This is a genomic window from Microvirga subterranea (assembly GCF_003350535.1).
GTDB classification, from domain to species: domain Bacteria; phylum Pseudomonadota; class Alphaproteobacteria; order Rhizobiales; family Beijerinckiaceae; genus Microvirga; species Microvirga subterranea.
The window spans coordinates 46,761-91,162 of record NZ_QQBB01000011.1; the positions used below are offsets into that span (position 1 = coordinate 46,761).

General features: G+C 63.4%; 29 protein-coding genes and 1 tRNA gene. 11 read left to right on the forward strand and 19 right to left on the reverse strand.

Annotated elements, in window-relative coordinates; all coding sequences use genetic code 11:
* The 4 genes from DES45_RS25275 to DES45_RS21240 form a co-directional block, all read right to left on the reverse strand.
* Positions 1-1,350, reverse strand: a 1,350-nt coding sequence (locus DES45_RS25275; RefSeq protein WP_210210249.1) for a Calx-beta domain-containing protein, incomplete at its 3' end; no start/stop codon positions are given.
* Positions 1,351-1,424: 74 nt separating this feature from the next.
* Entirely contained in the window at positions 1,425-9,224 is a 7,800-nt protein-coding gene (locus DES45_RS21225) for a cadherin domain-containing protein (protein ID WP_114772359.1), read from the reverse strand.
* A 76-nt stretch (positions 9,225-9,300) separates the two neighbouring features.
* Entirely contained in the window at positions 9,301-16,647 is a 7,347-nt protein-coding gene (locus tag DES45_RS21230) for a hypothetical protein (protein WP_147282461.1), read from the reverse strand.
* Positions 16,648-17,053: 406 nt separating this feature from the next.
* Positions 17,054-17,755: a hypothetical protein gene (locus DES45_RS21240; RefSeq protein ID WP_173946015.1), complete on the reverse strand. Its 702-nt coding sequence runs from the start codon at positions 17,753-17,755 to the stop codon at positions 17,054-17,056.
* Positions 17,756-17,932: 177 nt separating this feature from the next.
* Between DES45_RS21240 and DES45_RS21245 the strand changes: the two genes are divergently transcribed.
* Positions 17,933-18,008: transfer RNA gene (locus tag DES45_RS21245), tRNA-Trp, on the forward strand.
* A 99-nt stretch (positions 18,009-18,107) separates the two neighbouring features.
* Complete coding sequence (locus tag DES45_RS21250) at positions 18,108-18,854, forward strand: SDR family oxidoreductase (protein ID WP_114772364.1); 747 nt, start codon at positions 18,108-18,110, stop codon at positions 18,852-18,854.
* Between the two features lie 9 nt (positions 18,855-18,863).
* On the opposite strand, the gene DES45_RS21255 is transcribed toward DES45_RS21250, so the two are convergent.
* Positions 18,864-19,427, reverse strand: coding sequence for a TIGR00645 family protein (locus DES45_RS21255; RefSeq protein ID WP_114772365.1), 564 nt, complete (start codon positions 19,425-19,427; stop codon positions 18,864-18,866).
* Positions 19,428-19,757: 330 nt separating this feature from the next.
* Here DES45_RS21255 and DES45_RS21260 point away from each other — a divergent pair, with 330 nt between their 5' ends.
* Complete coding sequence (locus DES45_RS21260; protein ID WP_114772367.1) at positions 19,758-19,961, forward strand: YgaP family membrane protein; 204 nt, start codon at positions 19,758-19,760, stop codon at positions 19,959-19,961.
* A 25-nt stretch (positions 19,962-19,986) separates the two neighbouring features.
* On the opposite strand, the gene DES45_RS21265 is transcribed toward DES45_RS21260, so the two are convergent.
* The 12 genes from DES45_RS21265 to DES45_RS21320 form a co-directional block, all read right to left on the reverse strand.
* A complete protein-coding gene (locus DES45_RS21265) occupies positions 19,987-21,399 on the reverse strand; it encodes an FAD-dependent oxidoreductase (RefSeq protein ID WP_114772368.1) in 1,413 nt (470 codons plus the stop codon).
* Complete coding sequence (locus DES45_RS21270; protein ID WP_114772370.1) at positions 21,396-22,010, reverse strand: cysteine hydrolase family protein; 615 nt, start codon at positions 22,008-22,010, stop codon at positions 21,396-21,398. Before DES45_RS21270 ends, DES45_RS21265 begins: the two co-directional genes overlap by 4 nt.
* Positions 22,007-24,070 carry a hydantoinase/oxoprolinase family protein gene (locus tag DES45_RS21275; RefSeq protein WP_114772372.1) on the reverse strand — a complete coding sequence of 688 codons (2,064 nt, stop codon included), beginning with the start codon at positions 24,068-24,070 and terminating at the stop codon, positions 22,007-22,009. The genes DES45_RS21270 and DES45_RS21275 overlap by 4 nt, the downstream gene beginning before the upstream one ends.
* Positions 24,067-25,800, reverse strand: coding sequence for a hydantoinase B/oxoprolinase family protein (locus DES45_RS21280; protein WP_114772374.1), 1,734 nt, complete (start codon positions 25,798-25,800; stop codon positions 24,067-24,069). The genes DES45_RS21275 and DES45_RS21280 overlap by 4 nt, the downstream gene beginning before the upstream one ends.
* Positions 25,797-26,675 (reverse strand): isocitrate lyase/PEP mutase family protein, encoded by an 879-nt coding sequence (locus tag DES45_RS21285; protein ID WP_114772377.1) that lies wholly within the window; start codon positions 26,673-26,675, stop codon positions 25,797-25,799. Before DES45_RS21285 ends, DES45_RS21280 begins: the two co-directional genes overlap by 4 nt.
* Complete coding sequence (locus DES45_RS21290; RefSeq protein ID WP_114772378.1) at positions 26,672-28,102, reverse strand: MmgE/PrpD family protein; 1,431 nt, start codon at positions 28,100-28,102, stop codon at positions 26,672-26,674. Before DES45_RS21290 ends, DES45_RS21285 begins: the two co-directional genes overlap by 4 nt.
* A 13-nt stretch (positions 28,103-28,115) precedes the next feature.
* Entirely contained in the window at positions 28,116-28,817 is a 702-nt protein-coding gene (locus tag DES45_RS21295; protein WP_114772380.1) for an ABC transporter ATP-binding protein, read from the reverse strand.
* A complete protein-coding gene (locus tag DES45_RS21300; protein WP_114772382.1) occupies positions 28,810-29,553 on the reverse strand; it encodes an ABC transporter ATP-binding protein in 744 nt (247 codons plus the stop codon). Before DES45_RS21300 ends, DES45_RS21295 begins: the two co-directional genes overlap by 8 nt.
* Entirely contained in the window at positions 29,546-30,523 is a 978-nt protein-coding gene (locus DES45_RS21305) for a branched-chain amino acid ABC transporter permease (RefSeq protein ID WP_114772384.1), read from the reverse strand. The genes DES45_RS21300 and DES45_RS21305 overlap by 8 nt, the downstream gene beginning before the upstream one ends.
* Positions 30,520-31,392 (reverse strand): branched-chain amino acid ABC transporter permease, encoded by an 873-nt coding sequence (locus DES45_RS21310; RefSeq protein WP_114772386.1) that lies wholly within the window; start codon positions 31,390-31,392, stop codon positions 30,520-30,522. Before DES45_RS21310 ends, DES45_RS21305 begins: the two co-directional genes overlap by 4 nt.
* Before the next feature lie 63 nt (positions 31,393-31,455).
* Complete coding sequence (locus tag DES45_RS21315) at positions 31,456-32,673, reverse strand: ABC transporter substrate-binding protein (RefSeq protein ID WP_114772388.1); 1,218 nt, start codon at positions 32,671-32,673, stop codon at positions 31,456-31,458.
* The gene (locus DES45_RS21320; protein WP_114772390.1) at positions 32,670-33,542 is read right to left on the reverse strand and encodes a GntR family transcriptional regulator; all 873 of its coding nucleotides are present in this window, start codon (positions 33,540-33,542) and stop codon (positions 32,670-32,672) included. The genes DES45_RS21315 and DES45_RS21320 overlap by 4 nt, the downstream gene beginning before the upstream one ends.
* A 152-nt stretch (positions 33,543-33,694) precedes the next feature.
* On the opposite strand from DES45_RS21320, the gene leuC reads away from it, so the two are divergent.
* On the forward strand, positions 33,695-35,113 hold the full coding sequence (gene leuC, locus DES45_RS21325) for a 3-isopropylmalate dehydratase large subunit (RefSeq protein ID WP_114772392.1): 1,419 nt from the start codon (positions 33,695-33,697) through the stop codon (positions 35,111-35,113).
* A complete protein-coding gene (gene leuD / locus DES45_RS21330) occupies positions 35,113-35,733 on the forward strand; it encodes a 3-isopropylmalate dehydratase small subunit (RefSeq protein WP_114772394.1) in 621 nt (206 codons plus the stop codon). The genes leuC and leuD overlap by 1 nt, the downstream gene beginning before the upstream one ends.
* A gap of 21 nt (positions 35,734-35,754) precedes the next feature.
* Here leuD and DES45_RS21335 read toward each other — a convergent pair whose 3' ends face one another.
* A complete protein-coding gene (locus tag DES45_RS21335) occupies positions 35,755-36,618 on the reverse strand; it encodes an IclR family transcriptional regulator (protein ID WP_114772396.1) in 864 nt (287 codons plus the stop codon).
* 191 nt (positions 36,619-36,809) lie between these two features.
* On the opposite strand from DES45_RS21335, the gene DES45_RS21340 reads away from it, so the two are divergent.
* The 6 genes from DES45_RS21340 to argE all read left to right on the forward strand — a co-directional run bounded on the left by DES45_RS21340 (position 36,810) and on the right by argE (position 43,596).
* Positions 36,810-38,408, forward strand: coding sequence for an ABC transporter substrate-binding protein (locus DES45_RS21340; protein WP_114772398.1), 1,599 nt, complete (start codon positions 36,810-36,812; stop codon positions 38,406-38,408).
* Positions 38,409-38,481: 73 nt separating this feature from the next.
* Positions 38,482-39,459, forward strand: a complete 978-nt coding sequence (locus DES45_RS21345) for an ABC transporter permease (protein WP_114772400.1) — start codon at positions 38,482-38,484, stop codon at positions 39,457-39,459.
* Positions 39,456-40,364 (forward strand): ABC transporter permease, encoded by a 909-nt coding sequence (locus DES45_RS21350; RefSeq protein ID WP_114772402.1) that lies wholly within the window; start codon positions 39,456-39,458, stop codon positions 40,362-40,364. The genes DES45_RS21345 and DES45_RS21350 overlap by 4 nt, the downstream gene beginning before the upstream one ends.
* Before the next feature lie 10 nt (positions 40,365-40,374).
* On the forward strand, positions 40,375-41,349 hold the full coding sequence (locus DES45_RS21355; protein ID WP_114772404.1) for an ABC transporter ATP-binding protein: 975 nt from the start codon (positions 40,375-40,377) through the stop codon (positions 41,347-41,349).
* The gene (locus tag DES45_RS21360; RefSeq protein WP_114772406.1) at positions 41,346-42,395 is read left to right on the forward strand and encodes an ABC transporter ATP-binding protein; all 1,050 of its coding nucleotides are present in this window, start codon (positions 41,346-41,348) and stop codon (positions 42,393-42,395) included. Before DES45_RS21355 ends, DES45_RS21360 begins: the two co-directional genes overlap by 4 nt.
* Before the next feature lie 34 nt (positions 42,396-42,429).
* Entirely contained in the window at positions 42,430-43,596 is a 1,167-nt protein-coding gene (gene argE, locus DES45_RS21365) for an acetylornithine deacetylase (protein ID WP_114772408.1), read from the forward strand.
* 104 nt (positions 43,597-43,700) lie between these two features.
* On the opposite strand, the gene DES45_RS25280 is transcribed toward argE, so the two are convergent.
* The coding region (locus tag DES45_RS25280) for a calcium-binding protein (RefSeq protein ID WP_425374301.1) at positions 43,701-44,402 on the reverse strand (702 nt) is incomplete at its 5' end.

The following is a 44,402-nucleotide window of genomic DNA, read 5'->3' on the forward strand; positions in this document are numbered from 1 at the left end:
CGTGTCGTCCGCCACCGGCAGGGTGATCGTCGCGTTCGCCTGGCCGGCCCCGAACACCACCGTGTTCGTCGGCAGCGTGCCGAAGTCGCCCGCCGCCGTGCTGCCGTGGTTGAGCGTCCAGGTCACCGTCGAGGCCTGGCTCAGGTCGCCCGTGCGGGTCAGCACGAAGGCGATGTTGCCGCCCTCAGACCCGGTCGCGTCCGCAATCGAGATCGACGGCGCGTCGTTGGCCAGGATCGTGCCCGTGGCCGAGCCGTCGCCCAGCACCGCGTTGGCGCCCGCCGTCAGGTCGATCGTGAAGGTCTCGTTGCCCTCCGCCAGCGTGTCGTCCGCCACCGGCAGGGTGATCGTCGCGTTCGCCTGGCCGGCCCCGAACACCACCGTGTTCGTCGGCAGCGTGCCGAAGTCGCCCGCCGCCGTGCTGCCGTGGTTGAGCGTCCAGGTCACCGTCGAGGCCTGGCTCAGGTCGCCCGTGCGGGTCAGCACGAAGGCGATGTTGCCGCCCTCAGACCCGGTCGCGTCCGCAATCGAGATCGACGGCGCGGACGGGGGCGTCGAATCATCATCCTGGATCGTGCCCTGAGCACTGCCATTGGTCGTGCTGATGCCGGCGTCCCGGGGGTTCCGCAGTCGGACTATGAAATCCTCATTCCCTTCGACCGTTGTGTCACCAACGACGTTCACGGTGATCGTCGCGTTTGGGGCGCCGGCGTTGAAATGCACGGTGCCGGTCAGCGACTGGAAGTCCTCGGCCGTAAGCCCTCCCGTTCCGACGTCAATAACCCAATCCACATCGGAAGCAGCGGACGTATCGCCGCTGCGGGTGACCGTGAAGGTGTACTGCGTAATGCCCGAATTGCCCTCGGGCTTGACCGCGCTCAGCGGTGCAATCGACAAAGTCGGAGGAACCGGCTCAGGCTCGTTCCCGAGATCGTTCATGTAGATGTCGTAAACGCCTTCGCCCTGGGTGATAGTGGTCGAACTCGGCCCGAAGCAGTCGACCCAAACCTCACCGTGAACCGGTTCGTCGCCATCGAAGTCGAAGTTCGTGGCCCCGCCCATCCCAGGAGCGACCGTCAGATAATACTCTTTGGTCGGTGGCGTTCCTGCAGGGCTTCCTGCCGGAGGTGGAATGATCACTTCCTCGATGACGTAGCGCCCGCCACCATTGTAGGTGAAATTACCGATCTTATGGAAGCTGAATGTCAGCGCCCCTTGCAGTCCTTCCCAACCCGTGATCTTGCCGACGCGGGTTCCACTGCCGATGTTCTCGTTGATCAGAACGCTGAACTGGTCGTTTTGTGCGCCGCCATCATGGTTGACGGCGACGATCTGAAGAGTGACTGCCATTGAGGCCCCCAATGCAATGATATGTCGTAACGTAGCATGGTGGCGGTTTTTGTAAAGTCCGCCACCGAAAGTTGTCAGATGACCCAGAAATGGGTGTGATTGAGCACCGGCTTCGTCTCGAGAAGGGCGAACTGCACCTGGCCGCCCGCTGCCGAGCCGTTAGAGTCGTAATAGAGCTTGCCGGACTGATCGTCGTACAGAATACGAGTCGTCGTCTTGGTCGCAACGGTTCCAATCTCGAATTCCAAATCCGTCAGCTCTCCGAGCGCTCCCAGAGCGGCGAAAGCGACAGCCGACTTGGTCAAATGGATTCGATCACCGGAGTCGAAATTCTTGATCGTATCCATGTTGGTGGTGGCGTTCGGCCTCGTGGTGAACATGAACACATCCGAGCCGGCACCGCCGTCGAGCGTATCGTTGCCGCCGGCGCCGCTCAGGGTGTCGTCGCCCATACCTCCCGTGAAACGGTCATTGCGGGTGCCGCCGAACAGCTTGTCCCCAAAATCCGTGCCGGTCAGAAGCTCGACACCCAAGTTGCGCACTGAGATGTTGATCGTCTTCTCTGTAATGCCGCCCCGGCCGTCATCGGCTTGAACCGTGATCTGCCAGTCACGTTTCTGCTCGAAATCGATCAGATAACCCTTGTCGACGCGGATCTCCGTACCGGCCAACGTGAAGCGTCCGCCGGCGCTGTCGATGAGCCTATAAGTCAGCGCATCGCCCTCTTGATCGAATTGAGTCAACTGGCCCACAAGCACGGTCGTGGTCGCATATTCACGCACGGTGTTGTTGGAAATATCGATGTTCGTGGGAGCATGGTTCACGGTTCCTTCATTGACGATGTCATTGACATAGACCTTGAGGGTTTCGACCTTGAATCTCTGCGTCCCATCCGTAACGCGCACCTGCACATTGAAGTAGCGGTGTTCGACCCCGTAAATCATCTCCGTCTGGATGGTAGGATCCTCGTAGTCGAGCACGTCGCTGGTGACGAGCTTGGTCACGCCGTCGATCGTCGCGAGAGTGAAACGCCCGCCAGCGTCACCACCGGGCTCAATCGTATAGGTAAGCGTATCACCCCCATCCTGGTCCAACCCGATCAGGGTGCCGACCTGTGCGCCGGCGCTCTGGTTCTCATAGATGTAGTTCCGCGATAGCACGATGCCGGTCGGAGCATGCGGATCCTCTGGATCCGGAATGTCGCCGACGTTGATCCTAAACGCCTTATCGTAAGAGAGGCCGGTGCCGTTCAGATCGGTCACCCTCACGACGATGTCGTGGAACCTCTTGTCCTCGTAATTCAGAGTGGCACCCTGCTTCAGCCGCAGTTCGTTACCCACGATCTCGAACTTGTTGTCGTCGTCCTGAAGAAGCGTATAGACGAGACTGTCGATTGGATCGGCATCAACACCCTGCAGCGTACCGACCAGGGTACCCCAGAGACTGTTCTCCTGAATCGTGCCTCCCGTTAGGGTCAAGCCGGTCGGAGCATTGTTGTTTTCAGGGTCCTGGTTGTCGACATTGATCGTGAACTCCTGGGTAACCGTTCCGCCTCTTCCGTCGGTGACCTCGACCGTTACGGTATGAACCTGCTTATTTTCCCAATTGAGGTTCTTGAAGGGAGCAACGCGGATCCGATAGCCCTCAACGGCATTTCCAACGATGGCGAACATGGCATCAGGATCGTCGATGATCCTGTAAGTCAACGTGTCTCTATCAAGATCCGTCGCGCTAAGATTGCCCACAACAGCCTGGTTCTCCATGACCAGGACGCTCGTTCCATTATTCAGAAGAAGATCTGTCGGAGCCCGATTCCCCGTTGCCGTCGCGTTGACTGTGATCGTCTCCGTCGGCGTCACCTGGTTTTGGCCGTCGGTGACGAAGAAGTCGAAGACCGTGTCTCCGGCGGCTGTCGCGGTGAACTGCGCCAGATCGAGGAAGGCCATCAGCTTGTCGGCCTTGCCGGTCAGGGTATAGGTGCGCTCGTTGAGCACATCCTGCGGCCCACCCACGGTGACGCCATCAACATCCGTGTCGGTGAAGGTGAGACCGCCCTTGCTCTTGTCGAACGTGATCTGCAACGTCAGGGTGTCGCCGTCGTCATCGAAAAGCTCGATGTCGGCAAGGGCAGCGATAGGCGAGCCGACCGGGGTCGTACGGGTCGTCGCGCCGTTGACGTCGAAGAGCGGCGCCTCGTTGAGGTTGCCGATGTTGATCTCGAACTTCTGGCGAACCGGGTTCGGATTGGTGTCCGCCGCATCCCGCACCTCGACATAGACGACATAGAACTTGCGCACGATGTTGCCGGAGCCGTCGCGTTCGATCTGCAGGAGCGGATCATTCGCTTCGTAGTTCGGCCGGAAGCCGTCGGCCAGGATGAGCTTGGTTCCGTCTGTGCTGATGGCGAACTTGCCATGAGCGCTGCGGGAATCGGAGGCGCTGTGGTCGACTACCGCAAAGGTAAAGGTATCGCCGCCATTGCGGTCGACCCCACCCAGGATGCCGATCTCCGAGCCCGGATTGCTGTTCTCGGCGATGGACGTGTTGGTTAGCGTCGCACCGATCGGGTCGTAGTTTGTGTCCGGGTTCTCGTCGGTGATGAAGACCTTAAGCCATTCGGTCTTGCTGAGGCCGCCTGCGGCGCCACCCCGGTCGGTGACCTTGACCTGGATGTTGAACCACTTCTCAGCGGGATTGTTCGGGTTGACCTCGAGATCCGGATCGTTGTCGTAGTCGATCGCCGCCTGCGTATAGATCTTCCACAAGCCATCATTCGGATCGCGCCGGACAAAGAACCGGTCATTCGCATCGTCAAGCAATTCATAGACGAAGGTGTCGCCCTGGTTCGGGTCATTGTTGCCGAGAGTGCCGGCAAGGCGGCCCAAGGCGGCGTTCTCCTGAATCGTGTTTTCGGTGATGGTGATCGCGGTCGGACCACGGTTCTCCGCCTTGGCGAGGACATCGACCGCGATGGTGTCAGACGCGCCGAACCGATCGGAGACGGTGACCGTGAAGTTGGTCGTCTGCGGATCGTCGACAGGCGCCGTCGGACGTGGAAGCGGCCTGAACACCAGGGCCTGCATGAACTGAGTCACCTTGTCCTGGGCGCCACTCACCCGCAGGGAGCCCTCCGCCTGCTCCACCGTCACATCAGGGAAGTCGGTCTCATCGAAGACCAGGTCACCCTGAGCGTCATTGAAGGCGACCCTGACTGTGATGGAGGTCGCGCCGTCATCGGCATCCTCGAAGGAGAGGTCGAGGAAGGGCGTGACTTCCTGAAGATCCGTCGTAGTCCAGCTCGTCTGCCCGCCCGGGGCCAGGATGATGTCGGGAGCCGCATTGGCGACAACCTGGATCGAGACGTCGTGCTGATCCATGCCACCGCGGCCATCGGCTACTTTCACCGTCAGCGTATAGACCTGACCGGCATCTCCTAGAAGTTCGGGCCTGGCGATGCTGATCTTGCCCGTGGTCTGGTCGATGCTGAAAAGATCATTGTAGTCGTCGACCAGGGCGTAGGTGAGCACGTCGGTCGTATCGGGGTCCTCGGCGATAACATTGCCGATCTCGCCGGCGGAAGCGATGTCCGCAATCAGGATCATATCGTCGACCGTCCCAGGCTGGCCATTGCCGGAAGCGATGACACGGTTGATGACGGGCTCGCCGTTACCTGGAATGTTGTCGTTAAGGATCTTGACGAGAACCGTCTGCTCGGCCAAGCCGTTGAAGCCGTCGTAAACCCTTACCGTGAGTTCATAAACAGTGTCCGAATCGACGGCCAGAAGAGTGGCGTTAGCGACATGGATCTTGCCGGCGCTGTCGATCCTGAACAGGCCGTTGTAGTCACCGTTCGTTCCAGCCAGTCCATAAAAGATCGTCTGGCCCTGGTCCGGATCGGTGGCCAAAACGGTGCCGATCTCTCCGATACCGTCCCTTTCGCTGACGACGATCGCATAGTTGCCATCGTGCGTCCCGCCCTCGCCATTGGTCGAGGCCGTGATCGACTGGATAACGGGGTTCTGGTTGACGTTCTTCACGATGATCTTGACGAGCCGGCGGTCCACGCCACCAGCGCCATCCGCCACGACGACGGTGAGGTTGTAACTCAGATCATAGTGAATCGTCGGCAGCCGGGACTGATCGATGACGATGTCGCCGTCCGCCGTGATGCTGAACAGATCGTTCGCATCATCCTCGAGCGCATAGGAGAGAGTTTGGCCCTGATCGGGATCGACAGCCGTTACCTTGGCGATGATGCCGCTTGGAACATGCTCATCGATGACGATGCTGTTATCGGCACCATTCTCGCTGTTCTCCCCCGAGGCCAAAACCGATTGGATGACCGGCTCGGTGTTGTCCGGGTTGGGAACGTCGAGGATCTTGAACAGCACCGTCTGCTGGGCCGAGCCGTTTGCGCCGTCCTCCACACGCACGACGACAGCGTATTCGCGATCATCGCCCGCGTCGACCGCCAGAAGTGTGGGATTGGTGACGCGAATCTTTCCAGAGGTCGCGTCGATGGCGAATAGGCCATTGTAGTCGTTCATAAGGCTGTAGGTAACGGTCTGACCGATATCGAGATCATGCGCCGCCGCCACGGCGATCTCGTTCGCACCCACCAGCTCGCTTACGAGGATCACGCCCTCGCCGCCAGGCTGACCTTGTCCCGAAGGATTGATCGAGTCGAAGATCGGATTGCGGTTCATGTCCTGAACCACGATCTCAATCTCGCCCTCGGTCTCATTGCCGTTCCCATCTCTGGCTACGATCGTGTAGGAGAGCGGGTCGTCGTTTCCGTCCGTGACCTGGATGCTCCCTTCGACCACAACCTGGCCACCAACGATCTTGAACTTGCCGTCGCGGCTGACCGTGTCATATACCGTCGCGCCCGTGTTCGAATCGATCCATTTGAACAGGAAGGAAACCGGATCATTGTCTCCATCGGTCGCTGCCAGGTCACCTACGGGCGCGCCGCCGCTGGCGGTATCGAAGATCGCGCGATACTGCGCGCCGCCGCTCCAGGCAGGAACCGTAGGTGATTCGTCGTCATCCTGGATATGTCCAGATGCAAGGATATTCTGACCGAGCTCGGCATTGCCGCCGGCGACCTGCCCGAGAAGAACCTGAAAAAGCTCCTCGACCTCATCGAGCTTGTCACCCGACACGGTGAAGGTGATGTTGCAGGAGTTCTCCCCGATCTCGAAGGTCGCTTGGCCGGATGGGAGCGTGCCGCCGAAGTCATCCGCATCCGCAGTTAGTGCGAGAACGGACCAGTTCACAACAGAACGCACATCAGTCCGGTCGCGCACGAGCCGGAAAGTGTAAGTCACACTTCCTGTATCCCCTTCCACGGCGATCACTTCCATGGAAGAGCTATCGAACTGCACGATCGGTGCCGGCGGCGGATCGTCATCCTTGATCACGCCGACGGCCATCATGTCGTTGCCGATCTCGGCGTTGCCGCCGTCGATCCGGGTCAGCCATACTTGGAACGTCTCATCTCCCTCGAAGATGACGTCTCCGGGAAGCCAAAACTTGACCTGGGCAGTGTAGGACCCGTCCTGGAACTCGACCTGGCCGCTCGGCAGTCCCCCACCAAAGTCGCTCTGATCCGCCGTTCCCGGCCGGATATTCCACTTGACCGTCGAGGTGCCCACGTTGGTGTTGCGTACGAGGTCGAAGGTGTACTGAACGAGTTGAGTATTGGACCCCTCGGTCCGTTCCACCGTCAGGCTGCCTTGATCGAACTGCACGACCGGGACGGTCGGCTGGATATCGTCGTTGAAGATGACGGCTCCGACCACGCTGCGGTTGCCGATCACTGCCCCCTCAGCGGACGTCAAGGTGACGAAGAACTGCTCGTGCGACTCGAAGGTAGTGTCGCTGGCGATCTCGATTGTGATATCAGCGACGAAGGACCCAGCCGCAAAGCGTACCTCGCCCGATGGAATGACCCCTCCGGCAAAGTCGGCAGCGTTCACCTGACTTCCGGATACCTGCCAGTGCACGACTGGGGAGCCCGCCGTTGAGTCGCGGACGACCTGGAAGGTGACCGTTCTCGTACCGCTATTTCCCTCGAGTATTTCGGGCTCAAGAAAGTTCCCGAACTGTACGGTCGGAAGCATTGGCTCCGCATCGTCATTCTCGATGGTACCTGACGCGGTGCTGTTGGAGCCGATTGTGCCTTCGCCGCTGGTCACCTCGAGCAGCGTGATCGTGAATTCCTCGTCTGCTTCGTAAGTCGTATCGCCCGAAACGGTGACCGTGATCGTAGTCGTGTAGGAACCATTTTGGAACGTCGCCTCACCGAACGGCAGGGCAAGCCCAGGAAAATCCGCACGATCCACGTCGCCCGAGAGCGACCATGCTACCTTCGTTTCACCAAAGTTGTTGGTGCGCCTCAGCGTGTAAGTGTAGCTGATGATGTCATCGTTCCCCTCGACTTGGGAGATCGAAACGGTACCAGCGTCGAACCCGACGACGTTCGGGACGTCTTGGACCGTGACGGTGACCGGGCCGATAGTCTCACCGCCCTCATTGTCAATGGCGACGACATCGTACGTGAAATTGCCGTTATCCCCATCGTTGACTTGGATTGCCGCCCAGTCGTTCACCACGATCTGACCACTGACGATCTTGAACGCGTTGTCCTGGCTGATATCGCGCAGGACGAATTGCTGACTGGCCTCATCGAAGTAGCGGAACTTGAACGTCACCTGTCCGCCGTCCGGATCTTCCGAGAAGAGGTCACCTACAACGTAGTTGGCCCCCACGGTCTCCTGGATGCCCCCCGTGACACCGTCGTCCCAGCGCGGTGCGGAGGGAAGCGGGTTGGCGTCATCAGGCAGGTTGTTGACCTTGATCCGAATTTCGGTCGTCCCGCCATCGACTTGTCCGTCGCGCGAAATGATCGTGTAGGTATACTCATCGAAATCACCGCTCTCGACCTGGATTTGGCTTCGGTCCTTGACGAGGATACGGCCGTTCGCGTCGATCCAAAAGCGATTGCCAGAGCTGACATTGGTCCCCGTGTCTGCGAAAACGAAGGCTACAGTTTCCTGATCCGGATCTGTCGCCGTCAGAGTGCCGACATACGCATCATTACCGACGTTCTCGTTGATCTCACCATCGGTGAAGACTGGCGCGGAGGGAGGGTTGTTCGCGTCTCTGATCTCGATCGTAATGGAATTGGACGTTTCACCGCCGAATGCATCCCTTGCCACAATTTCGTACACTGGAAGCCGGATTCCGTGCCCCGGAAGCCGTGTGTCGTCGGCAACGACGATCTGACCGGCTCCATCCATTCTAAAGAGGCCGTCTTTGCTGGTAAGGCTGTAGACGGTATTCCCCTCGTCATCGATAAATTTGAACTGGAACCCGATAGGATCACCGTCATCGTCGGTCGATCTCAAGCGCGCGACAAAGTCTCCTTCGAGAGAATTGTCGGCGATGAACCCGCCAAGGCTGATCGTCGGTGTGGTTGGAGCATCGTTGATGTCGTTCAGGACGACCTCGAGTTGACCTTCTCCAACGAGATCTTCATCTTGATAGGCTTGGACGATGAAGCTGTGGACGCCACCGTTGACGGAGTCCTCCGCATTGAACAGTGCATTTCCGCCGTTGAGTACGACGAGCCTATACGTATAGGTGCCGTCCGCGTTCTCGCTTCCGACAACTGTGTAGCGGCCGTCTGCCCCCTGTTCATTTCCTTCGTCATCGAAGATCCGGAACGTCAGTCCAGGAGCGTTGCATCCGATCAACGTGCCGACATGCGTGCCCGTCTCGATGTTCTCGTTGATGAGAACCGTCCATGGGTTTTCACCTTGAGCCGCACCATTTCCTGCAGCCGCCTGGAGTTCGAGAGAGTTGATCATCAGAGCGCCCCTTTAGAGCATGATCGAACGTATCGTAACAGAGAAGCGGCCCGTGTAAAGGCCGCCTCTGGTTTTCTCAGATCAGGTACCCAGTGACGAAGATCCGGTCATGGCTGAGTTCGGCGCCCACTTGGAGGGTCGCTACCTCGAAGGCAGCACGCCCCCCGCTGCCATCGCTGTCATAGAGGATCCTGCCTGTTGTCGGGTCGAAGATGATCCGGTCGTCACTCTCCAGGGCGCTTGTGCCGACCTGGAAAGCTTCCTGCGACAGAATGCCCAGATCCAATCCCTCGAAGGCTCCGAACTTCACAAGCTGGATCCGATCGCCGTCGCTGAAGTCGCGGACAATGTCGCTGTTTGCCGTCCCGAAGCGGTTGAAGACGAATACATCAGAACCATCGTTTCCGGAGTGGTTGCCGTCGCCGCCCCACAGTTCGTCGTTGCCTGCACCGCCGATTAACGTGTCGTTGCCGCCCATGCCGCGGAATCGATCGTTCCCGATTCCGCCTTGAATCCGATCGGCATCGTTCGTGCCGGACAAATCCTCTTGCAGGACGTTGTTGACATTCACATGAAGCACTGTCTGAACCGAGCCAATACCGGCGATATCCGCGCGGATCTTGATGTCATGTCCACGCATCTGTTCGTAATCGAGTTTTACGCCGTTGCCGACCTTCAGGAAGGTCTGGTCTCCGATGCGCTCTAAAGTAAAACGTCCACCGGCATTGCCGCCGCCCTCGAAGCTGCTGACGAACGAATAGGTCACCCTGGCGTCGTCCACACCAGAGATGGACAGAATACCAAACGGCATCCCGGCATCTGAACCTTCATCGACTGCATCTCCGGTCAATGTAATCCCCGATAGGTTCTCCGCCGGATCCTCGTCGATCTGGATGATGAAGTCTTCCTCGTGGTAGCCGCCTCGCCCGTCCGTCACCTCGACCGTAATGGAACGGCTGGCTTCCGTTTCACGATCAAGGGACTGCCCCTGCCTTAACTGGATCACCCAGCCGGAAGCAGTCTGGACGGCCTCGAACTTGGTATCATCGGTGTAGAAGCGGAAGTTCCCTCCATCCGAATCGGTCGCGCTCAGGTGGCCCACGACGGTTCCGGGATCGCTGTTCTCCCGAATGCTCAGGTGATCGAGACCGATGTCGTTCGGCGCCTGGTTCACGGGGTCGCCGGCAACATCGTTGACGTAGACGCGAATGGTCTGCGGAGCGGAAGGCAGGCTGCCGGGTCCGCCATTCTGGTCCCTGGCGACGACCTTCACGTCGAAATACTTCAGAACCTGACCGGGCAGGCTCGTCGTGTCCGTGTGGAGGAGCGGGTCGCTCGTGGAGTCGTAGTCGAGCATCACATTGTTGAGCTGGATCTTGTTGCCGCTGATCCGGAAGTATCCATGCGGATTCCAGCCATCGACGAACTGATAAACGATCTGGTCACCCTGGTTCGGATCCGATGCCCGGAGGAAGGCTACATCCGCGTAGCCGCCGATGCCTTCGGTGATTGTAATATACCCCAGCTCGTTGGGATCATCATTCGCCACCATCGGATCGAGCATCACCGGAGGCCGGTTGGCCGTGACGGAAGTCACCGTCACGGCGAGTTCGCTCTGCAGCTGTTGATCGAACAGGGCCAGTGTAAAAACTGTTGGTACAGCGGTCCCTACCGGGTCCGTCGCGCGATCCCTTGGATCCCATACGAGGTTCGTCACAACTTCGTTGATTTGAGCCTGGGTCCCGATGATGTAGAACTCGGTCGAGCCCGGCTCGTATTCGATGATCAATCCAGGGTAGCTGTTCGGATCAGGGACGTTTATGAACTGGCCCTCGGTGCCACTGTTCCACACAATGTTGAGTTGGAGCCTTTGTTCCCATGAGTCCGAGAACTGGAGGTTCTCGAAAGGCTTGATCGTGGCATTGTCATAGACAGTATGCGAGGTGTCGCCGGACAGCACCGCGATGTCGGGCGCCTCGTTCTGCGGACGAACCTGCACGATGTGGGCCATGGTGGGACCGACGAGGTTACCGTCATAGGCCACGACCCGGAGGGTGAATTGTCCGATCGCAGCATCTGCGTCCGTGACTGCGCGATTCGTCGTGATCACACCCGTATCGGCGTCGATCCTGAAGAGGCCGTCGGCACTGACCGTTCTGCCGTTATCAGCAAAGCGGTACTTGTTGATACGGAAGTCCGCGTTTGCAAGGTCTGGGTCCCGGGCGTCAGCATCGACGACGAACGCGTGCTCCGCTGCGACGCCAACCTCGAGCACCTGAGCGTTTCTGAATGAGATTCCGTGCGGCGCCTCGTTCACATCGGACAACCTGATGTCGATAGGCTGTGCGACGGTGGAGACAAGGCCGCGACTATCGACGGCTCGGACCGTGAGCGTATGTCCACGGCCACCTCCGCTCAGGGCGAACGCGGTCTCATAATCGAGAGGCTGGGTAGCGACGATCTTCCAGACGCCATTCACCTGGACCACGTCGAAGAGGCCGCCAGCGTCATCTTCCAGGAAGTAGCTGGCGATGGGGTCTCCATTTGGGTCGACCGCGGCCAGAACGCCGAAGGGTACATGTGCCCCGATATTCTCCGGGACCGGCCCGCTCGTGAAGCTGATGTCCTTCGGCGCCCAGTCGGACGGCTTCGTCGTCACGCTGATGTTGGAGTTCGTCTCCAGAACTCCCTCGCCGGTAACATCATAGACCGTAATGGTGAAAGTCGTAGTGATGCCGGTGGCATTCACAGGATCGTCGTAGCGATTCGTAGGATCGAAGATCAGAGCCTGTACGGCCGCATCGATCTGCGCCACGGTGCCGGACACTGTGAAGACACCGGACTGCGCATCATAGCTTCCACCATTCTGCGGGACCAGTTTGCCGAGATCCTTCGAGCTCAGCTTGATCTCGACGGAGATCACCTGATCGGGCGTGAAACTCACGTTCGCGAAAGGCTTCGGAAAGTCGATATCCACCACTTGGGTGTTGACCGGCACGTCTGCCCCGCCGATAATTCCGTTTGGAACGTGTTCCGATTCAACCTTGATACGTCCAGCAGGCACCGATGCGGAAAGACCGTCATCGTTAGCGACCACGATGGTGAAAGTGGTCGTCTCGACGCCCGAGGGCATGTTCGGACGGTCCGTAGGATTGTACTTGAGGCCTTGCACGGCGTCTTGTGCGGCAGCGGTCGAGCCCCTGAAGGTATAGACGCCGTTTGCGAACGTGCCACCCGCCAAATTCGTCAGGATGCCCTTGCTCGGATCGTCGAGCCGAATCGTGACCGTAACGATATCACTGGCATTGCTGTCGCTGATGGTCACGCCCGAGAAGGGTTTCACCAATTGCGCATCGCCGTTTGCATTGTCATAGGTGCGCAGGAGTGTGACCGGCGCGTCGACGGTCGGCGCCCGGTTTGCCGCCTTGGCATCTACCTCAATGTTGCCGTTCGACTCCAGCAGATCACGATCGTCACGGCTGGTGCCGGAATAGACGCTGATGGTGAAGGCCGTCGATTGCTCGGCTCCAACTTGGTCATTCGGCCGATCGGTCGGGTTGAAGACAAGACGCTGGACGACCTGACGGACGGCATCAGCGGTTCCAGTAAACCAGAAGGTTCCGTTCTCGACCCGCCCTGCGCCCAGCGGATCATAGAGGTCACCGTGGCTAGCATCATTTGGGCGAATCCCAACTGTGATGGTCTGAAGCGCAGTCGCGAAGGTGATTCCGGAAAAAGGTGTCGGAGAGCCGGTATCCCAAGCCGGAATATCGACATGGCTGTCGGCGCCACGGATGATCGAGTAAGGACTTGTGGTCGGTAGCACGCGGATTGTGACGAGTTCGGTACGCTGGAACTGGCCGTCCGTGACCTTGACGTTAAGCTGGATGTCCGTCGGGACCGTCACGTTCGGCAGGCCGTACTCGCTGACACGGATGGCGCCTGTATTGGCATCGATCGAGAAAGGGTTCGGACCGCTGATCTCACGGCCTGAACTATCGACCAGTGCGAAACGATAGGTCGTGTTTACTACGCTCGTATCGGGATCGTCGATGACCGGTGCTTGGGCTACGATAGTGCCGGCTGCGGCATTCTCGTTGACCGCGTCGGGTCGGTAGATGACGCCAGTGAGTTGCTCGTTCACATCGTTGAGATAGACCTTGATCTTGGTCTCAGCGGACGTGTGGCCGGAGATACTCTCCTTTGCGACGACCTTGACCCAGAAGAACTTCTTCTCGTCGGTCGTGCCCGGGTTCTCGACCTGGAGGCCGATGCTCTCGTCCTCGTAGCTTGCATTGCCGAGGAAGATCAGCTTCTTGGTGGCTGGATCGATGCGGAAGAGCCCTCCGGGATTTCCCCCAGGGGCAAAGTCGAAGACAATGCTGCCGCCGCGTCCGTCGTCGGTTGCACTGAGGACGGTCACATCAGCCTGCTGCCCATTCTCAACCATAATCGCCACGTTGCCCGTTGTCGGCGCCGATGGCAGGGCATTCGTATCGGACTCGACGGTGACGAAAACGTCCTTCAGGATCGAATAGCCGTTTCCGCCGCGGTCCGTGATCTTGACCTTGAGCTGGATGGTCTGAGCCTCTCCGATTGGAAGACCAGGGCCGACAGTGATAGCCCCTGTGAGTGCGTCAATGACAAACGGCCCATTATAATCCTGGCCAGGATTGTTGGGATCGACCAGCTTGAAGCGGAAGTCCTTGAACGCCGTCCTGCTGTCCGGATCCGCAACGCTTGGCGCGCCGACGACGGGCGTGCCGGCGCTATCACCTCCGTAGATGACGTTGGGGGTTGCATAGGTTGCGCTTAAGGGCGCTTCGTTCACATCAGTGAGGTACACCTTGACGGTCGTCGTCCCGGACGTCTGGCCGGAGACGCTCTCCTTCGCACGAACCTTGACCTCGAAGTACCTCTTCTCGCCCGACTGACCCTGGTTCTCGTACTTGAGACCTAAGATATCGCTCGCCTCGTAATTGGCTCCGCCAGTGAAAGATATGACGCCTGTCGTGGGATCGATCGAGAAGAATCCACCGAGATCGCTGAGGTTGACGATCTCGTACTGCAGAGAGCCGCCCAGACCATCGTCCGTGGATTGAACCGTCGCGACGCTGTCGTTCGCAGATCCATTCTCGAAGAGGGTCGCAACCGGACCGAATGTCGGCGCTTGCGGCGAGGCATTCGAGCCCGGCATGACGCGGATCGTCACGGGCTGGAGATGAGATAGGCCGTTGCCCGCTTGGTCGGCGACACGTACATAGACAGTGAAATTTTGGCCGCCGACAGTATCTGTGCCCGGCAACCCCAATGCGCCGACGGTGATCTCACCCGTCATCCAATTGACGGCATAGTGATAGGCACCGGTGATCTCCTGGTCGTTGGCATCGACCAGCTTGTACCGGAAGCTCTGGTTTGCGGGGGTTGTGTCCGGATCGGTGACCACGGGTGTATGTGCAATGGTCGTGCCCGCACCCGCATCCTCGGAGAGAACCGCGACGTTCTGGTACGTCAGCGCGGTCGGCTTCTCGTTCTGGTCCGTCACATAAACCCGGACCTCGACGGGTTCGGACGCAACATTCTGAGCATCCTGCGCCACGACCCAAAGCTTATAGTAGTAGCCCCCCTGTCCGTCGGAGACGAGATACGGGTCCGATCCGTTGAGCCCGGCCTCGTAGTTGATGTTCGGGCCGCCGTTCTTGAGCTTGACGGTACCGTCGGGACCTATCACGAAGCGCCCCCCACCGGTGCTTCCAGCAGTGTTGTCCATGAAGCGGTATGTCACTGCCCCGGGAGTTCCGGGGTTCTCCGGATCCACTGAGCCCGACACGGACGCGAGGGTTGTTCCGAAATCGCGGGAATTTTCGGCCACCGTCCCCCACGCAGCCGCCGGCTTGTTCGGGGGATCGTTCTGATCCGTTACCCAGACGGTGATATCCTGCGTATTTGACAGGCTCCCATCTGACGCCGTGACCTTCACGATGTAGTAGCGGGCGGTCTGTCCGTCGGCAGGCGTTGCGGTCTCGAAATCGAGCTTGTTCGTACGGGCCTTGAGCCGGTATCCACCCGGCACGGTTGGGTCTGCCTCGATGTAGAAGATGTCTCGAATGTTCGCAGGGTTCGCATCCAGTGACCACGAGATCGGGTTATTCTCCGGATCGGACGCGGACAGCACGCCGATATCCGTCGAGTTCTCCGGAAGTTCGAGACTGGTCTGATTGCCAACCTTGATATTCTCGGGCGCCTCGTTCACGTCCGTGACGTTGATGGTGTAGGTGTGCTCCGCAGATACTGTGCCGACACCGTCAGATCCTGGAACAGTAGCTCTGACCTTAATCGTGTAAGGCGTGGGCGACTCGGCATTGAGCTTGCTGCGGTCGCTGACATAGACCCTACCGTCTACGGTTACCCCGAAGGCACCGCTTGAGTCCGCTACCATCTGCCAATTGATGGAGGTCCCTTCGGGATTTGTCGCACCCAAGGTGGCGAATGTCTGTGTCGCGCTACCGTTAGGCGCATTTTCCGCGATACTGCCATTGAGGATCGTAAAGGTATGCGGCGCCTCCAGAACGTTATGAGCGGTAAGACCAATCGTCACAAATCTCGACTCGGTCCCGTCGCCAACCAGAATGGTGAGGTTTTGCTGACGGTTTGGGGGAAGCTGCTCGAAGTCCAGGCGGATTGCATAGAGATGGAAGACGTACTGGCCGTTGCCGACGCTTACCTTGTTGATAAGGTAATTGCTGCTTTGACTTTCCATGCTGATGTTGGCGCCGATTCCCGCCCCATAGGGCGTGAGCGTCCCAACATAAGTGGCAGACTGTGCGTCCCAACGAACCTCATAGGTATGGCCGGAATCTGCTGCCGTTTGCTGGTTGTATACGCTGTAGACCGACAACCCGAAGATTTGCGACGTGCCAACCTCGCCAAAACTCTGAGCTACCACGGGCGCGCCGCTGTCCACCGTTTCAACAGCTTTAAAAACTGATAAGGACTGCCCGCTTGCGCCGAAGCTCGAATACCCAACCATAAGAACATCGGCGAGCATAGGCTCGGGCACCAGGATGGGCGATAGCACTGCCTTATGTGCATTGGACAAGGGCGAGAAGACACCCGGAGTTGCCGAATCGATAGATGCACTGACCGCAAAAAGCCTGTTCAACATTGCATCGGCAGCTTCTGTCTCATTGAACGAGAATGACTTCTCCGTTCCGTTCGCTCTAGGCGCGTTGCTCTTGCGGCCGATCAGCGCAGCAGTCCGTTCATCAGTTGAGACTACGGCTCCGACGTCAGAGTCGGAGGAATCCACGGACTTTCGCTCGTCATCTAGCGCAAGGTGCGGATCGGTTTTCACCGCGGCGACATCATGCTTCAGGGCCACGATCTTGCCTTTCTGGACCTTGCGATCGGATGACGTTGCCATGGTGCACTCCCTTCACGTTCTCAGCTCGGCCGTCCGGCCACTCTGACATAAAGTAACGTTATAGCGAAGGTTTTAAGAAGCGCAACTAAGTTTCCCTTGGGAAAAGAAACCGCCATTCGGCTTAGGCCATTTGGCCTATTAGAACATAAAATCATTTTACTTCAGTCGCTTGAGATATCCGGTGCCGTTTCGCGGCAAAGCTCGAGGACCTTTGAAGCGGTCGAAAATGGTTAAAATTTTGCGGCCCTAGCGAAGCTAGAGAACCAAGAACGCACTCCTATCGAAACAATATTTCTGATGACAATTTGTAAGTTCGCGCTAGGCGATTATTCTATTATACGTGCAACTTTTGGTTATGTGATTGCAAGGTCGAACGAGACCTGAAGCCTGACGTACCGATTGGTTCTCACCTCCCCGCCCGCACCAGCACCGCCACCCCGTCGTGGTCGCCGGTCGTGAAGCGGGGATCGTCCACCAGTGCATTGTCGAGCGGCACGAAGCCGCTCACCTTGTGGTCCGTGGCCCGGTCGAGGCGCTGGGTGAAGTCGTCCCGGGCGCGGTTGAAAGAGGCGAAGCGGTGACCAGGGTCGCGGAAGGGGTCCACGTCCTCGCGGCTGAAGGCGGCGATGAAGATATAGGCACTGCCCGTCGCGTGCGGGCCGAAAATTCGGCCGTGGTTGTTGTCCACCTCGAAGACGTCGTTCGAGAAGGCGTCGTCCCAGCCCTTCGGGAGCTGCGCATAGAGGCTCCCGCCGATGACGCCCTGGTAGCCGGTGGAGTGGCCGAAGCGGATCGGATATCCGGCCTGGGCGGCGGCGCTCACGAGCCGCGCCTTCGCGTCCTCGACGCTGGCGGCCGCTTCATCGACGATGATCACGTTGATCGGCTCGCGCAGGGTCTTGCCTTCATAGACCTCCCCGAGCCAGTCGGACGGCTCGCCCTGCTGGGTCAGCATCCATTTGCCGATCGAGGGCAGGCCGGCCGGCGTCGCGACGCCGTCTCCGGTGGTCCACTGGCTGCTGGCGGTTAGACCGGCGGCCTGCGCAAGGGCGCCGGGCGCTCCCAAGGCCAGCAATCCGGCGAACAGAACCACAAGTCGGCCGCGCATCCCCGCCTCCCGGTCATCCCGGTCCAGTGATATCACGGGACCGCCGCCGCAACGAGCCTGGGCGGCAGCGCGCCCAACACAACCCTTGCGGGGTTACATAACGTCAATCCCATTGAGCGACTACGGTCGAAGGATTATGATACCTCGCTCGACCGTATACCGTGAGTTGATGCCTGCAGGGGAGTAGCTCAATTGGCAGAGCGCCGGCCTCCAAAGCCGGAGGGTGCAAGTTCAACTCCTGCCTCCCCTGCCAAATCTCCTGCGATCATCTCTTCCCGCAGACCCGCCGAACGGTGATCCTCAGGCCGCACCCTGCTAAGGTGCGACCGCGACAGACGATCACGGAGCCATCATGAGCAAGACGATTCTCATCACCGGCGCGAGCCGCGGCATCGGCCGGGCGGCCGCCGTCCTGGCGGGCCGGAGAGGCTGGTCTGTCGGGGTGAACTACGCGAACAACCGCGCCGCCGCCGAAGAGGTCGTCGGGCTGGTGGCAGAGGCCGGCGGCCGCGCGGTGGCGATCCAGGGCGACGTGGCGATCGAGGCGGACGTGATCTCGGCCTTCGACCAGACCGAACGGACCTTCGGGCCGCTCGACGGGGTCGTGGCCAATGCGGGCATCGTCGGCGAGAAGCAGCTTCTCGCCGAGATGAGCGCGGAGCGGATGCGCCGCATGTTCGAGGTGAACGTGCTCGGCGCCTATCTGTGTGCCCGCGAGGCCGCCCGGCGTCTCCCGACGAGCCTGGGCGGCCGGGGCGGGTCGATCGTGCTTGTGTCCTCCGTCGCGGCGCGCCTGGGCTCGCCGTTCGAGTACATCGACTACGCGGGCTCCAAGGCCGCCGTGGACACCCTGGCGCTCGGCCTCTCGAAGGAGCTCGGGGCCGAAGGCGTGCGCGTCAACGCGGTGCGCCCCGGCGTGACGGAGACCGACATCCACGCCAGCGGCGGCCAGCCCGACCGCGCCCAGCGTGTCGGCACCATGACGCCCTTCGGCCGGGCCGGCCGGCCCGAGGAGGTGGCGGAGGCGATCGTCTGGCTCCTGAGCGACGCCTCGTCCTATGTGAGCGGCGCTCTCCTGGACGTCTCCGGCGGGCGCTGATCCAAGCCGTCAGTGCCCCTTCTCGGTCATGCCGCTCGACATGCGATCGACGTAGGCAATCCCGATCGCCGAGAGGATGAAGACCGAGTGGATGACCGTCTGCAGGATGATGCCGGTCTCGGTGTAGTTGCTCTTCGGCGTCCCGACGTAGCCTGCCTCGATGAAGGTGCGGAGAAGATGGATCGACGAGATGCCGATGATGGCCATGGCGAGCTTCACCTTCAGGATGCCCGCGTTCACGTGGCCGAGCCATTCGGGCTGATCCGGGTGGCCTTTGAGGTTGAGGCGCGACACGAAGGTCTCGTAGCCGCCGACGATCACCATCATCAGCAGGTTCGAGATCATCACCACGTCGATCAGGCCGAGCACCACGAGCATGATCTGCTGCTCGCTGAATTCGCTGGCATGCAGCACGAGATGCCACAGTTCCTTGAGGAACAGGAACACGTAGACCGCCTGCGCCACGATGAGACCGAGATAGAGCGGCAGCTGCAGCCAGCGCGAACTGAAGATCAGCGACGGAAGAGGCCGCAGGCTGGCGGCAGACAGGGAGGTTTCTCGGTTATGAGACATGAATCGGTCAGGGTTCCGTAAGGGACACAGGTGGAAGAGCAGGAGCGCGTCTGCGCCCCTGCCGCCGGCGACAGATGGGAAAGCTTGGGCGTTCGCGCAAGGGCTGCCCGCAGGAGGGAACAGGCCGCCCGGGTCACAGCTTCGTCATCCTGTGATCTCGGGCGACACGATCGGGCGAGGAGCATGAAGCGCTCCGCCGCCGCAGAGGAAGCTCACGAGCCATGAGGACCTCTCCGGGACAGAGGGGTAGATCCCCACCCTCACCCTAAGCGGAATTTTCCTGGCCCTTGGGTTTGATGTAGACTTTCGGCGTCTCTGATGGAGGCGGCAATGACAGTTGAACGCGCGGTTCTCCTGACGGTTGGAACACTCATCATCGCCAGCATCCTGCTCGCGGTGTACGTGAACCTCAACTGGCTCTGGCTGACCGGTTTGCTCGGCGCCCATCTCGTGCAGGCATCCTTCACCGGCATGTGCCCTGTCGTGATGATGCTCAAGCGCATGGGCCTTCCCAGCAAGCCGGGCTTCACCTGAGGTGACGGAAGGGAGGCGCCGTCGCCTACGGGGTCGCCATGCCCCTGGCTGCTGCCTGCCCGCTCGCCAGGCCTGCAATCCGTCCGAGGGCGACCGCCGATAAAAGCCCGTTTCCGGACAGGTAGCCCTCCGCCGTTGAGCCCGAGACCCCACAGGCCGCTCCGCCGACGGCGTAGAGATTGGGCAGTGACGTTCCGTCCTCCCGCATCACCCGAGCATCACGGTCGACGACAAGCCCGCCCTGGGTATGGAAAAGTGCGCCGGTGACCTTCACGGCGCAATAAGGGGCCTTGAGCGGCGGCGATCCGGCGAAGCTGCGTCCGAAACGGTCCGCGGCGCCGGAATGCTTCAGCGCATCCACCTCCTGGACGGTCGACTGCAAGGCGTCCGCGGGAACTCCCATCTGCTGCGCGAGATCCTCGATGGTTTCCGACGTCAGGATGGCCCCGAGCGACTCCGCCTGGCGGAAATCCTCGAACTGGCGGGCGATGCCGGCGATGCGCGCATCGAAGACGGTCCAGGCGAGCCCCTCGGGCTGCCTCAGCACGACGGCCGCCTGCTCGGAATAGCCGTGGCTCTCGTCCGAGAAGCGCTCGCCGCGCAGGTTCACCTGGAACCCACCTTCGGTGATCGTCGCCCAGGTGATGAGGATGCCGTGCGGGTGAGCGACCGAGCCATGTCCCTGGTGGCCCGAGAGGTGCCGCGCGGCGGCTCCCAACGCCTGTCCCCACAGCAGCGCGTCGCCCTGATTGCCCTCGTGGCCGAAATAGAGCGCCGTCCCGAGCTCCGGAATGTGGCGCCGCACGAGATCCTTGTTCCCGCCGTAACCGTTGCAGGCGAGGATCAGGCTCCCGCACCCGATGAGTTCCTTCGATCCGTCGGGACGCTCGACGGCGACCCCGCTGATCCTGCCGTCGGCTCCGGCAAACAGGTCCGTGACATGGGCATCGCAGAGAATGTCGACACCCGCCTGGGCCGCCGCGTCGCGAAGCCGGTCGATCAGCTCCCCGCCGGAGCGGCTCGGCAAGCCATGCATGCGGCACACCGAGTGACCCGGATAGCGGAAATCTTCGATCACCGAGAACGGCAGACCGTGGCGATCCGCCAGCCATTCGATCGTCGGACCGACAGCCTCCGCGACCATCCTCACGAGATCCGGATCTGGCTCGCCGCTCGCCTTGGCGACGATATCGCGGCCGAACAGCTCCGGGCTGTCGGCAATGCCGGCGGCCTCCTGCCAGCGGGTGCCGGGCGCCGGGATCAAGCCGGCCGAGAGGGCCGTCGAGCCGCGGGGCACCGCGTCCCGCTCGAGAACCAGGACCTCCTGGCCCAGCTCCCGCGCCGACAGGGCCGCGACGAGTCCCGCGGCGCCCGCCCCGACGATGACGACCGGAACCTCGATGTCGAAGGTGATGCCGTCCGCAGAAAGAATGCTCATGCGGCTTCGATCTCTTTCATGATATCGGAGATGGACGCGACCCGGCAGACCGGCCGCAGCGCATCGATGGCGGTGGCATGCACGGCAGGCGAGAAGGCCGCACAGCCATCCTCCAGAACGGTGGTGTCGAAGTCGCGCACATGCGCATCGCGGACCGTCGACGCGACGCCGCCATTGGTGACGATGCCGCAGACGATAAGCCGCTCGATGCCGCACTTGCGCAGAACCCATTCGAGCCGCGTCATGTAGAAGGCCGAATAGGCGATCTTCTCCACGCTCAGATCCGCCGGCTGCAGCGTATCGACGAGCTGATGGCCCCAGGCGCCGGGCTGAAAGTCGCCTTTCCCAAGGAACGGCCGAAGCTGCTTGAGATGAGGGGAAATGAGCGGCTCGCCGCCTTTCGCAGGCACCAGCGTGAACTGCGTCGAGACGACGTAGCCGCCCTTGGCGCGCAGCAGGTCCGCAAGCGGCTTCAGCCGCTCCGGCAAGGCGGCGATTTCGGGCGCGCCCTGCCCTGCCCTGCCATAGGCCCCATCGGGATGCAGGAAGTCGTTCTGGAGATCGACGATGAGGAGCCCCGTGCGCGCGACGGGAATTGCCAAATCGCTCATGCGGCGCGCTCCACGACGACGTTGCCGAAATCGTCGACCCGCGCCGTCAGGTCAGGGTCGATGACGGTGGTCGCATCGGGCTGCTCCAGGATCGCCGGCCCGTGCACGACTGCCCCGACCGGCAGGTCGAGCCGCGCGTAGATCGCGGTATCGTGCCAAGCGCCGTCGAACCAGACCGGACGGTTGCCGAGCCGCGCCTTCTCGATGCTTGCGGATGCATCCGGCGCGAGGGCCGCAAGGTCGAAATGGGGCCTGCGCCCCACGGCTGCGGTACGCAGATTGACGATCTTCGCCGGCACGCCCGGCAGCAGGCGGCTGAACGACGCCTGATAGGCCCGCTCGAAGGCCTCCCTGACGATCGACGGATTGATCCCGGTCGTGCCGTTCTGCACCGACACGGGAAGCGGGACGCTCACCGTGTGGGTCTGGCCCACATAATGCATGTCGAGCTCGAACAGGATGTCGATCCGTTCTACGGAGAGCCCGGCTTCCTCCACGATCTTCCTTGAGGCTTCCGCCTCTTCGACCATGCGGTGATCGAGAGCCGAAGCGTCGAGACTGTCGAGGAGCAGGTTCACGGTCTGCACCTGGTCATGGCGAATATCCGCAATGACGCAGCCGAGCGCGGACGTCACGCCCGGATACCTCGGCACCAGCGCGGCCTTCAGGCCGACATCCTTGATGAGAGCGCCCACATGGAGGGCTCCGCCGCCACCGAAGGGCACGGCCGCGAACCGACCGGGATCATGCCCGCGCTCGATGGAGACGAGGCGGATGGCGCCGGCCATCTTGCCGTTCGCAACCCGCACGATGGCCTCCGCCGCCTGCATGGGATCGAGGCCCAGCGGCTCCGCCACGTGCTTTGCGATAGCGGCCTTCGCGGCTTCCACGTCGAGGCGCGCGAGCTTGCCGCCGATGGGACGCTCCGCATTGATGCGTCCGAGAACCACATTGGCGTCCGTGAGCGTCGGCCGGGTATTGCCCTGCCCATAGGCGACCGGACCCGGACGCGAGCCCGCACTCTCGGGTCCAACCTGGAGCAGGCCGCCCGCATCCACATGGGCAATCGAGCCCCCGCCCGCACCGATGGTGGTGATCTCGATCATCGGCGTGCGGATGACGAGGCCGAAGTCGATGGTCGTCTGGGCCGCGAGCGCCGTCTCGCCGTCAACCACGATCGACACGTCGAAGGACGTGCCGCCGAGATCGCCGGTGATCACGTCCGGGAAGCCCGCCGCCTTCGCGATGGCGGCCGCGGCGATCACGCCCGCGGCCGGGCCGGACAGGGCCGTGCGCACCGGCAGGCGTCTCGCGGTCGCGGTCGACATGACGCCGCCGTTCGATTGCACGATGTGGAAGCGGCCGGCAAAATTCTCCTGCGCGAGCGCCTGATCCAGCTTGCCGAGATAGCTGCCGACCACAGGCTGAAGATAGGCATTGAGCGCTGTCGTCGAGGTGCGCTCGAACTCGCGGATCTCCGGCAGGATCTGGGCGGAGCACTCGATGTTCCCGTTCGGCCAGACCTCCCGGGCCGCAGCAAGCGCCTTGAGTTCGTTTGCCGGGTTGGCATAGGCGTTGACGAACACGATGGCGAGCGCCTCGGCGCCGCCTGCCAGCAGCGACTTGGCGACCTCCTTCACCTCCGCCGGATCGATCTCCTGCCGGATGGTGCCGTCCGCCATGGTGCGTTCGCCGACCTCCAGGCGCAGGTCGCGATCGACGACGGGTACGAAGTCGCCCCAGAGCCCCCAGGTGTGACGGCGGTCGCGGCGGCGCATTTCGAGCACATCGCGGAAGCCGCGCGTGGTGATGAGGCCGATGCGGGCGCCCTTGCGCTCAAGCAAAGCGTTGGTGCCCACCGTCGTGCCGTGCACGATGGAGCCAAGCTGCGCGAGCGGTCCGAACGTCTTCAGGCCCTCGAGAAATCCGATCGCCTCGTCGCCGCGGTTCGACGGCACCTTCGCGGTGCGGAACCGTGCTGCGTCTTCGTCGTAATAGAACAGGTCGGTAAAGGTCCCGCCCACGTCCACTCCGACGATCTTCCCCACGACGGCGTTCATGCGGCCGCTCCCTTTCTCAGAGCGACGGTCGCGCTCTCGTCCACCTCACCATTCTCCTTGACGGCGACACCGTAGTCCCGGGCAGCTGCCTCGGCGCTGACGTAACCGAGACGCACGTCACGGGCGACACGCTGCGGATCACGCCGCCGGGGATCGCCCCATCCGCCGCCGCCGGGCGATTCCAGGCGCACGCGCTGGCCGGCGCGGATCTTCACGTTCGCGACCTTGGAAGCCATCGGGGGTGACTTCTCGCCCTGGTCAGTCTGCCAGAAAAACTGGTTCAGCGAGGCCGGCAGCCCGCCCGCCACGCCGAACGGCGCGAACCGGCCCCGCTCGCCGAGGAGGAACACGTCCGCATCGGTCAGCGACTCGATCTCATAGATGGCGCCCACGCCGCCACGGTGCGCTCCCGCCCCGGCGGAATCCGGCCGCAGCGCCCATTGGGTGAACATGACCGGATAGGCCGCCTCCAGAATCTCGGCCGGCGGGATCGTGGCGGTCGAGATCGGGTTGTTGGCATGGTTCAGTCCGTCGCTCTCCGGATTGCCGCCAAGACCGCCGCCGAAGAACGAGAACATCACCCAGCGCGACCCGTCCTGACGATGTCCCGCCAGAGAGAGGGCATTGATCGTGCCGAACGGGCCGGCCGTGGCGCGGCTCGGATCGGCCTTCGCCAGTGCGCCGAAGACCACGCCGATGACGCGTAGGATCGTCTCCGTGTAGCCTCCGACGGGCTTCGGCGGCTTGACGCCCAGGAGGGTCGTACCCGGAATCACGAAGGTGATCGGCCTCAGGCAGCCTGCATTGGCCGGCACATCGGTGAAGACGTGCTTGAGCGCGACGTAGCAGCAGGCGACCGCCGTCGAGTACGCGATGTTGAGCGGTCCCGCACAGGGGGCGGAAGAACGGGAGAAGTCCAGCGTCATGGCATCGCCCGCGACCGTCAGGTCCAGAGCGATGGTGAGCCGCTCGTCCGTGATGCCGTCATTGTCGAGGTAGTCCTCGAACGAATAGGTGCCGTCCGGCAGAGCGCTGACGGCGGCGCGCATCATCGCCTCCGCGCGATCCGAGAAGACGTCGAAGGCCGCCGCAACGGTCGTGTCGCCATACTCGTCGAGCAACTCGGTCAGGCGCCGCTCGCCGAGGTCCAAGGCGTTGAGCTGGCCGTTCAGGTCGCCGTAGTTCGATATCGGCACACGGGCATTGGCCGAGAGGATCGCCACGATATCCTCGTTCATCACGCCTGCGCGGATGAGCTTGACCGGGGGAAAGCGCACGCCCTCCTGGAAGCTTTCCGTCGCCTGCGCGTTGAAGCCTCCCGGCACGTTGCCGCCGATATCGAGCCAGTGGCCGACGGATGCGAGCCAGCAATAAAGCTTCCCGTCCCGGAAGATCGGCCGGACGAGGCGGAAATCGTTCAGGTGCGTGCCGCCGTCATAGGGGTCGTTGAACAGGAACGTGTCGCCGGGCTCCAGCCCCCCTTCCCGCTCGACCTTGTCGATCACGGCCTTGACGGCAAACGCCATGGCGCCGACGAAGATCGGCAGGCCGTTCGTGCCCTGCACGAGGGTCGCACCGGTCACGGGGTGATAGAGTCCGTGGCAGGCATCGCGCGCCTCCGCAATGATCGGGTTGAAGGCGGAGCGATAGAGCGTCGCGTCCATCTCGTCCGCGATCTGCTCAAGGCGTCCTTTCAGAACGGCCAGGGTGACGGGGTCGATGGCGCTCATTGGGCTGCCTCATTGTCGAAGGATTCATAGCGCTCGCCGAGCGCCAGCATCTCTGGGGTCCCGATGAGGCGGTTCAGTGCCGTGAAATCGAACATGCGGTCGCGGAAGGGTTCATTGGTGCCATGGGCATGGAGCGAGCGGTAGTAATCCTGCGCCGTGCGCGCGAGAGCGCGCACGATGCCGCCGGGAAAGATCACGAGCCTGAACCCAAGGCTTCCGAGATCCTGTGCCGACGACAGAGGCGTCTCGCCGCCCTCGACCATGTTGGCCAGGAGCGGACGCAGGGACCCGAGGGCGGACGTGACCGCCGCAAGCTGCTCGCGGGTCTTCGGGGCCTCCACGAAGAGGACATCGGCCCCGGCCTCCGCATAGAGTCGCGCCCGCTCGATCGCCGGCTCGAAGCCTTCCACGGCGACTGCATCGGTGCGGGCGATGATGATCGTCTCCTCCGAGGCCCGTGCATCCACGGCGGCCTTGATCTTGCCGGCCATTTCGACGGCCGGGATGATCGACTTGTCCTGCAGGTGACCGCAGCGCTTCGGGAAGCTCTGATCCTCGAGCTGGATGGCGGTGGCGCCGGCGCGTTCGAAGATCCGGACGGTCCGCTGGACGTTGAGGGCGTTGCCGTAACCATTATCCGCATCGACCACGAGCGGCGTCGGCACCCGGTCGCGCACCAGCGCGATGGTATCGGCAACCTCGCTCATGGAAACGAGACCGATATCCGGCCGTCCGAGACGCGTATAAGCGATCGCCGCACCGGAGAGATACAGCGCCTCGAAGCCGGCTTCGGTGGCGAGCGATGCGGTCAGCGGGTCGTATACGCCGGGCGCAACGACGACCTGGTTCTGCAGCAGTCGTTTCCTGAAATTCATTGTGACCAACCGTGTTGGGGAGCGCGGGCAAGGAGGCCCGTCAGGCCGTGGATGTCGGATGCGCCGTCGAGGCCGTCGACCTCGGCGATGATTCTGTCTACATGCTCGCCTCCCCAAACGGGCTCGGCCAGCTCACGGAACTTGTCGCGTACGTCATCGGGGGAGTAGGGATCCTCGGTGTCGCCCTTGTTGGTGAGCACCTCGGCCGACAATGTGCGCCCGTCGGAGAAGCAGACCCTGACCCTGGCCGGACGCAGCCCAGGCAGCATCGCCGTGAGCGACGCGTCCTCCCGCACCGAGACCCGACGTGCAAGGTCGCGGGCGGTCGTGTTCGCCTGGGCCTCCTCGCGGAAGGCGGGCACGGTGGCGGCGCCGTTGACGATGGAGGTGGCAAGCGCGAAGGGCAGCGAGAACTTCGCGGCGAGCATGTTCTTGGGCTCGGCCGAGTCGAGCTGCGCCGCCCACACATAGGTGTCGACCTCGATCGTCTCGATGGCGGCGGGATCGATGGATCCGCCTGCCTGACGGACGATGTCGCCGAGGGCGTCGAGTGCCCCGTGGGTATAGCGGCAGGCTGCATGGCGCTTGAAGTAGTTGCGGGCGATCTCCCAGCGCTCGCCCAGTTCCAGCACCATTTCGTCGGGCTGGAAATTCTCCGCGATGACCGTTCCGTAGACCGTGCCGACGCCATCCGTCTCGCCGACGAAGCCCGATGCCTGCAGCTCCCACGCCATGAGTCCGAGCTGGTTCGAAAAGCCCGCATAGCTGTTGCGGACAGTCCCGCCCTCCAGCATCGTGCGACGGCTCGTCGAGAGGCCGAAGCTCGACGCGATGTTGATGGTTTCGACCATCTGATCGGCCGTGGCGCCCTCGAGCTTCGCGGCCGTCAATGCGGCGCCCACCGTGCCCCAGGTGCCGTGCGGATGCATGGTCACCCGCAGTTTCGACGCGATGCCGATGCGCGATCCGATCTCGTAGCCAAGCGCGACGGCGAGCAGCAGATCGGCTCCGGAAATCGACAGGCGCTCGCCGGCCGCCAAAGCCGCCGGGACCACATGGATGCCTGGGTGGCCGCGCGCGTACTGGTTGCCCTCGTCGAGTTCGAGCATCGTGCCCGCAGTGCCGTTAAGCAGGCTCGCAAGCAGCGCGCTCATGCGGCGCCCGGAGCCGATCACCGGAACCTGACCCTCGCCTGCCTCGCGCTGTGCAAGCCGCCCAACGAGGGTGCGCATCTCGGGCTCCTGCATGCCGGCCGCGATCGCACCGATGCAGTCGAGAAGGACGAGCTTGGTGCGCTCCACCACAGGCGCCGGCAGAGCGGAGAAGCGGGTCTTCGCAGCGAACTCGCCCCATTGCCTGAGCCAGTCGGGCTGCCCGGCCTGAAGCAGGACGGAAGCGGGAATGACGTTTTGCGTGACGATCGTCATGAGGTCTCCTCCGTCACATGCCGAGATAGGCGCGCTTGAGCTCGGGATCGTTGCGAACCTGTTCGGCCGTCCCCGACAGGGCGAAGAGCCCGTTCTCCAGAATGTAGGCGCGAGACGCGCATTCGAGCGACTGCACCACGTTCTGTTCGACGAGCAGGATGGGCAGTCCTTCGCCGTTGAGTCGACGGATCAGGGTGAACATCTCCTCGACGAGCAGCGGCGACAGGCCGAGCGATGGCTCGTCCAGGATGAGGAGGCGCGGCTCCGCCATCATCCCGCGTCCGATCGCCAGCATCTGCTGCTCGCCTCCGGACAGGGTGCCGGCGGCTTGACCGCTGCGCTCGCGCAGGCGCGGGAAGGTTTCGAAGACCCGCTCAAGATTGGCGGAGCGTCTCTCACGCCCCCTCCGGTAGCTGCCGAGTTCGAGGTTCTCGCGCACCGACATGTTCGGGAAGATCTTGCGGCCCTCTGGCACATGGATGAGCCCCGCCTCCACGATGTCGGCCGAGGAAGCACCCGTGAGGGTCTTCCCGTCGAAGCGGATCTCGCCTTCGTTCGCCCGAAGGACGCCGGACAGGACCTTGTTCAACGTGGTCTTGCCGACGCCGTTGGAGCCGAGCACCGCGACGATCTCGCCAGCCCCGACCGACAGATCGAGCCCGCGCAGGACTTCCGTGCCGCCATAGCCGGCTCTCAAGGACCGGACCTCAAGCATGGACCTTCTCCCGCTTCAGGCGTTCGGCCGCACCGGCGCCGAGATAAGCCTCGATCACCGTCGGGTCGTCGCAGACCTCGGCAGGCGGGCCCTCCGCGATGATCTTTCCTTGAGCCAGCACATAGACCTGCTCGCAGAGGTTCATCACCGCCTGCATCACGTGCTCAATCATCAGAATCGTGACGCCCTCGTCACGGATCGCGCGGATCACCGGGATGATGTCGCGGATCTCGGAAGGATTGAGGCCGGCGAGCACTTCGTCGAGCAGCAGCAGCTTCGGCTCGGTCGCGAGCGCGCGGGCGAGTTCCAGCCGCTTGCGGCCCGCCACCGTCAGGCTTGAGGCCGACTTGTCGAGTTCGGGACCGAGCCCGACGCGGCGGCCCACCTCCTGGGCGCGAGCCATGGCGTCGCTGCGCCTTGCATGACGCAGATGAGCGCCGACGGCGATGTTCTCGACGACGGAGAGGCCCGCGAAGGGCTGCACGATCTGGAACGTTCGGGCGATTCCGCGCTGGGCACGGATGTGAGGCTCGTCGCGGCTGATATCCTGTCCTTCGAACAGCACGCGCCCCTCGGTCGGTCGTTCGAAACCGGAAATGAGCGTGAACAGGGTCGTCTTTCCGGCGCCGTTCGGACCGATGAGTCCCGTGATGGAGCCTGCTGCGGCCTTCAGCGACGCCTGGTTCACGGCGATGAGCCCGCCGAAGCGTTTGGTCGCGTTCTGCACCTCAAGCATGGCGGGATGCTCCTGTAGGCTGGGCCGGCCGGCGGAAGCGCCTCAGGAGACCGAGGATCCCGTCCGGCGCAAACGCGACGGCAACGACCAGAAGGCTACCGAAGACCATGAGGTCGATGCCCGGAATGCTGCCGGCCGCGAGCTTGGTGATCTCTCCCAGTCCATGCAGGGCAACCGCGCCGACCAGCGGACCGAACACGGTTCCGATCCCACCGACGATCGGGGCAAGGATCGCCTCGACCGAGATCCAGGTGCCGTAGGCGATGTTGGCGTCCACATAGAGGAAGTACTGGGCATAGAGGCAGCCAGCGGCCGCCGTCACGGCTCCGGAAAGCGTGATCGCCCCGAGCTTCACCCGCAGCGTGTCGACGCCGAGCGCCTTGGCGGCCGCCTCGTTCTCGCGCACGGCTACGAGCTGAGCACCGAAGCGGGACCGCTCGATCCAGCGGGTGAGGACGAGGACCGCGCCGACGAGCGCCAGCGCGATCCAGAAGAAGGCGGCGCGGCTCTCGAACTGGAAGTTCTCCGGCCGTACGTCAAGCTTGATCAGGACACCCGCCGCGCCGCCGGTGAAGGTGGCGGCGTTGGCGAGAATCCGCAGCACCTCAGCGAAGGCGAGGGTCACCAGGGCGAAATAGGAGCCGCGCAGGCCTGACCGGAAGCTCAGGTAGCCGATCACCCAGCCGACCAGAGCGCCGGCGGCGGCGCCGATCACGAAGGCAACCCATGGATTGATCCCGAGGCGGACCTGGAGGAGCGCAGCCGCATAGGCGCCCGTGCCGAAGAAGGCGGCGTGGCCGAAGGAAAACTGCCCGCCGAAGCCGGCCAGTATGTTCCACCCTTGAGCTGTGAGCGCGATGATCAGGGTGAAAACGAGAAAGTTGAGAACGGTGTTCGCCGTGACGAAGACCGGCAGGAATGCCAGCAGCGCCACGATTAGGATGATCGGGATGATGTCGCGCAATGTCATGCCTTCGCCCCGAACAGTCCCGTCGGCCGCACGAGCAGCACCAGGATGAAGATGAGGAAGATGCCGATCTGGCCGAGGGAATCCCCGAGGAATAGGCCACAAAGGCTCTCGACCACGCCGATGAACAACCCGCCGACAAGCGCGCCGGGGATAGACCCCATGCCGCCCAGCACCACGATCGTGAAGGCGACGAGCACGAAGGCCTGGCCGATACGTGGATTGACGTAGAAGGTCGGCATGAGCAGGCATGCCGCCACCGCCAGGCAGGCGCAGCCGAGGCCGAACGTGACGGCGTAGACGTGAGCCACGTCGATGCCGACGAGACTGGCGCCGAGCTTTTCCTTGGCCACGGCCCGGATGGCTTTGCCGGTGTCGGTGCGCGAGAGGAGAAGCCACAGGAGGACCGTGACCAGCACGGCCGCCCCGAACCCGATCAGGCGCGGCTTGGAGAGAAGAAGCGGGCCGAGTTCCACCACCTGGAAACCGTAATCGGTGTTGAGCGTGCGCGTATCCGAGCGAAAGCCTGCCAGCAGCGCGTTTTCGATGGCAATCGAGAGGCCCAGCGTCACGAGCAGGATGTTGCTGTCGCTGCCATGGCTTGCCGGGCCGATCACGAAGCGCTGCACCGCATAGCCGAGCCCGAAGAAGAGCGGCGTCAGCGGCAGGATCGCAAGATACGGATCAAGGCCGAAAGCCACGTAGACGGCCCACACGGCGAACATGGCAGCCGTGAGAAGCGCCCCATGGGCGAAATTGATAATGTGAAGGACGCCGTAAACCAGGGTGAGGCCGAGCGCGATGAGCGCATAGACCGCTCCCGTCATGAGGCCGTTGACGACGGCTTCCGCAATGATGGCGGGTGAATACATCACACGAAACACTCCTCAGGGTTCCTGGGGCGGCTATAGGCGCCCCAGGACCGTTGCCCAGGATCAGCCGGTCACCGGGAATTGCGGCTTCGCGTCCGCGAAGGCTTCGGGGAAGATCACCTTGATGTCGTTGCCCTGCACCTGCGTATTGACCGGCGCGGCGCCCATGTTCTGCCCGTTGACGAACTTGGTCTCGCCGTAGGGCATGATGTGGTCCTTGAAGGTCGAGGTGTTGAGCGCCTCGATGATCTTCGCGCGGTCGGCCGAACCGGCGCGGTTGATGGCGTCGGCGAGGAGCTTCACGCAGGAATAGTTCAGCGGCACGTTATAGGCGAAGACCTTGCCCTGCGCCTCGACCTGCTTCTTGAGCTCCTGGGCCTTCGGGTTGCGCGGGTCGTACCAGTGATTGCAGTCCATGATGCCGTTGGCGGCTTCCGGGAACTCCTTCACGAAGCGGTAGTTCGAGGCCGCTCCGTTGAGGACCGCGTAGACGCCCTTCGGCCGGATGCGCTGCTGCTGCATGGTGCGCGCGAGCAGCACGAACTCGCCGTAATAGCTCGACGGGATCACAAGATCCGGGTTGAGCGAACGGATGCGCAGGGCGACGTTCGACATGTCGCGCGCCGGAGTCGGATGCGCAATGGTCTCGAGGATTTCGAATCCGCGCTTCGGCAGTTCCGTCTGCATGAGCTTGGCGAGGCCCGATCCGAACAGGCCGTCCTCGTGAACGAGCACCACGGTCTTGGCGGGCTTGCCGGCGCCGTCGTTGAGCTTGACGAGGTTGTCGAGGGCAAATCCCGTCACGATGCCGAAGCCCGGTGCGAAGCGGAACGTGTTCTTGAGACCGCGCTGGACGATCGGGTCGCTCACGCCCACATCGACGATGTAAGGCAGGTCGTAGCGGGCAGCCGCCTGGGTGGCGGCGAGGCAGATCGGGCTCGCGAAGCCGCCGACGATGGCCGCGACGCCGTCAGCCTGCATCTTCTCGACCTCCTGGGTGCCGGCCTCCGGGTTCGAGCGTGCATCGCCGAACACCATTTCGAGCTTGGCGCCGCCGAGTCCCTTGAGGCCGCCGGAATCGTTGATCTCCTTGATGGCCATTTCGGCGCCCATGCGGCCGAACTCGCCGTCCTGCGCAAGCGCACCGGTGACGGGCTGCAGGATGCCGATCTTCACGGACTGCGACTGGGCGCGCAAATAAGCCGGCATGGCGAGCACGGCCGCGGAGGCGGCGCCGGCCCGCAGGATCGAACGGCGGGTTGGACGCATGATGTTCTTCATGTCGATGTTCTCCTCTGGTTGGACACCCGCACGGGGCGGGACTTCGGTTTGGAGCTCTCCGGCCCCTTGGTCTTGCGCTTGTGCGTCTCCGGTCCTGCGATGACCGGCTTCACCACGGGATTCCAGCGACGGGCGCCGACGGCGCCAGTCCGCACGAGATCCATGTGGAAGGAATAACGATCCGGCCGGTAGAGGGCGTGGAGGTGCTCCACTCCCTGACCCGACGGGTCCCAGACGACGCGCGTGAGCGACAGAAGCGGCGAGCCGATCTCCAGCCCCAGCGCTTCCGCGACGTCCGGTCCGGCCAAGGTGGCGCCGATGCTTTGGCTCGCCTCCTCGACCATGATCCCCGATCGCTCCAGGAGGCCAAGAAGCGGCATCGATGCGAGGTCCGCCTCCGAATAAGTGACGCCGATGCGCTCCGGCACATGGGTCACGAGGTAGGAAAACGGCGCACCATCGATGAGACGAACGCGGATGGACCGCTGCGTGCGCTCTCCCGGCTCGAGCCCGAGGGAGGCGGCCACGCTCTCGGGCGGGTTCACATAGGCAAAGGACAGAAGACGCACGCCGGTCCGGCGCCCCATCTCGACCAGGTGAGACAGGACGTTCGAGAGATCCGCCACGATCGGCTGGACCGAATTTCCCTCACGGACGAACGTGCCGGAGCCGGGGCGGCGATCGATGAGACCGTCGTTGGCGAGGGTATCGAGCGCGCGCCTGACCGTAACCCGTGAAAGTCCGTATTCGGCGGCGATCGACAGCTCCCCGGGCAACCGGGAGCCGGGCTCCAGTTCGCCGTTCAGGATGCGCTCGCGCAGGAGAAGATAGATGCGCCGCGCTTTGAGGGGTTCGACTGCGTCCGCCAAGGTTGCCCGCTCCAGACTGCAACAGTGTTGACTGATGCAAAGAACAGATACCTGTCTACCTTATAAGACATTTCCCTTGCGTCAAGCCGCCCCTTTGGAAATACTGGTGAGCGCTCCGACATGAACGATGTGAGCGCATTCGGGAGAGCGAGATGGCGCAGAACCCCTCCGGTCCGCGGACCCTGTTCGACAAGCTCTGGGACAGCCACGCGATCGTGACCCGCGAGGACGGACAGACGTTGCTGTGGGTCGACCGGCATTTCGTCCACGAGGGATCGTTCCATGCCTTCAACAAGCTGAAGGAGCGGGGCGCGAAGGTCTCACGCCCGGATCTCACCTTCGGCATCGCCGATCACTATGTCCCGACCCGCCGCTCCGGACGCACGATCGATCCGGCCATCCAAAGTATGATCGACCAGCTCGAGCGCAACACCTCCGAAAACGGCGTATTGCTGTTCGGTCTCAACGACCCGCGTCAGGGAATCGTCCACGTGGTCGGCCCGGAACAGGGCCTGACGCTCCCGGGCCTGCTCATCGTGTGCGGCGACAGCCACACCTCCACGCATGGCGCGTTCGGCGCATGGGGTTTCGGCATCGGCGCATCCGAGGTCGCGCACGTGCTGATGACACAGACGCTCTGGCAGCGGAAGCCGAAGCGCATGCGCATCATGGTTGAGGGAGCATTGGCCCCGGGAATTGGCGCCAAGGACATCGCGCTCTCCATCATCGCGCGCATCGGCGCGGACGGTGCGCAGGGACATGCCGTCGAGTATGCTGGCTCCGCCATCCGGGGGCTCTCGATGGAGGGGCGCCTCACCCTGTGCAATCTCTCGATCGAAGCGGGCGCGCGCTGCGGCATGGTCGCCCCCGACGAGACGACGATCGATTATCTCCGCAACCGTCCCTTTGCCCCCGCGGGAGGTGAATTCGAGCGTGCGGCGGAGGACTGGCTGCAGCTTCGGACCGACGAGAGTGCGCAGTTCGACCGTGAGATCACGCTCAACGCGGCGGAGATCGCCCCCGTCGTCACCTGGGGCGTCAGCCCCGAGGACGCACTGCCGATCACCACGATGGTGCCGGATCCCGAGACGATCCCGGATTCGGGCAAGGCGGCGCAGGTCCGCGACGCCCTGGCCTATATGGACCTCAAGCCGGGCCAGAGGCTCACCGACGTTCGCATCGACCGCGTCTTCATCGGTTCGTGCACCAACAGCCGCATCGAGGACCTGCGCGCCGCCGCCGAAGTGCTGGCGGGCCGCAAGGCCAAGGTACCGGGGCTCGTCTCGCCCGGCTCCTCGTTAGTAAAGCAGCAGGCAGAAGCGGAAGGGCTCGACAGGATATTCCAGGAGGCCGGGCTCGAGTGGGTGGAGTCCGGCTGTTCCATGTGCGTTGGCATGAACGGCGACATCGTGCAGCCCGGCGAGCGCTGCGCCTCGACCACGAACCGCAACTTCAAGGGACGTCAGGGACCCGGGGCACGAACCCATCTCATGTCGCCCGCGATGGTCGCGGCGGCCGCCGTGACCGGGCACCTCGCCGACGTCCGCCCCCTGATCGAGGAGCGCTCCTGATGCAGCCCTTCCAGCGCCTGACCGCGACCGCCTGCCCCCTGCCCTATGCCAACATCGACACGGACCAGCTGATCCCGGCCCGGTTCATGAAGCGCTCTCGCGCGGAAGGATATGGCGGCTATCTGCTCCACGACATGCGCTTTTCGGGCGAGGGAAGCGAAGTCCCGGACTTCCCGCTCAACCGTCCCCAGTTCCGGAACGCGCAGATCGTCGTCGCCAGGCGCAACTTTGGAGCTGGTTCATCGCGTGAGGCAGCCGTCTATGCGCTCGTGGATTACGGCATCCGCTGTGTGATCGCGCCGAGCTTCGGCGACATCTTCGCGTCCAACTCGGTCAACAACGGCCTCCTCCCGGCCCGGGTGGAGGAGCAGGATGCCGAGGCGCTGATGCGCCATCTCGAGAGCGACGGCGCCGAACTCACGGTCGATCTCGAAGAACAGTCGGTCACGGCGGGCGATCGCAGGATCCCGTTCGTTGTCGATCCCGTCTGGCGCATGAAGCTCCTCAACGGCTGGGACGATATCGATCTGACGCTCAATCAGGCGGATGCGATTGCGCGGTTCACGGTGGAGGACGCCGCACGGCGCCCCTGGGCTGCGCCCCACCCACAGGCCCGCTGATCGTCCCGAGATGGCGCGGCCCTAAAACGGCTTCCAACCGCGCAGCGAGCGTGAAATGCGGCGCGCCGTCTCCATGACGACCGGCGCAAGCCGCTCCCGTGCCGCCTCGACTGTCCAGTGCGCGGTGGAGGTCGAGACCCCGACGGCCGCCAAGGGGCGACCGTTGCCGTCGAGGATGGGAGCCGCAACGGCGATCTCGCCGAGATTGACCTCCTCATCGACGAGGGCAAAGCCCTCGCGCTGCGCGATCTCCAGGCGCCGCTCGACCTCGGCGCGATCGGTGATGGTGCGTGGCGTGCGCGGCTGAAAGTCCGTGCGGTCCAGAATGTCGGCCAGCTCGTCCTGCGGCAGCCAGGCGAGCTGCGCACGCCCTCCCGCCGTGCAGAAGGCCGGCAGTCGGCGGCCGATCGTCGAGGTCGGGTTCATGCGGCGCTGGCTCGGCATGCGGATCACGGCAACGACCTCCGGCCCGTCGAGCTCCGCGACGTTGACGGTCTCGCGACAATCGTCCCGCGCCGAGGCGACGAACGGGATCGCAACCTCATAGAGCGGGCTTGCATGAAGATAGTGATATGCGAAGTCGAGCATGCGGGCGCTCAACCGGTAGCGGCGCGTCCTGTCGTCCTTCCGAAGATATCCGAGACGCACCAGTGTGTGGGTGATGCGCTGGGCCGCCCCCATGCTGATGCTCGATCGGGCCGCGATCTCCCGCAGGCCGAGCGCGTCCCAATCGCCGTCGAAGGCCTTCAGCACGCCGAGGCCTTTCGCGAGAGAATTGATGAAGAGCGGGTCTTCCCGCCCAGGCCCAGCGGACACGTCCTCCGCAAGCGCGATCCCTCCCCCTTCCGCAGGGGCAGAGGCATCGATCATTTTCCGCGGTGCCATGGTCGTGCTCCCTCTCTCAAGCCTTCTTCGAGGCTTTGTCTTATCGCTTAGACGCCTTGACAAGCTCGACAATTCTATTCGAGATAATCGCGTTGCGCTACGCTCTTATCGCAATGCGATAACTAATTTTCGTACTTTAATAACATAATTCGCGTCACAAGCGATCGAGAGCCAAGTCCCAGAGAGAGGTCATGAAACAGCAAACGACGATTCTTGCCGGCGCCCTCGCGGCCCTGCTTCTTGGCGGCCATGCCTTCGCGGCAGAACTCCGGATCGGCACGGCAGCCGAGCCGAGCTCCCTCGACCCGCACTATCATAACCTGACACCGAACAACACGGTGCGCCGCCACATCTTCGAATCGCTCGTCGATCAGGATGCGAAGCAGCGTCTGATCCCCGCGCTCGCCGAATCTTGGCGCGCGGTTGACGACAAGACGTGGGAGTTCAAGCTCCGCAAGGGCGTCAAGTTTCATGACGGCAGCGAGTTCACCGCGCAGGACTTCGTCTACACCCTCTGCCGCATTCCGAACGTCGCCAACAGCCCGTCCTCCTTCACGCTCTACACCAAGGGTGTCGACGCGGTGGAGACGCCCGATCCCTACACGATCATCGTCAAGACCGCCGCCCCCTATCCGCTCCTGCCCGTCGAGATGACGACTTTCGGCATCATCTCGGCCAAGGCCGCCGGCGGCGAGAAGGTCACCTTCGACAAGGCCGGGTGCAAGGCCGACTCCTGGCCAGCGACGCAGGCGTTCAACGACGGCACTCTCACGATCGGAACCGGCCCGTTCAAGCTCGCTGAATACCGCAAGGGCGAGCGCATCGTGCTCGATCGCAATCCTGACTACTGGGGCACGAAGCCGGAGTGGGACAAGGTCACGTTCCGTCCGATCACCAGCGACGGACCGCGCATGGCGGCGCTCCTCGCCGGTGACGTCGATCTCGTGGACGAGCCGCCGCTGCAGGACCTGGAGCGGCTGCGCAAGGACCCGAAGGTCTCCGTGGTCGAGACCCTGTCGAACCGCGTCGTGTATCTCGCCCTCGATCAGGCCGAGCCGACCCCGACCATCAAAGGCACCGACGGCAAGAACCCGCTGCGCGACATCCGCGTGCGCGAGGCGCTCTCGCTGGCCATCGACCGCGAGGCCATCGTCAAGCGCATCATGAACAATACCGCGGAACCGGCAGCCCAGCTCCTGGCTCCCGGCCTGTTCGGCACCAACCCGGACCTCAAGGTCAAGAGCGACCAGAAGAAGGCCAAGGAACTGCTGACGGCGGCCGGCTATCCCAACGGCTTCGAGCTGACCATCGGCACGCCGAACGACCGCTACATCAACGACGAGAAGATCGCCCAGGCGGTTGCTCAGATGTACAGCCGTATCGGCATCAAGACGCAGGTGGATGCCGCGACCGTCAACGTGTTCTTCTCCCGCCGCAACAAGGGCGAGTTCAGCGTGTATCTCGCCGGCTGGAGCGCCGCCACGGGCGAAGCCTCGTCGCCGCTCAAGTCTCTCGTGGCCACGCGGATCAAGGAGAAGGGCTTCGGCCCGACCAACTACACCAGCTATTCGAACCCGAAGCTGGACGAGCTGCTGACGAAGGCGCTCGCCACGGTCGACGACGCCGCGCGCGAGAAGCTGCTGGCCGAGACCATGAAGGTCGCCATGGAGGACTACGCGGTCCTGCCCCTGCACTACGAGGTCACCTCGTGGGCCATGCGCAAGGGCCTGAGCTACGAGCCCCGCGCCGACCAGTACACCCTGGCCGCGTCGATCCGCTCGGCGAAGTAAGCCTCTTCATCGGACACTCTCGGGGGCGGACTTCCGCCCCCGTTTCCTTCCCGCCCGCCAACCGGAATTCGACATGCTGGTTTTCCTGATCCGGCGCCTTGCCCAGAGCGCGATCGTCATCGCGGTCATGTCCGTCCTGGTCTTTGCCGGCATCTTCGCGATCGGCAATCCGATCGACGTGCTGATCAGCCCGGAGGCCGACGAGATCGAGCGGGCGGCCGCCATCGCAAGGCTCGGCCTCGACCGGCCGATGCACGAACAATTCCTCTCCTTCGCCGGCAATGCCCTCTCCGGCGACCTTGGAACGTCCTTCGTTCACGGCGTCCCGGCCATCGGCCTCGTCCTCGAGCGATTCCCCGCGACCCTCGAACTCGCTCTGCTCGCGATGATCATCGCGGTAGTCATCGGCATCCCGCTTGGGATCTGGGCGGGCCTGAAGCCGGATTCGGCCGCGGGCCGCATCATCATGGCGGGCTCCATCCTCGGATTCAGCCTGCCCACCTTCTGGGTCGGCATGCTGCTGATCATGGCCTTCGCGGTGTCGCTCGGGTGGCTTCCGGCCAGCGGTCGCGGCGCAACCGTGGACGTGTTCGGCGTTCCCTTCAGCTTCCTCACGCTCAACGGCCTGAAGCACATGTTCCTGCCGGCCCTGAACCTCGCTTTGTTCAAGGTATCGCTCGTGATCCGCCTCGCCCGCGCCGGCACCCGCGAGGTGGCCCTGCAGGACTATGTGCGCTTCGCCCGTGCGAAAGGCCTGTCGCCTGCCCGCATCGTCGGCGTGCACATCCTCAAGAACATCATGATCCCGGTCGTGACCGTGCTCGGACTCGAATTCGGCTCGGTGATCGCCTTCTCGGTCGTGACCGAGTCGGTCTTCGCCTGGCCCGGCATGGGCAAGCTGCTGATCGACAGCATCCTGCTGCTCGACCGGCCCGTGGTCGTGGCCTACCTCCTGGTCACCGTGCTCCTCTTCATTGTCATCAATCTCGTGGTCGACCTGCTCTATTCGCTGCTCGACCCCCGCATCCGCCTGGGAGGCGCCAAGGCATGACCGCCGCAAGCCCCGTCTCCGCCGCCCCGAAGGTCGAAACCCCGCTCAAGCGCTTCGTCGTCGGGTTCCTCGACAGCCGTGTCGCCATGCTCGGCCTCGTTCTGCTCGCGCTCGTGGTCTTTTCGGCCCTGCTGGCTCCCTGGATCGCACCGCAGGACCCCTACGACCTGAGCAAGCTCGACATCATGTCGGGCATGCTGCCGCCGGGCAGCGCCGATATGGACGGCAACGTCTTCTGGCTCGGCTCTGACGAGCAGGGTCGAGACCTCCTGAGCGCGATCCTATACGGACTGCGGACGAGCCTCCTCGTCGGCTTCTCGTCGACCGCCATCGCTCTCGCGATCGGGCTGGTCATCGGCATGGTCGCGGCTTATGCAGGCGGCGGCACCGACGCCACCATCATGCGTCTGGTCGATATTCAACTCTCCTTCCCGGCGATCCTCATTGCGCTGATCCTCCTCGCCGTGCTCGGCAAGGGCGTGGACAAGGTGATCGTCGCGCTCGCGGCGGTGCAATGGGCCTACTATGCCCGCACGGTGCGCAGCGCCGCGCTGGTGGAACGGCGCAAGGAATATGTCGAGGCGGCGCAGTGCCTCGCCCTGCCGAAGGGGCGCATCGTCCTGCGCCACCTCCTGCCGAACTGCCTGCCGCCCCTGATCGTGGTGGCGACCGTGCAGGTCGCCCATGCGATCACCCTCGAGGCGACCCTGTCGTTCCTGGGCGTCGGCGTTCCCGTGACCGAGCCGTCGCTCGGCATGCTGATCGCGTCCGGCTTCGACTACATGCTCAGCGGCGAATTCTGGGTCAGCGTGTTCCCGGGCCTCGCCCTGCTGATCACCATCGTCAGCATCAATCTCGTCGGCGACCAGATGCGCGACGTCCTCAACCCGCGCCTGCAGCATTGAGGAGGCGACCATGACGCGACAGGAACCGGTGCTCGAGGTCGAGGACCTGCGCACCCACTTCTTCACCCGCGGCGGGGTCGCCAAGGCGGTGGACGGCGTGAGCTTCACGCTCAACCGCGGCGAGATCCTGGGGCTCGTCGGCGAATCCGGCTCCGGCAAGTCGGTCACCGGCATGTCCATTCTCGGGCTTATCGATCCTCCGGGCCGGATCGTCGGCGGCGCCGTGCGCTATCGCGGCGAGGACCTGGTGAAGGCCGGCGAGAAGCGCCTGCGCCAGCTGCGCGGCAACCGTATCGCCATGATCTTCCAGGATCCGATGATGACGCTGAACCCGGTGCTCAGCGTCGAGACCCAGATGGTTGAGACCGTGCTCGCCCACGACAAGGTTTCACGCCAGCAGGCGCGCGAGCGAGCCCGCGAGGCGCTGGTCCGAGTCGGCATTCCCTCCCCAGACGAGCGTCTAGCTGCGTACCCGCACCAGTTCTCGGGTGGCATGCGTCAGCGCGTTGCCATTGCCATCGCGCTGCTGCACCAGCCTGACGTGATCATCGCCGACGAGCCGACCACGGCCCTCGACGTGACGATCCAGGCCCAGATCCTGTTCGAGGTGCAGAAGCTGTGCCGCGAGACCGGGACCGCGCTCGTCTGGATCACCCACGACCTCGCTGTGGTGTCGGGTCTCGCCGACCGAATTGCCGTGATGTATGCCGGGCGCGTCGTGGAGACAGGCACGACCGTCGAGGTGATCGACGGGGCGCGGCACCCGTACACCCATGGCCTCCTCGGGTCCGTTCCGAGCCGAAACCGGCGCGGCGAGCCGCTGTCCCAGATCCCCGGAATGACACCGTCCCTGCTCAACCTGCCGGAAGGCTGCGCCTTTCGACCGCGCTGCCAGCGCGCCACCGAGATCTGTCTGGCCGTCCCGCCCCTGTCCGACGGCGGCCATGGCTGGCGCTGCTTCCATCCTGAAGGGGCCGCCGCATGACCGCTTCCTCCTCGCCGCTCGCCGCCCCTCCGTCGACCGAGCCGGCCAGCCCTACCTCCATGCTCGAACTCTCGCACCTGACCAAGCGGTTCTCGACCAAGCTCGACTTCGCGGAGCGTCTGGCGAAGCGGCTCGGCGCCAAGGTCCAGGAATACGATGTCCATGCGGTGGACGACGTGAGCCTGAACATCGCTCCCGGCGAGGTCGTCGGCCTCGTCGGAGAATCCGGATGCGGCAAGACCACGCTCGGGCGCATGGTGGCCGGCATCACGCCGCCGAGCGCAGGCCAGATCCTCTATCGGGGCCGGCCGATCGCCTCCCTGTCCTCCGACGAGGCGCGCAAGGCGAAGCTCAAGATCCAGATGGTGTTCCAGGATCCGATGGCATCGCTCAACCCCCGCCTGCGCGTGTCCGAGATCATCGGCGAGGCGCCGCGCGTGCACGGCCTCGTGTCGCGTGCCGGGCAAGCCGACTATGTCGCGTCCGTCATGCGCAAGGTCGGCCTCGATCCGGCCTATGCGGCACGCTTCCCGCATCAGTTTTCAGGCGGCCAGCGCCAGCGCATCGGCATCGCTCGCGCGCTTGCCGTGCAGCCCGAATTCCTGGTCTGCGACGAGTCGGTAGCGGCCCTCGACGTCTCGATCCAGGCACAGATCATCAACCTGTTCATGGAACTGCGCCGGGATCTCGGCCTCACCTACCTCTTCATCAGCCACGACCTCGGCGTGGTCGAGCACATCGCCGACCGCACGGTCATCATGTATCTCGGCCGGGTGGTCGAGATCGCTCCGACGGCCGAATTGTTCGCCGGCCCGAACCACCCATACAGCCGTGCGCTCCTGGACGAGGCGCCGCGGGTCGACACCCGGAAGCGGACCTTCGCGCCGATCAAGGGCGAGATTCCCTCCCCTCTCGATCCACCCGCCGGCTGCGCCTTTCATCCGCGCTGCCCTCTGGCGCTGCCGCGCTGCAAGGCGGAACGCCCACGCCTGCGCGAGATTGCGCCCGGCCGGCTCTCGGCCTGCCATCTGAACGACATGCATTGAGCCGACGATTGCTCAGTTGAACCCCGGAGAGACGATGCCCACTGACGATCTCGTCAGCCTCGACCTGATCCGTGATCTGGTCGGTTTCGACACCACGAGCCGGAACTCCAACCTGGAGCTGATCGGCTACATCCGCGACTATCTCGGCCGGCTCGGCATCGAGAGCACGCTGGTGTTCGACGACACGGGGCAGAAGGCCAGCCTCTACGCGACGATCGGACCGAAGGACCGGGGCGGCATTCTTCTGTCCGGGCACACGGACACGGTGCCGGTGGATGGTCAGGACTGGACGAGCGACCCGTTCACCCTCACCCGACGCGGCGATCATCTCTACGGCCGCGGCACTGCGGACATGAAGAGTTTCGTGGCCATCGCGCTCGCCTTCGCGCCGGACTTCGCGAAGGCCGACCTGACGACCCCGATCCACTACGCGTTCTCCTATGACGAAGAGGTCGGCTGCGTCGGCGTCCGTCCGCTCATCGCTCATCTGAACACGCTGCCGGTGCAGCCGCGCATGGCGATCATCGGCGAACCGACCGAAATGCAGATCATCTGCGCGCATAAGGGCAAGCTGGCGATGCGCTGCCGGGTCGAGGGCCTGTCGTGCCACTCCTCGCTTGCGCCGAAGGGCGTCAACGCCGTCGAGTATGCGGCCGACGTGGTGTCGTACCTGCGGAGCATGGCCCGCAGAATCGCAACCGAGGGGCCGTTCGACGAGGGCTTCGACATCCCTCACACGACCGTGCATACGGGCGTGATCCGCGGCGGCACGGCGCTCAACATCGTGCCGAAGGAGTGCACCTTCGACTTCGAGTTCCGCTACTTGCCGCAGCAGGACCCCGCGGCCCTGCTGGCGGAAGTCCAGCGTTACGCCCATGAGGTGCTGGAGCCTGAGATGAAGGCCGCTGCGCCGGGTGCCGGGTTCTCCTGGCAGCAACTGTCCGCGACGCCCGGGCTGGATGTGGCGCCGGAGGAGGAAGTCGTCACCCTCGCCAAGGCGATTGCAGGACAGAACGGCCAGTCGAAGGTCGCATTCGCTACGGAGGCGAGCTTGTTCCAGAAATCCGGCGGGATCCCCGCCGTGGTCTGCGGGCCCGGCAATATCGCCCAAGCCCACAAGCCGGATGAATACATCGCGCTCAGCGAAGTGGCGAAGGGAGAGGCCTTCATGCGCCGCCTCCTCGCAACGGTCACGGCCTAACGGAGCGCCCTGCGGAAGCGCCGCTCGCACTCCTCCCGTCACAAACGAAAGCAGCCCCGGCCGAAGCCGGGGCTGCGATGTGTCAAGACCGGATGGTCCGAGACTTAGATCGTGTAGAAGTCCGACGCCGACAGGGCGAGACCCGCAGCGACCTTGGCGAACTGGACCGCCGCGATGCTGCCGGAACCGTCCGCATCGTACGACAGCGTGCCAGTGGCCTTGTCGTAGATGATGTGATCGTTGTGGTCGAGCGCCTTCGTGCCGACGCGGAACACGTCCGACCCGAGAGTCTGCACCCAAAGCGACGTGAACACCTTCGAGGAGAACTGGATCTTGTCAACACCGGGAGTGAAGTCGGTGATGGTGGCGACGCTCGTGGCGTTGAGGGCCGTATCGAACACGAAAGTGTCGCTGCCCGCGCCGCCGGTCAGGACGTCCATGCCTCCCTTGCCGTAGATCTTGTCGTTGCCGCCGTTGCCGACGATCTTCTCGGCCACACTGGTGCCGGTGAGGACGTCATTGCCCGAGGTGCCGTTGATCGTCTTGATCGTGGACGGCTCCGTCGGAGCAGGCGTGGGAGCGGGCGCCGGGATCGGGGCGCTGGTGCCGGTGTCGGCGGGCGCACCGTGGTTTGCGGCGGTCGCGGACGAGCCGTAGGAGAGGTCCAGCCCCTTGACGTTGTAGGCGATGGTCTCGCCGCCGGCCGGGGAGGAGCGGTAGATGCCCATGTTCCAGTGGGTGGTGCTCTGGTCGGTGTAGCCGACCGCGCCGGAGTAGTTGACCACCTGCTGGCCGTCGAGCCAGAC

Bases quoted from the DNA above. Each gene is read 5' to 3' on its own strand.
- DES45_RS21225 (WP_114772359.1), bottom strand. From the start codon at position 9,224: ATGATCAACTCTCTCGAACTCCAGGCGGCTGCAGGAAATGGTGCGGCT.
- DES45_RS21230 (WP_147282461.1), bottom strand. From the start codon at position 16,647: ATGGCAACGTCATCCGATCGCAAGGTCCAGAAAGGCAAGATCGTGGCC.
- DES45_RS21240 (WP_173946015.1), bottom strand. From the start codon at position 17,755: ATGCGCGGCCGACTTGTGGTTCTGTTCGCCGGATTGCTGGCCTTGGGA.
- DES45_RS21250 (WP_114772364.1), top strand. From the start codon at position 18,108: ATGAGCAAGACGATTCTCATCACCGGCGCGAGCCGCGGCATCGGCCGG.
- DES45_RS21255 (WP_114772365.1), bottom strand. From the start codon at position 19,427: ATGTCTCATAACCGAGAAACCTCCCTGTCTGCCGCCAGCCTGCGGCCT.
- DES45_RS21260 (WP_114772367.1), top strand. From the start codon at position 19,758: ATGACAGTTGAACGCGCGGTTCTCCTGACGGTTGGAACACTCATCATC.
- DES45_RS21265 (WP_114772368.1), bottom strand. From the start codon at position 21,399: ATGAGCATTCTTTCTGCGGACGGCATCACCTTCGACATCGAGGTTCCG.
- DES45_RS21270 (WP_114772370.1), bottom strand. From the start codon at position 22,010: ATGAGCGATTTGGCAATTCCCGTCGCGCGCACGGGGCTCCTCATCGTC.
- DES45_RS21275 (WP_114772372.1), bottom strand. From the start codon at position 24,070: ATGAACGCCGTCGTGGGGAAGATCGTCGGAGTGGACGTGGGCGGGACC.
- DES45_RS21280 (WP_114772374.1), bottom strand. From the start codon at position 25,800: ATGAGCGCCATCGACCCCGTCACCCTGGCCGTTCTGAAAGGACGCCTT.
- DES45_RS21285 (WP_114772377.1), bottom strand. From the start codon at position 26,675: ATGAATTTCAGGAAACGACTGCTGCAGAACCAGGTCGTCGTTGCGCCC.
- DES45_RS21290 (WP_114772378.1), bottom strand. From the start codon at position 28,102: ATGACGATCGTCACGCAAAACGTCATTCCCGCTTCCGTCCTGCTTCAG.
- DES45_RS21295 (WP_114772380.1), bottom strand. From the start codon at position 28,817: ATGCTTGAGGTCCGGTCCTTGAGAGCCGGCTATGGCGGCACGGAAGTC.
- DES45_RS21300 (WP_114772382.1), bottom strand. From the start codon at position 29,553: ATGCTTGAGGTGCAGAACGCGACCAAACGCTTCGGCGGGCTCATCGCC.
- DES45_RS21305 (WP_114772384.1), bottom strand. From the start codon at position 30,523: ATGACATTGCGCGACATCATCCCGATCATCCTAATCGTGGCGCTGCTG.
- DES45_RS21310 (WP_114772386.1), bottom strand. From the start codon at position 31,392: ATGTATTCACCCGCCATCATTGCGGAAGCCGTCGTCAACGGCCTCATG.
- DES45_RS21315 (WP_114772388.1), bottom strand. From the start codon at position 32,673: ATGAAGAACATCATGCGTCCAACCCGCCGTTCGATCCTGCGGGCCGGC.
- leuC (WP_114772392.1), top strand. From the start codon at position 33,695: ATGGCGCAGAACCCCTCCGGTCCGCGGACCCTGTTCGACAAGCTCTGG.
- leuD (WP_114772394.1), top strand. From the start codon at position 35,113: ATGCAGCCCTTCCAGCGCCTGACCGCGACCGCCTGCCCCCTGCCCTAT.
- DES45_RS21335 (WP_114772396.1), bottom strand. From the start codon at position 36,618: ATGGCACCGCGGAAAATGATCGATGCCTCTGCCCCTGCGGAAGGGGGA.
- DES45_RS21340 (WP_114772398.1), top strand. From the start codon at position 36,810: ATGAAACAGCAAACGACGATTCTTGCCGGCGCCCTCGCGGCCCTGCTT.
- DES45_RS21345 (WP_114772400.1), top strand. From the start codon at position 38,482: ATGCTGGTTTTCCTGATCCGGCGCCTTGCCCAGAGCGCGATCGTCATC.
- DES45_RS21350 (WP_114772402.1), top strand. From the start codon at position 39,456: ATGACCGCCGCAAGCCCCGTCTCCGCCGCCCCGAAGGTCGAAACCCCG.
- DES45_RS21355 (WP_114772404.1), top strand. From the start codon at position 40,375: ATGACGCGACAGGAACCGGTGCTCGAGGTCGAGGACCTGCGCACCCAC.
- DES45_RS21360 (WP_114772406.1), top strand. From the start codon at position 41,346: ATGACCGCTTCCTCCTCGCCGCTCGCCGCCCCTCCGTCGACCGAGCCG.
- argE (WP_114772408.1), top strand. From the start codon at position 42,430: ATGCCCACTGACGATCTCGTCAGCCTCGACCTGATCCGTGATCTGGTC.